53 protein-coding genes (1 of these 53 cut by a window edge) are annotated in these 57,208 nt (G+C 60.4%); 24 read left to right on the forward strand and 29 right to left on the reverse strand.

Annotation, left to right across the window (positions count from 1 at the left end; translation table 11 throughout):
* Positions 1-27 precede the first annotated feature (27 nt).
* Together HQN82_RS14980 and HQN82_RS14985 are read right to left on the reverse strand one after the other, a co-directional pair.
* A complete protein-coding gene (locus HQN82_RS14980) occupies positions 28-1,050 on the reverse strand; it encodes a LacI family DNA-binding transcriptional regulator (protein WP_003505469.1) in 1,023 nt (340 codons plus the stop codon).
* Between the two features lie 134 nt (positions 1,051-1,184).
* A complete protein-coding gene (locus HQN82_RS14985; RefSeq protein ID WP_173615134.1) occupies positions 1,185-1,694 on the reverse strand; it encodes a MarR family winged helix-turn-helix transcriptional regulator in 510 nt (169 codons plus the stop codon).
* A 79-nt stretch (positions 1,695-1,773) separates the two neighbouring features.
* Between HQN82_RS14985 and HQN82_RS14990 the strand changes: the two genes are divergently transcribed.
* The 3 genes from HQN82_RS14990 (at position 1,774) to HQN82_RS15000 (ending at position 5,272) form a co-directional block, all read left to right on the forward strand.
* Positions 1,774-2,574 (forward strand): creatininase family protein, encoded by an 801-nt coding sequence (locus tag HQN82_RS14990; RefSeq protein WP_173615135.1) that lies wholly within the window; start codon positions 1,774-1,776, stop codon positions 2,572-2,574.
* 113 nt (positions 2,575-2,687) lie between these two features.
* Positions 2,688-3,797: a CobW family GTP-binding protein gene (locus tag HQN82_RS14995; protein WP_034496758.1), complete on the forward strand. Its 1,110-nt coding sequence runs from the start codon at positions 2,688-2,690 to the stop codon at positions 3,795-3,797.
* A gap of 482 nt (positions 3,798-4,279) precedes the next feature.
* Positions 4,280-5,272: a WD40 repeat domain-containing protein gene (locus tag HQN82_RS15000; protein WP_034496759.1), complete on the forward strand. Its 993-nt coding sequence runs from the start codon at positions 4,280-4,282 to the stop codon at positions 5,270-5,272.
* A gap of 221 nt (positions 5,273-5,493) precedes the next feature.
* On the opposite strand, the gene HQN82_RS15005 is transcribed toward HQN82_RS15000, so the two are convergent.
* The 3 genes from HQN82_RS15005 to HQN82_RS15015 form a co-directional block, all read right to left on the reverse strand.
* Complete coding sequence (locus HQN82_RS15005; RefSeq protein WP_173615136.1) at positions 5,494-6,675, reverse strand: MFS transporter; 1,182 nt, start codon at positions 6,673-6,675, stop codon at positions 5,494-5,496.
* 290 nt (positions 6,676-6,965) lie between these two features.
* Entirely contained in the window at positions 6,966-7,613 is a 648-nt protein-coding gene (locus HQN82_RS15010) for an outer membrane protein (protein WP_037092288.1), read from the reverse strand.
* Positions 7,614-8,131: 518 nt separating this feature from the next.
* Positions 8,132-8,419: a hypothetical protein gene (locus tag HQN82_RS15015; RefSeq protein ID WP_004433441.1), complete on the reverse strand. Its 288-nt coding sequence runs from the start codon at positions 8,417-8,419 to the stop codon at positions 8,132-8,134.
* A gap of 270 nt (positions 8,420-8,689) precedes the next feature.
* Here HQN82_RS15015 and HQN82_RS15020 point away from each other — a divergent pair, with 270 nt between their 5' ends.
* The 3 genes from HQN82_RS15020 (at position 8,690) to HQN82_RS15030 (ending at position 11,659) form a co-directional block, all read left to right on the forward strand.
* On the forward strand, positions 8,690-9,868 hold the full coding sequence (locus HQN82_RS15020) for a hypothetical protein (RefSeq protein ID WP_173615137.1): 1,179 nt from the start codon (positions 8,690-8,692) through the stop codon (positions 9,866-9,868).
* Between the two features lie 106 nt (positions 9,869-9,974).
* Positions 9,975-10,616, forward strand: coding sequence for a DUF1007 family protein (locus tag HQN82_RS15025; RefSeq protein WP_004445173.1), 642 nt, complete (start codon positions 9,975-9,977; stop codon positions 10,614-10,616).
* Entirely contained in the window at positions 10,610-11,659 is a 1,050-nt protein-coding gene (locus tag HQN82_RS15030) for a nickel/cobalt transporter (protein WP_173615138.1), read from the forward strand. Before HQN82_RS15025 ends, HQN82_RS15030 begins: the two co-directional genes overlap by 7 nt.
* Here HQN82_RS15030 and HQN82_RS15035 read toward each other — a convergent pair.
* The 4 genes from HQN82_RS15035 to HQN82_RS15050 all read right to left on the reverse strand — a co-directional run bounded on the left by HQN82_RS15035 (position 11,650) and on the right by HQN82_RS15050 (position 14,337).
* A complete protein-coding gene (locus tag HQN82_RS15035; protein ID WP_004445178.1) occupies positions 11,650-11,898 on the reverse strand; it encodes a hypothetical protein in 249 nt (82 codons plus the stop codon). The two genes, HQN82_RS15030 and HQN82_RS15035, sit on opposite strands and share 10 nt — an antisense overlap.
* Entirely contained in the window at positions 11,885-12,577 is a 693-nt protein-coding gene (locus HQN82_RS15040; RefSeq protein WP_173615139.1) for a GNAT family N-acetyltransferase, read from the reverse strand. Before HQN82_RS15040 ends, HQN82_RS15035 begins: the two co-directional genes overlap by 14 nt.
* A 316-nt stretch (positions 12,578-12,893) precedes the next feature.
* Complete coding sequence (locus HQN82_RS15045; protein WP_004445183.1) at positions 12,894-13,589, reverse strand: tellurite resistance TerB family protein; 696 nt, start codon at positions 13,587-13,589, stop codon at positions 12,894-12,896.
* A gap of 109 nt (positions 13,590-13,698) precedes the next feature.
* On the reverse strand, positions 13,699-14,337 hold the full coding sequence (locus HQN82_RS15050) for a 2-dehydro-3-deoxy-phosphogluconate aldolase (protein ID WP_006700245.1): 639 nt from the start codon (positions 14,335-14,337) through the stop codon (positions 13,699-13,701).
* A gap of 171 nt (positions 14,338-14,508) precedes the next feature.
* Between HQN82_RS15050 and HQN82_RS15055 the strand changes: the two genes are divergently transcribed.
* The 3 genes from HQN82_RS15055 (at position 14,509) to trhO (ending at position 17,125) form a co-directional block, all read left to right on the forward strand.
* Positions 14,509-14,997 (forward strand): CYTH domain-containing protein, encoded by a 489-nt coding sequence (locus HQN82_RS15055; RefSeq protein WP_173615140.1) that lies wholly within the window; start codon positions 14,509-14,511, stop codon positions 14,995-14,997.
* The gene (locus HQN82_RS15060) at positions 14,981-15,889 is read left to right on the forward strand and encodes a CHAD domain-containing protein (RefSeq protein WP_173615141.1); all 909 of its coding nucleotides are present in this window, start codon (positions 14,981-14,983) and stop codon (positions 15,887-15,889) included. The genes HQN82_RS15055 and HQN82_RS15060 overlap by 17 nt, the downstream gene beginning before the upstream one ends.
* A gap of 291 nt (positions 15,890-16,180) precedes the next feature.
* The gene (gene trhO / locus HQN82_RS15065) at positions 16,181-17,125 is read left to right on the forward strand and encodes an oxygen-dependent tRNA uridine(34) hydroxylase TrhO (RefSeq protein WP_004445192.1); all 945 of its coding nucleotides are present in this window, start codon (positions 16,181-16,183) and stop codon (positions 17,123-17,125) included.
* Positions 17,126-17,227: 102 nt separating this feature from the next.
* Here the strand turns inward: trhO and HQN82_RS15070 are convergent, their stop codons facing one another.
* The 12 genes from HQN82_RS15070 to HQN82_RS15125 all read right to left on the reverse strand — a co-directional run bounded on the left by HQN82_RS15070 (position 17,228) and on the right by HQN82_RS15125 (position 33,597).
* Positions 17,228-19,471 (reverse strand): bifunctional diguanylate cyclase/phosphodiesterase, encoded by a 2,244-nt coding sequence (locus tag HQN82_RS15070; RefSeq protein ID WP_034496788.1) that lies wholly within the window; start codon positions 19,469-19,471, stop codon positions 17,228-17,230.
* Between the two features lie 195 nt (positions 19,472-19,666).
* Positions 19,667-20,446, reverse strand: coding sequence for a MetQ/NlpA family ABC transporter substrate-binding protein (locus HQN82_RS15075; RefSeq protein WP_006699526.1), 780 nt, complete (start codon positions 20,444-20,446; stop codon positions 19,667-19,669).
* A 33-nt stretch (positions 20,447-20,479) separates the two neighbouring features.
* Entirely contained in the window at positions 20,480-21,148 is a 669-nt protein-coding gene (locus HQN82_RS15080) for a methionine ABC transporter permease (protein ID WP_006699527.1), read from the reverse strand.
* Positions 21,138-22,178 (reverse strand): methionine ABC transporter ATP-binding protein, encoded by a 1,041-nt coding sequence (locus HQN82_RS15085; RefSeq protein ID WP_060942288.1) that lies wholly within the window; start codon positions 22,176-22,178, stop codon positions 21,138-21,140. The genes HQN82_RS15080 and HQN82_RS15085 overlap by 11 nt, the downstream gene beginning before the upstream one ends.
* A 367-nt stretch (positions 22,179-22,545) precedes the next feature.
* Positions 22,546-23,175 carry an NAD(P)H-dependent oxidoreductase gene (locus HQN82_RS15090; RefSeq protein ID WP_004445205.1) on the reverse strand — a complete coding sequence of 210 codons (630 nt, stop codon included), beginning with the start codon at positions 23,173-23,175 and terminating at the stop codon, positions 22,546-22,548.
* Positions 23,176-23,540: 365 nt separating this feature from the next.
* Positions 23,541-24,920 carry a GH1 family beta-glucosidase gene (locus HQN82_RS15095; protein WP_173615142.1) on the reverse strand — a complete coding sequence of 460 codons (1,380 nt, stop codon included), beginning with the start codon at positions 24,918-24,920 and terminating at the stop codon, positions 23,541-23,543.
* Between the two features lie 701 nt (positions 24,921-25,621).
* Positions 25,622-26,932, reverse strand: a complete 1,311-nt coding sequence (gene xylA / locus HQN82_RS15100; protein ID WP_004445208.1) for a xylose isomerase — start codon at positions 26,930-26,932, stop codon at positions 25,622-25,624.
* A 241-nt stretch (positions 26,933-27,173) separates the two neighbouring features.
* Entirely contained in the window at positions 27,174-28,628 is a 1,455-nt protein-coding gene (gene xylB / locus HQN82_RS15105; RefSeq protein ID WP_173615990.1) for a xylulokinase, read from the reverse strand.
* A gap of 103 nt (positions 28,629-28,731) precedes the next feature.
* A complete protein-coding gene (locus HQN82_RS15110; RefSeq protein WP_035207134.1) occupies positions 28,732-29,754 on the reverse strand; it encodes a LacI family DNA-binding transcriptional regulator in 1,023 nt (340 codons plus the stop codon).
* Between the two features lie 116 nt (positions 29,755-29,870).
* Entirely contained in the window at positions 29,871-30,521 is a 651-nt protein-coding gene (locus tag HQN82_RS15115; RefSeq protein WP_173615143.1) for a pyridoxamine 5'-phosphate oxidase family protein, read from the reverse strand.
* A gap of 246 nt (positions 30,522-30,767) precedes the next feature.
* Positions 30,768-32,351, reverse strand: a complete 1,584-nt coding sequence (locus HQN82_RS15120; protein ID WP_077986917.1) for a DHA2 family efflux MFS transporter permease subunit — start codon at positions 32,349-32,351, stop codon at positions 30,768-30,770.
* A gap of 34 nt (positions 32,352-32,385) precedes the next feature.
* Entirely contained in the window at positions 32,386-33,597 is a 1,212-nt protein-coding gene (locus HQN82_RS15125; RefSeq protein ID WP_004445212.1) for an HlyD family secretion protein, read from the reverse strand.
* A 163-nt stretch (positions 33,598-33,760) separates the two neighbouring features.
* Here HQN82_RS15125 and HQN82_RS15130 point away from each other — a divergent pair, with 163 nt between their 5' ends.
* The 6 genes from HQN82_RS15130 (at position 33,761) to lysS (ending at position 41,227) form a co-directional block, all read left to right on the forward strand.
* On the forward strand, positions 33,761-34,465 hold the full coding sequence (locus HQN82_RS15130) for a TetR/AcrR family transcriptional regulator (RefSeq protein ID WP_173615144.1): 705 nt from the start codon (positions 33,761-33,763) through the stop codon (positions 34,463-34,465).
* 193 nt (positions 34,466-34,658) lie between these two features.
* Positions 34,659-35,405, forward strand: a complete 747-nt coding sequence (locus HQN82_RS15135) for a TerC family protein (protein ID WP_004445214.1) — start codon at positions 34,659-34,661, stop codon at positions 35,403-35,405.
* Between the two features lie 97 nt (positions 35,406-35,502).
* Complete coding sequence (locus HQN82_RS15140) at positions 35,503-35,919, forward strand: hypothetical protein (RefSeq protein ID WP_022562749.1); 417 nt, start codon at positions 35,503-35,505, stop codon at positions 35,917-35,919.
* A gap of 114 nt (positions 35,920-36,033) precedes the next feature.
* A complete protein-coding gene (locus HQN82_RS15145) occupies positions 36,034-37,806 on the forward strand; it encodes an SLC13 family permease (RefSeq protein WP_173615145.1) in 1,773 nt (590 codons plus the stop codon).
* 213 nt (positions 37,807-38,019) lie between these two features.
* Entirely contained in the window at positions 38,020-39,477 is a 1,458-nt protein-coding gene (gltX, locus tag HQN82_RS15150; RefSeq protein ID WP_022562751.1) for a glutamate--tRNA ligase, read from the forward strand.
* A 250-nt stretch (positions 39,478-39,727) separates the two neighbouring features.
* Positions 39,728-41,227 carry a lysine--tRNA ligase gene (gene lysS, locus HQN82_RS15155; RefSeq protein ID WP_022562752.1) on the forward strand — a complete coding sequence of 500 codons (1,500 nt, stop codon included), beginning with the start codon at positions 39,728-39,730 and terminating at the stop codon, positions 41,225-41,227.
* A gap of 254 nt (positions 41,228-41,481) precedes the next feature.
* Here the strand turns inward: lysS and HQN82_RS15160 are convergent, their stop codons facing one another.
* A complete protein-coding gene (locus HQN82_RS15160; protein ID WP_234904905.1) occupies positions 41,482-42,417 on the reverse strand; it encodes a hypothetical protein in 936 nt (311 codons plus the stop codon).
* A gap of 284 nt (positions 42,418-42,701) precedes the next feature.
* Between HQN82_RS15160 and HQN82_RS15165 the strand changes: the two genes are divergently transcribed.
* From HQN82_RS15165 to HQN82_RS15185, 5 genes are all read left to right on the forward strand, one after another.
* The gene (locus HQN82_RS15165) at positions 42,702-43,592 is read left to right on the forward strand and encodes a metal ABC transporter substrate-binding protein (RefSeq protein ID WP_022562754.1); all 891 of its coding nucleotides are present in this window, start codon (positions 42,702-42,704) and stop codon (positions 43,590-43,592) included.
* A complete protein-coding gene (locus tag HQN82_RS15170) occupies positions 43,589-44,485 on the forward strand; it encodes a manganese/iron ABC transporter ATP-binding protein (RefSeq protein ID WP_022562755.1) in 897 nt (298 codons plus the stop codon). Before HQN82_RS15165 ends, HQN82_RS15170 begins: the two co-directional genes overlap by 4 nt.
* A complete protein-coding gene (locus HQN82_RS15175) occupies positions 44,478-45,338 on the forward strand; it encodes a metal ABC transporter permease (RefSeq protein ID WP_022562756.1) in 861 nt (286 codons plus the stop codon). Before HQN82_RS15170 ends, HQN82_RS15175 begins: the two co-directional genes overlap by 8 nt.
* On the forward strand, positions 45,335-46,189 hold the full coding sequence (locus HQN82_RS15180) for a metal ABC transporter permease (protein ID WP_022562757.1): 855 nt from the start codon (positions 45,335-45,337) through the stop codon (positions 46,187-46,189). Before HQN82_RS15175 ends, HQN82_RS15180 begins: the two co-directional genes overlap by 4 nt.
* A 108-nt stretch (positions 46,190-46,297) precedes the next feature.
* Positions 46,298-46,471, forward strand: coding sequence for a DUF1328 domain-containing protein (locus HQN82_RS15185; protein WP_003499086.1), 174 nt, complete (start codon positions 46,298-46,300; stop codon positions 46,469-46,471).
* Positions 46,472-46,527: 56 nt separating this feature from the next.
* Here HQN82_RS15185 and HQN82_RS15190 read toward each other — a convergent pair whose 3' ends face one another.
* Positions 46,528-47,259, reverse strand: a complete 732-nt coding sequence (locus tag HQN82_RS15190; RefSeq protein ID WP_022562758.1) for an SDR family oxidoreductase — start codon at positions 47,257-47,259, stop codon at positions 46,528-46,530.
* 205 nt (positions 47,260-47,464) lie between these two features.
* Here HQN82_RS15190 and HQN82_RS15195 point away from each other — a divergent pair, with 205 nt between their 5' ends.
* Positions 47,465-48,232: an IclR family transcriptional regulator gene (locus HQN82_RS15195; protein ID WP_034496812.1), complete on the forward strand. Its 768-nt coding sequence runs from the start codon at positions 47,465-47,467 to the stop codon at positions 48,230-48,232.
* 103 nt (positions 48,233-48,335) lie between these two features.
* Here the strand turns inward: HQN82_RS15195 and tal are convergent, their stop codons facing one another.
* The gene (gene tal / locus HQN82_RS15200; protein ID WP_004445235.1) at positions 48,336-49,301 is read right to left on the reverse strand and encodes a transaldolase; all 966 of its coding nucleotides are present in this window, start codon (positions 49,299-49,301) and stop codon (positions 48,336-48,338) included.
* 205 nt (positions 49,302-49,506) lie between these two features.
* Between tal and HQN82_RS15205 the strand changes: the two genes are divergently transcribed.
* Positions 49,507-50,481 carry a sugar-binding transcriptional regulator gene (locus HQN82_RS15205; protein WP_034497564.1) on the forward strand — a complete coding sequence of 325 codons (975 nt, stop codon included), beginning with the start codon at positions 49,507-49,509 and terminating at the stop codon, positions 50,479-50,481.
* A gap of 69 nt (positions 50,482-50,550) precedes the next feature.
* Here the strand turns inward: HQN82_RS15205 and HQN82_RS15210 are convergent, their stop codons facing one another.
* Both HQN82_RS15210 and HQN82_RS15215 read right to left on the reverse strand, forming a co-directional pair.
* Complete coding sequence (locus HQN82_RS15210) at positions 50,551-51,423, reverse strand: methylated-DNA--[protein]-cysteine S-methyltransferase (protein ID WP_173615146.1); 873 nt, start codon at positions 51,421-51,423, stop codon at positions 50,551-50,553.
* 217 nt (positions 51,424-51,640) lie between these two features.
* Positions 51,641-52,123: a DUF2244 domain-containing protein gene (locus HQN82_RS15215; RefSeq protein ID WP_022562762.1), complete on the reverse strand. Its 483-nt coding sequence runs from the start codon at positions 52,121-52,123 to the stop codon at positions 51,641-51,643.
* 37 nt (positions 52,124-52,160) lie between these two features.
* Between HQN82_RS15215 and nth the strand changes: the two genes are divergently transcribed.
* Positions 52,161-52,943 (forward strand): endonuclease III, encoded by a 783-nt coding sequence (gene nth / locus HQN82_RS15220; RefSeq protein ID WP_173615147.1) that lies wholly within the window; start codon positions 52,161-52,163, stop codon positions 52,941-52,943.
* Here nth and HQN82_RS15225 read toward each other — a convergent pair.
* Positions 52,905-53,642 carry a sulfate transporter family protein gene (locus tag HQN82_RS15225; protein WP_004445244.1) on the reverse strand — a complete coding sequence of 246 codons (738 nt, stop codon included), beginning with the start codon at positions 53,640-53,642 and terminating at the stop codon, positions 52,905-52,907. The genes nth and HQN82_RS15225 overlap by 39 nt on opposite strands.
* 296 nt (positions 53,643-53,938) lie before the next feature.
* Between HQN82_RS15225 and HQN82_RS15230 the strand changes: the two genes are divergently transcribed.
* Positions 53,939-54,772, forward strand: coding sequence for a MurR/RpiR family transcriptional regulator (locus tag HQN82_RS15230; RefSeq protein WP_173615148.1), 834 nt, complete (start codon positions 53,939-53,941; stop codon positions 54,770-54,772).
* Between the two features lie 116 nt (positions 54,773-54,888).
* Here the strand turns inward: HQN82_RS15230 and HQN82_RS15235 are convergent, their stop codons facing one another.
* Positions 54,889-56,466: an FGGY-family carbohydrate kinase gene (locus tag HQN82_RS15235; RefSeq protein WP_173615149.1), complete on the reverse strand. Its 1,578-nt coding sequence runs from the start codon at positions 56,464-56,466 to the stop codon at positions 54,889-54,891.
* A 60-nt stretch (positions 56,467-56,526) separates the two neighbouring features.
* Positions 56,527-57,208 carry the 3' portion of an HAD family hydrolase gene (locus HQN82_RS15240; RefSeq protein ID WP_037092314.1) on the reverse strand. Its footprint extends 38 nt past the window's final position, so the window shows 682 of its 720 coding nt (coding positions 39-720); its start codon lies off the right edge, out of view; its stop codon occupies positions 56,527-56,529.

Here is a 57,208-nt window from a genome sequence, read left to right on the forward strand (position 1 = left end):
GTATCCAGGCCTGCGAGGGCGATACGCTCACACCCGCGGCCGCACCGGCCCGGTCGATTGCCGGATACGCATTTCCGGCTTGATGAGGTGAATGCCGTCAGGTTCATGGCTTCCCGCCAGCCTGTCCAGCAGTGCGCGGGCCGCCAGGCGCCCGACCTCGGCCTGGCCGTTGGAAACCGTGGTCAGCGCCGGGGTGGCGATGGCAGCTTCCTCCAGGTCGTCGTAGCCGGTCACGGAGATATCGACACCCGGCACCAGACCGGCGCGGGAAATACCGTTCATGAGACCGATGGCGACGAGATCGTTCCAGCACACGGCGGCGGTCGGCTTCTGCGGCAGCGACAGGAAATGCACCGCCGCCTCGAAACCGCCCTGCTTGGAGCGCGGGCCGGGAATGCGCAGGTTCGGGTCGACCTCGATGCCGGCCTTGCGCAGCGCATTGACGTAACCCTGGTAACGGTCACGGCCCGTGGAAGTCTGGTCAGTGCCGCCGACCATGGCGATGGTGCGGTGGCCGAGGCTGATCAGATGGTTGGTGGCGAGCGAAATGCCGTAGCTGTCGTCGCCGCGATAGGTCGGCATATCAACGCCATCCATGGAACGGGCCACCAGAATGGCAGGCATGCCGTTTTCTTCGGCGAGCGTCATGTCCTCGATCGGCGTGCCGATGGCCGGCGACATGATGATGCCGTCGGAGCCGAGCTGCAGCAGCGTCTCGATGAAGGTGCGCTGCTTTTCAACCGAATCATAATGGTTGGACAGGATGAAGGTCTGGCGGCTGCGGTCCAACTCGCTTTCAATGGCTTTCAGGATTTCGCCGTAGAAGGGGTTCATCACGTCATGGAACACGACACCAACAATGCCGGAGCGCGAGGTGCGCAGGCTGGCGGCGCGGCGGTTGTAAATGTAGCCCAGCGCCCGCGCCTGTTCCTTGATCTTGTCCCGCGTATCTGCGGCGACCAGCGGACTGTCGCGCAATGCAAGGGAAATGGTGGCGGTTGAAAGGCCGAGACTTTCGGCGATGGTAGACAGTTTGACCTTTTGGGCCACGGCATTCCTCCCCAAACGCGTGTCAGTGACGGATGGCTCCGTTTAAATCGCAATTAAACAATTTAAACAAAATCCGCAACCCGTTTAAGGAATAACCGCAAAACAGATGGTTCTTTTAAAAATTTCAGCAAAAATTATTGAAGATTGGCGTCTATTGCTTTCAAGAGTTTAACAATGTTGCGAACATCCTTGGCCGAAAGGCCTTCGACAGCTCTCGCGCCACAATTGGCGATGGAAACGTTGATGTGCTCGACGCTTTTCAGGCCCGCTTCGGTCAGCTTCACCAGCGTCACACGACCGTCCCCGTCGTCACCGCTGCGTTCCACGAAACCCTGGGCTTCCATGCGGCCAATGGTGCGCGTCATGGTCGGCGCCTTGACACCCAGCTTCTGCGCGATTTGCCCCGGCGTCAGGCTGCCTTCCTGCGCCAGCGCCAGGATGACGCCGTCCTGTCCGGCATAAAGCCCGCTTTCGGCGAGGCTGTGGCTGAGCGCGGTACGCATGGAGCGGGCGGCCTGGGTTATCGATTGCGCCAACTCCTCCGGGTTGAAGTTTTCATCCCTCTTTTTGGCGTCCTTGACCTTCTTGCCGCCCTTATCCTTCTTGGCGCTTTTGTCCTTGTTCCCGGATTTGTCCTTGCTCATACGCGAGTGCCTTTTACCCTGTGGCGGAACCGATATATGTTGCTGGAAATCCTTACCGAATGCTCGCGCGGACTGCCAGATGCCAAACTCATACACGCATTATCACGACGAAAACGTAACAGACCCTCATCTTCACGCAACAGGCGCGATTTCCGTGCTGCCGCTCGGCGCGCATGAACAGCATGGCCCCCACCTGCCCTTCGAGACCGATACGCTGATTGCCAAAGGCATCGTCGCCCGCCTTGCCGCCGCCTTGCCCGGTCATCTGCCCGTCTTCTTCCTGCCAGCGGAGCCGGTCGGATATTCCATCGAACACATGAATGTGCCGGGCACGAAGACGCTGCGATACGATGAGGCCATCGAGCGCTGGCTCGGCATCGCCGAGTTGGAACATAAAAGAGGTGTGCGCAAATTCGTGATGCTGAACGCCCATGGCGGCAATTCACCGCTGATGACCATCGTCGCCACCGAGGCCCGCGCCCGTTTCGGCATGCTGGCGGTCGCCACGAGCTGGACCCGTTTCGGCGTGCCGGAAGACATCGTGAAGCCGGAGGACAAGGCGGTTGATATTCACGGCGGCGACATCGAGACATCGGTCATGCTGGCACTTCACCCCGAATGCGTGGCAATGGAAAAGGTCGCGAATTTCCCCTCCCGCCAGAGCGATTTCGCCAGCCGCTTCAAACACCTGCGCGCCTATGGCCCGCACGCATTCGGCTGGCTGATGAGCGACCTCAACCCCGATGGCGTTGCCGGAAACGCCGCCGCCGCGACAGCGGAAAAGGGCGAAAGGCTGATTTCCCACGCCGTCAACGGCCTTGTCGAACTGCTTGAAGATATCCACGCTTTTGACATAACGTTATTTCATAACAAAATTTGAGTGAGATGGCCGGATTCGGCCAAAATCTCTTTGAACTGCCCGAGCGTCGCGCCTATATGGACAACGACACATCTTCCTGAGGCCATCGGGCCTCTCTCCACGCGGGGTTTTCCATGACCGAAACAGCAACAGCCAAGCCCATTCCAGTCACCGTCCTGACGGGTTATCTCGGCGCCGGCAAGACGACGCTTCTCAACCGCATTCTCTCCGAGAACCACGGCAAGAAATACGCTGTCATCGTCAATGAATTCGGCGAGATTGGCATCGACAACGATCTGATCGTCGAATCCGACGAGGAAATCTACGAAATGAACAATGGCTGCGTGTGCTGCACGGTGCGTGGCGACCTCATCCGCGTCGTGGAAGGCCTGATGCGCCGCCCCGGCCGCTTCGACGGTATCATCGTTGAGACGACGGGCCTTGCCGATCCGGTGCCCGTCGCCCAGACTTTCTTCATGGATGACGACGTGCGCGCCAAGACCGAGCTCGATGCTGTCGTTGCCCTGGTTGACGCCAAGCATCTGCCGCTGCGCCTGAAGGACAGCCGCGAGGCCGAAGACCAGATCGCCTTTGCCGATGTCGTTGTCGTCAACAAGACCGATCTCGTTTCGCCGGAGGAAGTTGCCCGCATCGAGGATATCGTGCGCGCCATCAATCCTTCCGCCCGCATCTACAAGACCACCCGTTCCGGCGTCGATCTCGCCCGGGTTCTCGATCAGGGCGCCTTCAACCTGGAACGCGCGCTGGAAAACGACCCGCATTTCCTCGAGCACGGCCATGACGACCACGTCTGCGGCCCTGATTGCGATCATCATCACGATCACGACCATCATCATCATGACCATGACCACGGGCATCATCACCACGATCATGACCATGGCCACGATCATCACCACCATGGCGCGGTATCCCCAATCCATGACGTGACGGTCCAGTCAGTCTCGCTGCGCGGCGGCGAGATGAACCCCGAGCGGTTCTTCCCGTGGATCCAGAAGGTCACCCAGACCGACGGCCCGAACATTCTGCGCCTCAAGGGCATCATCGCCTTCAAGGGCGATGCCGAGCGTTACGTGGTGCAGGGCGTGCACATGATCATCGAGGGCGATCACCAGCGTCCGTGGAAGGAAGATGAAAAGCGCGAAAGCCGCCTCGTCTTCATCGGCCGTGAGCTGGACCGCGAGAAGCTGGAAAAGAGTTTTAACGCCTGCCTCGCCACGGCTTGATCTTATCCTTCCGTTACCCCGGTCCTGAGCCGGGGTACGGCTGCGTTCGTCATCCGCCGACGCGCGTTCTTCGACACCGTACACGGCAGTTAAAATCATTGACGCTCCGGTGCTCTCGGCTCACCCCCCTCTGTCCTGCCGGACATCTCCGCCTCAAGGGGGGAGATCGTTCCGTGGCGAGGTTTCGCACCTCTCGACGGTCGAGAATGAAGTGAGAAAAGTGCGTCTTGCCGATCTCCCCCCTTGAGGGGGAGATGTCCGGCAGGACGGAGGGGGGGGAGCCCGGAGCACCGGAGTCTCAATAATTTTCAACCGCTGTGCAGGGATGATTCCCCTACCGCAAAGAATTCTATCTCCTTGATTTCGCGAATCGTCCGAACGTAAAAGCGGTTCCGCTTTTGCCGGAAATGCTCTAGAACCATGCCAGCCGGCGGGAATGACGCTCCCGCCAATGAGACACAGATACGAAAGACCGATGCCCCATGCCGACTGTTGCCCCGCTCGATATCGAAGGCCACGTGGTCTCGACCCATTTTCTCGGCGACATTCCCCTGTTTGCCACCGCCGCCGGCACCATTCACCGGCTCGATGGCGGCGAGAAGGTGACTGAGGCGCATGACGGGCTTTTGACCTGCATTCGTGACCCCTACAGCGCCACGCTGCTTTCCGGCGGCGAAGACGGGCGTGTGCTGCGCATCGGCCATGATGGCAGCCTCAGCGAAATTGCCAACGTGCCGCGCAAATGGGTGGGCGTCGTTGCCGGCGGGCCACAGAAGGCGGTTGCTTATGGTGTCGGCAAATCCAGCTTCGTGCGGCTGCCGGACGGTACGGTCAAGGAATTCAAGGAAGAGCGCACGGTGGAGGCGATCGCGTTTGCGCCCAAGGGCCTGCGCATTGCCGTTGCCCGGTATAACGGCGTGACATTGCATTGGGTCGCCACAGCAGGCGACCCGGTCGATCTCGAATGGAAGGGCGCGCATACCGGCGTCACCTTCTCGCCCGACGGCAAGTTCCTTGTCACCACCATGCAGGAAAATGCCCTGCACGGCTGGAAGATGGAAGCCACCAAGGGCGGCATGGAGGCCCGCCATATGCGCATGACGGGTTATCCCGCCAAGGTCAAATCCGTTTCCTGGTCGGCAAAGGGCAAATGGCTCGCCTCATCGGGCGCACCGGCCGCCATCGTCTGGCCCTTCTCCGGCAAGGATGGTCCAATGGGCAAGGCCCCGGAGGAACTCGGCACCCGCGCCAACATCATGGTCACCAATGTCGCCTTCCACCCCGTGGAAGATGTGCTCGCCATCGGGTTCATCGACGGCATGATCCTCGGCGTGCGCCTCGCAGATGGCAAGGAAGCCCTGCTGCGTCGTCCCGGCAAGGGTGCGATCACATCCATGGACTGGAGCGCCACCGGCAAGCTGCTCGCCTTCGCTTCAGAAGCGGGTGATTGCGGGATTATAGACATTTCGGCTTGAGGGCTGGCCGCCCGCGAGACGGCCGCTTATTCCACGGCCAATCTCGCTGCCTCATTCCTGTGCTTGTCACAGGAATGAGGCAGCCCAAGTCCCTGGGCTGAAAGTAGCCTCCCGTCGCGCAGACGCACGTCGACCGGAATCCTGTGACAGGCACAGGAACGAGGGTCGTCCGCAATGTCGCCGCCAAGCCTTTGTGCAGGATTGCTGCCCCCTGCAATACGCTACTCTCCCACCTGCCGCCGCGTGAGGAACAAGAGCAGCAAAGCCGCGCCCGCACCGACGGAGGCGAGCCGGATCGAGGCCCCGAAGCTGGCATATTGCGATACGAACCCCATTAGCGGCACCGCAAACAGCGCAGCGAGAAAAATCGAATTCATATAGAGCGCCGTCGCCCGCGCCGTGCGTCCACGGGCAAAGCCCTGCACGAAGGTCAGACAGGTGCCGGCGAAAAGGCCGTAATAGGCACCCTCCATCGCAGCCCCCACCAGCATTGCGGGCAGGGTCGTGACCGAAGCGATGATGTTGAAGGCGATTATCGCCGTTATCGCCGCGCCGCTCAGCAGCAGCCGTGCGCTGATCCGGCGCATGATGCGCGGCGCAAGAAGAATAAGCAGAACTTCCATGGCGCATTTGACGCTGAGCGACAGGCCCGGCGCATAGTCCGGCAACCCCACTTCACGCACCAGAAACACCGGCAATGCCGAAGCGCAGAGCGCATGGGCGAAAGACATGCAGAAACTGGCCGCGGCGGCGAGAAGCAGCGGCATATTGCGCCGTGTGTCGCCCTCGCCCTGCGGCCGCCGTTCCATGGGGCTTGTCTGGTTCAACGGCACGACGACGAGCGCAAGACCGCCCCAGATGACGGCCATCAGCATGGCATTCACGAATACCGCCTTCGCACCCGCAAGGTCGAAGATCAGATAGGCGGCGGCGGGGACCAGCATCCATGCCAGCGACACCATCGTCCGCAGGAAGGCATTGTAGGCGGCCGTGTCCAGCCCCTTCATCCGGCCATGATACCGGCCGTAACTGAAAATGAGCGTGCTTGCGGCGTTGGAAAGCCCCATGCCGGTCGCCGTTACGGCCACCAGCAGCGCCATATGCCCAAAGCTTGCCGCCGCGGCCGCGACAAGAGCGCCGCACACCGAAAGCAACAAAAGCGGCCTCACCCGCATCCCGGCATCAACGCGCTCACCATAAACGCGGCTTGCGACAATCGAAGCCAGCGCCGCCGTCACACTGTAAAATCCGACGGTGGCCGGCGGATGACCAAGCACCTGAATGATGTAGAAGCCGATAAATGGCACAACGGCGGCATTGGTGCTGCCGGCAATGAAGACCAGCAACGCGATCATATAGGCCTGGCGATCAAAAGCGCCCGGCAAAGTGCTTTTTTGTTGCATGGGAATCGTCTGAAGGCTGGCAAGCGGGGGTGGCACCCACCATCACATCAAAACGCTCCGCTGTTCAAGCCTGAGCTCAACACTGCATGCCGTTTCGTCGCTGGAAGAAGACGAAACCTCTTCTCGCCACTCAGGATGTCTATCGCCCACGGCTGGACCTGCTTCAGCGGAAAGCAAGCGTCGTTCGATTAAGGGCACCTGCCCGGAGATGTTCTCGCCACCGGGCAGGTTATGGATTGATACTGCTTGACTGTCGCCCGATGCGTTCCGCCGGTACGAATAACCGCCAATCAGAACTTCACGCCGAGACCGACGTTAACGACGTGGTCGCTGAGCTTTCCATCGGCAGAGAGGTTCTGGACAGTGTAGGTCTTCTTGCCGAAATCGTTGTAGCGATATTCGAGACGGCCGAATATGTTGTCGGTGAAGGCGTAATCGATACCCGCACCAATCGTCCAGCCATTCAGCGTCTCGCTCGTGTTGCCGAAAGGCGTCTTGATCTTGCTGTTTGTGGCGGTGTAACCGCCGGCGGTGTAGATCAGGGCGCGGTCGATGGCATAGCCGGCGCGCAGACGTGCCGAACCGTTCAAGCCCGAGGAAACCTTGCTGAGCTCGATCGTCTTTTTGCCCCAGGCGTAACCGAGGTCGCCCTCGACACCGAGAACGACTGACGGCGCCACTTCCGCATTATAACCGGCAAAGCCCGCGAAGCGACCGCCATCAAAACTATGCTTTTCGGTGTCACCGTCTTCCGTGGCTTTCAAACGGTTCCAGCCATAGCCACCGGAAACACCGGCGTAAAAACCATCCCAGGAAAAGGCAGGCGCAACGTCGCTGACAGCAGGCGCCGCCGGAATGTCGCTAACGGCATCAGCAGCAATGGCTGCGCCGGAAAGAACGCCAAGTGCGGCGAAGACGAGAAATGATTGTTTCAACATAAATTGCTCCTTCAAAACTGCCCTACCCGCCACGAAGCGGGCCTCGAATATACCCGCCGCCGAAATCACGGTCACAAACGACGAGTCGGGGACACGTTCTAATTGAAGCATCCAAACGTTAAAAACAAGTAACAATGACGCCAAAGCCAGAGAATAGCAAATTATATTGTATATTTCTACATTATAACTTCTTATTTCATTTGAAGTAAAATTAGAATATATAAACATAAACACACCGGATGCACGCATCTTTCTAAGGCACTTCAAGGATCGGCGAGCGCGACGACGCAGCTGGATCATCCTCCAAAAAAAGGGAGCCCGAGGGCCCCCTTCAGTCATGCGATGCGCCGTTTGTTCTTGCCGGAAATACCATGCGTCACACACACGCAACTCTGGGCTCGTTACCGGCTTATGCGCTTAGCGCATCGTCTGCGTCGAAAATCCCTGATGATCTTCGAGCTGTCCCGTCAGAGCGGGATGGCGAAAGACAATGGTTTCGCCATCCCTTTCTTCATTACTTAGTGCCGGCGCTTCTTGCCGCCGTCATTCTTGTTGTCGATGACATCGACGGACGTCTTGTTGCCATTCAGCACGCCGTTCAGGATGCCGGTCTTGTTGCCATTCAAAATCCCGTTATTGGACAGGATGCCACTGACACCGAGATCGATGCTCGGCGAAACCACGACAAGGGCGCCGCCCTTGTTGCTGTTGCCGGACAGGATGCCACCCAGAAGACCGCCCGCATTGGCCTGACCAACGGAAGCGACAGTAAGAATAGCGGCTACACAAGCGAACTTTGCAATCATTTCTCTCTCCTCTTTTGTTTGATCACGCCATCTGGCGTAACTGAACTGTATATTTAGAGGATTCTAATTCAAGCAAAGGCTAATATTACAATAAACGATTAACACTAATACTGGCGATTTTAATCAAATACTACATATCTCGCCTCCGCCCTTTCGCTCCTTTTCCAACAGTATCGGCAGGCACCTTTGGCGGAGACAGTAAAACCGGGCAGGAAACTTTATTAACCATCCAAATATAAGATATTGCTTAATTAGCGACCGGAGATGCAAATGCGGCTGGGGGGATATATCGCGCTTGTTCTCGGGCTTGCCTGCGCCTGCCGCGGGTGGGCGGGAGAAAAGGCCGATGAGCACACCATCACCTACAAATCCGGCATCTCCTATGACAGCAATTATTTCGCCGACACCAATCGCTTGAGCGCCATTTCGCTGCGCGCCGGCTTCGGGCTCACGGGCAAGATCGCGCTTGAAGGGGCGGAACTGCGTTACTCGCTTGAGCAGGAAGAGGTTCGCCTTCCCCGCTACCGTTTTGCCAATGAGCATAACACCATCGCGTCGCTGGAATTGACCAGACGCTTTTCCGAGAAGCTGGAATGGGCTCTTGAGTTGCGCGGCACCCGCAGCGATGCCGGCGATATTTTCCTGCACCTGCCGGAAGAAAATATCGGATACAGGCAACTGGATCACAAGCTTGAAGCCTCCTCCCAGCTTGGCATCCTCGCCCTTGCTGGCAAGAACAAGCTGACGGCCAGCCTTGCCAGCCTGATGAAAGGCGAGGCGCGATTCCGCCCGGCCTATTTCATCCCCACGCGTCTGGAGGCCAATGAGGCGCTCCTGTCGCTGAAGGCAGAGCATGAACGGCCACTCGCAGGCGGTGAGGCTGGCATCACGATCGCCTATGACCGCGTTCTCGTGCCGGAAGGGCAGCAGGAAAAATATAAGCGGTTTCCGGCCCAAACGCTGCGCGGCTCGCTTGCTTACGGCTACAGGTTCTCGAACCGTCTCGCGGTGCTTGCCGAAGCTGGGCTGACCTCCATTTCCGGAGACGAGATCAGCGACAAGGTGAAGCGCACCCGGCCTTATCTCCGGGCGGAAGCCGAGCTGAAGGCCACGGACCGCATCGCCTTCGGCGTGGGCTTCTCGCAGGATTACGCCCTGTTCGACCCCGACGACCCGATCGCCGAATTTCACCGTCGCTGGCAGTTCGTCGTGAAAAGCAGGCTGGCCGAGAAGGTCGGCCTGGACCTCGCGCTGCAGCAGGTCCACAAGGACTGGATCTATTACAATTACGATACCAGCGAGCGCCGGCTGGTCGCCACCCTCTCTTTCGATACCGGCAAGAACAGCAAGCTGGAGGTGGAGTTCAACCGCCTGCTGCATGACGAGCGCGATACCGACCTTGCCTATGATGGCTCGAGCGTCACCTCGCGTTTCAGCGGCACCTTCTGAACTCCGTCTCAACCTGCGCGAAGGTTCGGACGCATCGGGTCGAAATTCGGTCCCAATTTCTGCTAGAGTCACACCTTCCAGATTCGACGGCAGGACAGACCGGATAATGTACAGACGATTTTTGCTTCTCGCGGCCGGCCTCGCCTGCATCCCCGTCGCCGCCTCCGCCCATCCGCATATCTTTGCCGAAGCCCGGATGGAAATCGTCGAGGGACCGAACCGGACCATCCAGGAAGTGCGCAACATCTGGCGTTTCGACGAGATGTTCTCAGCAAGCGTTGTGATGGATTACGACAAGAACAGCGATCTGAAACTCGACAAGGACGAGCTGGCCGAAATCGGCAATACCGTGCTGGAATCGCTGGCCGAATATTCCTACTACACCTTCATCACCGCTGACGGGAAACCGGTGGAGTTCGGTAAACCCGACGCCATTCATGTGGATTACAAGGACCAGCAGATTCTGATGTTCTTTTCCGTGAAACCGCTCAAACCTCTGGCGGTGAAGGGCAGGCTCAGCTTTGGCGCGTGGGATCCGACGATGTACACGGCGATCGATTTCGCCAAGGACGGCGATATCGCCACCGAGGGCAAGGATTTGAAGGCCTGCAAGCAGCATGTGGTGCGCCCTGATCCGGACGAGGTGATCTCCCAGAACCAGAATACGCTCACCGATGCCTTTTTCAACGATCCCACCGGTACAGACATGACCAAGCTCTTTGCCACGCGGCTGGAGGTCACATGCTGAGCCGCCGGGTCGGCCTGCTTGCCATCGTCATCGGCTTCATTGCCGTGGCCGGCGTGGCCCATGCGCAATCGCCGCTCGGCATAGGCTCGGCCGAACCGTCCTTTTCCGTCGGCGGGCCTTTTGCCCCGTTGATGCAGTGGATCAACGTGCACCAGCAGATGTTCTACCGGGCGCTGACCGGCGCGCTGAAGGCGATGCGCGAGGACAGCTGGGCGCTCGGTTCGCTGATCGGCCTCTCCTTTACTTATGGCGTGTTCCATGCGGCCGGTCCCGGCCACGGCAAGGCGGTCATCTCCTCCTACATGATCGCCAATGAAACGCAGCTGAGACGTGGCATCGTCATCTCCTTCGTCTCGGCGCTCATTCAGGGCGCTGTCGCGATCGGCCTTGTCGGCGCGGCCTGGCTGGTGCTGCGCGGCACCTCAATTACCATGACGAAAGCGACACAGGCGATGGAAATCGCCAGTTTCGCCATGGTTGCCCTGTTCGGCGCATGGCTCCTGGTGCGAAAACTCTGGTCGCTGCGAATCCGGCGCGAGCCGGCCACCGTTTTCGCTGTGGCGGGTGAGGCACCGGCAGCAAGAACCACCGGCATGGGCACGGGGCTGCGGTTTCAGGGCAAACCGGTTTTTGCCGATCACGCCCATGACGGCTCGGGCGACCTCTGCACCACCTGCGGCAAATCCCATGCGCCCGATCCGATGCTGCTGAGGGCAAAGAACTTCAGTCTTCACGAGGCATGGTCAGCCATCATCGCTGTAGGGCTCAGGCCTTGCTCGGGGGCTATCATCGTCATGAGCTTCGCGCTTTTGAACGGGCTTTATCTTGGCGGTGTGCTCTCCGTCCTTGCCATGTCGCTCGGCACCGCCATCACGGTCTCGGTCCTCGCCATCATGGCCGTCTCCGCCAAGGGTCTGGCCGTGCGTTTCGCCGGCCCCGGCAGCCGCAGGGCGGCCGGCATCAGCCACGCGATCGAAATCGCCGGTGCGCTCTTCGTCTTGCTGATGGGCCTGATGCTGCTCGGCGCGTCGCTTCAGTTCTGATCGTTATGGCGGCGCTGGTAACGCGCCCGCAGCCAGAACAGCAGGAAAAAACAGAGCACCGCCACCGTGCCGAAGGCGGCCGCCAGCCAGGGCGAATAATCGCCAAGCCACAACATGATTTTAGGCATGATGAAGAATATCAGCCCGAAGCCGAGGATGATGAGCACCGCGGCAATGGCAGGCGACCAATCCTTTCTGGCAGTTGGCGTCTCGGGCTTTGGCTTTTCAGGCGTTGGCATGGGCAAGCTCCGCGCGAATATCCTCAAGCTTGCGCTTCTGCGTGCCGTCAGCTGTAAAATTGTCCGGTGAAAGCCAGGCCTCGAAGGCCCTGCCGATCAGTGGCCATTCGCCGTCGATCATGGAAAACCACGCCGTATCGCGATTTTGCCCCTTCGAGATCATATGCTGGCGGAAGACGCCTTCGAAGGTGAAGCCATAACGCTTCGCCGTCGTCTTGGAGGGCTCGTTTTCGTTGTGGCATTTCCACTCGTAACGGCGATACCCCAGATCCTCGAACACATGCTTCGCCATAAGGTAATGCGCCTCGGTGGCAAGCGGGGAACGTTTCATCTTCGCCCCATGGGCGACGGAGCCGACTTCTACCACGCCATTGGCGGGATCGGGCCGCATGTAACTCGCCATGCCGACGATTTCGCCCGTTGTGTTTTCGACGAAGACCAGCGTCACCCAGTTAAGCTTTTCGCCAGCGCCAACAAGCCAGTCGCCAAAGGCATCCGCATCGGGAAAGGCGCTTTGCGGGAAATATATGAGCAGCGCATTGGTGCCTTCGCCGCCAAGCGCAGCCCAGAGTTTCTCCAGATGTTTGTCGCGATCGAACGGTTCCGCCGTTACATAACGGCCCTTCAGCACCACCGGCTGCGGCGCCGGACATCCCTTGAATTCACTCAGATCGCGCATTCTCTTCCCCATTTGCTGGGAGAAGGATTAGGGCAAGCCGGGCGGGATGACAACAGTGGATGTGGGGGTGGGATGCGGTGATCTCAGCGGGGCGCTTATCATCCTCGGTGGGCGTGGCTCATCCCCCTCTGCCCTGCCTGGCATCTCCCCCTCAGGGGGGAGATCAGCGGGAGGCCCTACCGCCGCTTCAATCGCAAACGTCGAAAGAGGCGAGATGTAGCCGCTTGTCGATCTCCCCCCTTGAGGGGGAGATGCCAGGCAGGGCAGAGGGGGTGAGCCACACGCTCAAACCTCATGCCCAAGCCCAAACGCCAACCTACACCTTCGCCGCCACCACCGTCGCCTCGATGTGATCCACCAGCGCATCCGGCAACCCAAGGCGCCCGGCAAGAAGATCGAGATACCCCCGCTCCGCCCGCGTATCGGCCTCGATGGCAAGCCGCGAGGCGGTATAAAGCTCCACCTTCTGCTCTTCCGTGCGGGCAGCGGCCACCAGCGCGTCGATGTCGAGCGGATCGGCCAGTTCCTTTTCGAGGAAACGCTCGGCTTCGCTATCGAGGCCGGAAACCTGCACCTTGTCCATGATATTGGCGCGCTCTTTCTCATCGATATGCCCGTCGGCCTTGGCCGCCGCAATCATGGCCTGGATGAGCTTCAGCGCGAAATCATTGGAAAGCGCCGGCGACTGCGGATGGAAAGCGGAATCGGCGGGCGGAGCGAGAAGTTCCGGCTCGGGTTTCGGCGCGGCTTCCGGCGCCTGTCCTGACTTGTAATTCTTGTAGGCGAGGTAACCGAGGCCAGCGATGGCGGCGACACCGCCGATGGTGGCGACGTTGCCGGCGAGCTTGCGGCCGGTTTTGGTGCCCAGGATTGCGGCGGCGAGAGCACCGGCCTTGAGGGGATTGTTCTTGGCGATATCGGCGGCCTGCCCGGCTCTGTCACGGACGCTTCCCGAAAGGCCCGGCACCTGCGAGCCGAGGAATTGTTCAAGAAGCTTCTTGGCGTCGAACATCAAAATCTCCTGTAGAGGTCAAATCTACAGGGGGAGATAGGAAGCCGTGGGCCGAATATAAATGTCAAACCCGCTCACGCCTTCGTGAACGGGTTTGACAGGAGACAAATCAGCCGCGCAGCGCAGCAGCTTCGGCGGCAAGCTTGGTGATGCCCGCCCAGTCACCCGTCGCCACCAGTTCGCGTGGGGCAACCCAGGAGCCGCCGACGCAGACGACGTTCGGCAGGGAGAGATAGTCGTTGGCGTTCTTGAGCGATACGCTGCCGGTCGGGCAGAAGACGGTGCCGGCGAGCGGCGAAGACAGCGCCTTGAGATAAGGTGCGCCGCCAGCCTGTTCGGCCGGGAAGAACTTCAGCACCTTGTAACCCTCGTCGCGCAGCGCCATGACTTCGCTGGCAGTGGCGGCGCCCGGAAGCAGCGGCACCCTGGAGCTGCGCGCGGCTTCCAGCACGCTCTTGTTGATGCCTGGGCTGACGATGAAGGTGGAACCGGCTTCGGCAGCCGCCTCGAAATCCTTCGCATTGAGAATGGTGCCGGCGCCGACATTGGCGCCTTCCACTTCCGCCGCAACAGCACGGATGGCGTCCAGCGCGGCCGGCGTGCGCATGGTGATCTCGATTGCCTTCAGACCGCCCGCGACCAAAGCACGCGCAAGCGGCACGGCGGAGGCGGCGTCATCCACGATCAGCACCGGCACGACCGGCTGAAGTTTCAGGATGGAGAGAAGTTTTTCGGAGTCCTGGGCCAAGATGAGCCTCCTTGCGCGATTGAAACGATTGAAATCCCGTTTACCGATTAGCCTGCCCCGGCTTTGATGTCGAGGCATGGCAAGGCCATTTTTTGCCCTGATACTTCAATCAATTCGCTTCTTCATCACGCTGTCTTGCGATAGTCTGGCGCACCAGTTTGCGGAGACAGCATGGCCAAGGAAATCGAACGGAAGTTTCTTGTTGCAGGCGGTGAATGGCGCGATGAGGTAACGCATAGCATGGCTTTCCGGCAGGCCTATGTCGCCTCCATGGAAAATCGTTCGGTGAGGGTGAGGATCGTCGACCGGCGTGACGCGACACTCACCATCAAGATCGGCGCAAGCGCCCTCGTCCGCGACGAATATGAATATCCCATCCCGCTGGAAGATGCCGAGGAACTGATGGCCAGCGCGCCCGGCGTGGTGATCGAGAAGACGCGGCACACGGTTGATCACGGCGGCTTCACCTGGGAGATCGATGTTTTCGAAGGCCGATATAAGGGGCTTATCGTGGCGGAAGTGGAGATGGATGACGAAAATGCCGATCCGGATCTTCCTCCCTGGCTCGGCAGGGAGGTAACGGGCGACAGGCGCTTTTCCAACCAGTCCCTCGCCACGGACGACCAGAGCGGAGACCTGGCGGATGCCTTTCAGAATTGATCCGAAAAAGCCCTTTGACGATGAAATCCGCCGCGCCGGCCTGGAATTGATCGAAGACACGGTCACCATCCTGCGTGACCGTCCGTCCGGCCCGCACGAGGCCGTGCACGATGCGCGCAAGCGCTTCAAGCGGCTGCGGGCCCTCTACCGCCTCATCCGAAAGGCGGCGCCGGATTTCAGCCGAGAGGAAAATGCACGCTTCCGGGATATTGCCCGTTCGCTCGCCTTCGCCCGTGATGCGACGGCATTGGTGGAAACGGCGGAATATCTGGAGGCTTTCGCGCTCTCCGATACACAGGGTGAGGCGCTGCGGTCCATCACGGCGATGCTGCGCGCGCGTCGGGATCATGCGGTGAAATACGAGGCCGCTCTCGACGAGGCGATTTCTGCGGCCATCACCGGCTGCGAGGCGGGACGTGAACGGCTGAAGACGCCATCGCTGCCGGATGAGCTCAAGGACAGCGCCCGGCTACTGAGGGCAAGCTGGGCGCGGCAGAGGAAACGGGCGCGACGGGCGCTGGCCGATTGCCACGAGCAGGCCGATGTCGAGCATTTCCATGAGTTGCGCAAGGCCGGCCAGACCTACTGGATGCATCTTGGTCTGATGAGGCGTATCTGGCCATCCGCCATGCGCGCCAAGCGCGCCGATACCAAGCGACTGGTCGACATTCTCGGCCACGAACACGATCTCTCGGTTCTCGCCGCCGTGGCCGACCGCGAGCCCGACCGCTTTGGCAACGGCGAACGGCTGGCGCTGCTGCTCGACGCCATCATCGAAAGGCAGCAGGCGCTGCGTGCCGAAGGCCTTGAACTGGCAGATGAGGTCTTTTCCGAATCTGCCCGCACGGAAAGCCGCATCGTCGGCCTGCTGTGGCGGCAGGCGGCGAAGTAGGCCAAACGCCACTTTCGGCGCTCGCTCACCTCCGTCATTCCGGCCTTGAGCCGGAATCCAGCCAGCCCAAGTCCTTGGGCTGAAAAGACTTGTCCCGCCGCGCAGACGCGCGTCGGCTGGATTCCGGCTCAAGGCCGGAATGACGGAGGCGGCATTGCGACATCCCGTTGCCTGCACACGGCAGCAGGAATGACAGGAAGCCCACAAATCCTCCCGATTGACGATTTTCAAAATACCCGAACCCACCGATAAATATTGCTTTGCGGCCGCCGTCGCTGTATCTCACCGGCCATGACCGACACGACCATTCTCCCCCGCCCGGAAGTCTCTGGCGATTTCCTTGTGGCCGCGCTTTATCATTTCGCCCGCCTGCCGCGGTTCGAGAGCCTGCGTGAGCCATTGTTCGAGCTCTGCCAGAAGAACGGCGTGAAGGGCACGTTGCTGCTGGCCGCCGAGGGCATCAACGGCACGATCGCCGGCCCGGATGCAGGCGTTCACGCCGTGCTTTCCTTCCTGCGCGCCCAGCCGGAATTTTCGGCATTGGAGCACAAGGAAAGCCGCGCCTCGCACATGCCTTTCGTGCGGCTGAAGGTGAAGCTCAAGAAAGAGATCGTCACGATGGGCGTGCCTGATATCGATCCGAACCGGATCGTCGGCACCTATGTCGACCCGCGCGATTGGAACGAATTGATCTCCGACCCGGACACGATCGTCATCGATACCCGCAACGATTACGAAACCGCCATCGGCGTCTTCAAGGGTGCAGTCGATCCGAAGACGAAAACCTTCCGCGAGTTTCCGGACTGGGTGAAGAACAACCCCGGCCTGCACAACAAGCCGAAGATCGCCATGTATTGCACCGGCGGCATCCGCTGCGAAAAGGCCACTGCCTTCATGAAGGAGCAGGGCTTCGACGAGGTCTATCACCTCAAGGGCGGCATCCTGAAATATCTGGAAGAAGTGCCGGAAGAAGAAAGCCTGTGGGAGGGCGCCTGCTTCGTTTTCGACGAGCGTGTGTCGGTGGTGCATGGCCTGGCCGAAGGAGACCACCAGCTGTGCCACGCCTGCCGCAACCCGATCACCCCGGAAGTGCGCCTGTCACCCAAGTTCGAGGAAGGCGTCTCCTGCCCGAGCTGCTACGATGAGCGCAGCGAAGAAGACCGCCAGCGCTTCCGCGACCGGCAACAGCAGATCGACCTGGCAAAGAAGCGCGGCGAGCGGCATCTTGGGCGGTAAGCCCAGGTAGCTATAGGACTGTATCTAAATTTGGATAGAGCGGCGCCGCGTGTTTCTTCTCCCCGCCGGGGAGAAGAAACGAGAAGCGACACGTCGAGAACCTCACGCCCCCGCCCGCAGCGCAAAGAGCGGCGCATCCTGTCCGTCCAGCATGGCGGTGATCTCTTCCGCCGCGACCGGTTTTGAGAACAGGTAACCCTGCAATTCGTCGCAGCCGCACAGATGCAGTATGGCCGCCTGCTCTTCCGTTTCCACGCCTTCGGCCGTGACCGGAATGTCGAGTGATTTCGCCAGCGCCACGGTCGCCTGCAGCATTTCCAGCGAGCGGCCTCCCTTGTCGAGCGCCATGATGAGCGAACGGTCGATCTTCATCCTGTCGAAGCCGAAGCGACGCAGATAGCCGACGCTGGCAAAGCCGGCGCCGAAATCGTCGAGCGCAATATGCAGGCCGAGCTGTTTCAGCTTGTCTATCGCCGCACTTGCCCGCTCCGGGTGCTGGATGAAATAACCTTCCGTCATTTCCAGCCGCAGCCTTTCCGGCGGCGTCTTCGTCGCATCCAGAATATCCGCGACATGGCCGGAAAAGGCCGGATTGCGGAACTGCACGGGTGAAATATTGACCGACAGTTTGATGGACGGCCATTGCTGTGCTGTCTCGCAGGCCTTGCGCAGCACCAGCAGGCCGAGCCGGTCGATGAGACCGCTCGTCTCGGCAGCGGCGATGAATATGTCGGGCGGGACGAAGCCATATCCCGGCCTCTGCCAGCGGGCCAGCGCCTCCACCCCGGTAATGCAGCGCGTGGCGGCGCTGACGACCGGCTGATAAACCACCTGTATCTCGTCGTTCAAAATGGCGGAGCGAAGATCGGCCTCGAGCTGCAGTTTTTCCTCGCGCAGCGCATCCATTTTCAATTCGTAGGACACGTAACGACCGCGGCCGTTTTCCTTGGCCTGATACATGGCCATATCCGCGCGGCGCAGCAATTCCTCACCATTGATGTCCCCCGCCCGCGAAATCGACGTGCCGATGCTGCAGCCTATACTTGCCACACGCTCGCCTATGCTGAAGGGTTCGGTGAAGAGTTCCAGCAGTGACATGCAGAGCTTGCGGCCTTCCACCCACACGTCGTCGCCCTGAATGGCGATGGCGAATTCGTCGCCGCCGAGCCGCGCCAGAACCGCGCCTTCCGGCACCAGCACCCTGAGCGCCGCCGCCACGCCCTTGATGAGCCGGTCACCCGCCGCGTGGCCGTAGGAATCGTTGATTTCCTTGAAGCCGTCGAGATCGAGATAAAGCAGCTTGATATCCGTCTTGTCGTGGCTTGCCCTGGCGACCATGCGGTCCAGCCTCGCGAAGAGACCGGCGCGATTATTGAGGCCGCTCAGCCGGTCGCGCAGAGCCTCTTCCCGCGCCGCCGCCTCATCCGCCTTCAGACGATCGAGCGTGGCCGAACCGATGATGAGCAGCACCAGAAAGAACGTGCCGGCGATACCGAGCGCGGTAAAGACGACCGGCCGCGCCTCATGAAAACTGACATCTCCGGGCAGGTGCGACCGCCAGACGAGCCGTGCCAGCACCTGCCCCAGCGGATTGACGATATCCACATGGTTGGCGGCCGTTCCCTCGCCATATTGCAGCTCCAGGCCCTCGATCACGTAGTTGCGGGCGAGTTTGTGCACCGTCGCCTGGGTGAGATGACGGGCAAAAACCAGATAGCGCCGCTCCGCACCGACCGGCGGCAGCGCTCCCGATTTCAGCCGCACCAGCGCAACACCGGCAGCGGCGATACCATCCCCGGTTTTGACGAAACCCGTGACCTGCGAGGTGACGCCGGGACGCATGGACCGCACCCGTTCGATCATTTCCGGAAGGCCGGCGGCGAAATAGGTGCCGGGCACCCATTTCGCCGGCTTGCCATTCTGATAAGCCATACGGACCTTGTCATCCTCGTCGATGATAACGGCAGTATCGAAAAGATCGTTATTGGCCGTCATGTCGCCGTAATTGCTGGCCACCCAGTCGAAGCGATCAGGAGCATAGACATATTCGGCGGCATCGTCCCAGGCGGCGTAATCGTTGAGCGTCGCACCAAGCTGTTCGCGAAAAGTGACGAGAGCTCCCGCCGTCGTCTCGCGTGAACGGGCACTGTCGAGCAGATTGGCCTTTTCCCGGACCTGACTGAGAGCGGAGAGGACGAGCGCCGTAACGATGAGAAGCACCAGCGCGAAGGTGGACAGCACAACGCCGACGGCGGTTCTGCGCCCGACCGGCAAATAGTCCCCAATGTTGCGCGGCGCAATCCGCATAAAATCCCCTTCGAAAGCATCATCTTGCGAAGGAAACATTCAAAAGCCGTTAAGCCGCGCCGTAACACTGACCCAAAAAACAACGGGTACAAAACGACAGTCCGACCGAAAATCTGAAAAATCCTTTCTGAAAGAACGGAGGTTTTTCAGGAAAAGTGGATTTGCGCCCGTCCGTAAAACAAAAAACCTCCCCCGCGCGCGGGAGAGGTCATCATTTTCATCGTGATGGAGCGATTACCAGGACGGGATAACCGTGCCGTTATACTTCTCCAGAATGAAGGCCTTCACTTCCGGGCTGTGGTAGGATTCCACCAGCGTCTTCACCCAGGGCTTGTCCTTGTCCTGCGTGCGAACGGCGATGACGTTCGCGTAAGGGGACTTTTCGCTTTCGATGGCGATGGAGTCCTTCTTCGGGTTCAGGCCAGCCGCCGTGGCATAGTTGGTGTTGATGACCGAAGCGTCGGTATCGTCAAGCGAGCGCGGCAGCTGGGCGGCGTCGAGTTCGACGATCTGGATGTTCTTCGGGTTTTCGGTGATGTCGGCAGGCGTTACCTTGAGGCCAGCTTCTTCCTTGACCTTGATCAGGCCCTTGGAGGCAAGAACCAGAAGGGCGCGGCCGCCATTGGTGGGATCGTTCGGAATACCGACCGTCGCGCCATCCTTCAGCTCATCAAGGCTCTTCACCTTCTTCGAATAAACGCCCATCGGGGTGGTGATGGTGGTGCCGACGCTGACGAGATCGAACTTGCGGTCAGCGATCTGGTTGTCGAGGTAAGGCTGGTGCTGGAAGGAGTTGGCCTGCAGCTCGCCGTCGTTCAGCGCCTGGTTCGGCACGACATAATCGGAGAACTCGACGATATCGATATCGAGGCCCTTGGCGGCCGCGATCTTCTTCACCTGTTCCATGATCTGCGCGTGTTCGGCGGGGGTGACGCCGATCTTGATCGTCTCGGCCAGCGCCTGACCGGCGGTGAAGAGAGCGGCGAGCGATGCCGCGAGGATGAGTTTCTTCATGGGTGTCTCCTTGGGTTGTTATTATGAACGCAGTTAATTCTTCCGTGTACGCTTGTCGAAGCTGCGCGCCAGCCGGTCGCCGGCGCTCTGCACCAGCTGCACCAGCACGATCAGCACCAGAACCACGGCCAGCATCACGTCTGGCATGAAGCGCTGGTAACCGTAGCGGATGCCGAGATCGCCCAGCCCGCCGCCGCCAACCGCGCCCACCATGGCCGAATAACCGATGAGGCTGACCAGCGTCAGCGTGAGCGCCAGCGTGATGCCGGGCTTGGCCTCAGCCAGCAGAACCTTGGTGACGATCTGCAGCGGGGTCGCGCCCATGGCGCGGGCAGCCTCGATCAGACCCTTGTCCACCTCGCGGATCGCCGCCTCCACCAGCCTGGCGATGAAGGGCACGGTCGCAACCGTCAGCGGCACGATGGCGGCGCTGGTGCCGATCGACGTGCCGGCCACGAGACGGGTGAAGGGAATGATCGCCACGACAAGAATGATGAAGGGCGTGGAGCGCGCCGCATTCACGATGAGGCCGAGGATGCGGTTGGTCATGGGCGCGGGAAACAGTTCGCCCTTGCCGCTGGTGGCGAGGAAAACGCCCATCGGCACGCCGATGATGGACCCAACGATTCCGGAAACGGCAACCATGTGAAGGGTTTGCAACAGCCCTTTCAGCAGAAGGTTGAAGATCATATCAGGCGACATAACCGAGCACCTCCGTGTGAAGACCGGTTTCAGCATAAAAGCGATCGGCGCGCGCCGTAACCTCAGCCGAGGCCGGATAGGAGACGACAAGCGAACCGAAGGGCTCGCCGGAAATTTCCTCGATGGTGCCGGCGAGGATGTTCACATCGGGGCCGATTTCGGCGACGAGACGGGCCGTCAGCGGCTGGAAGGCCGTTTCGCCGAAGAACACCAGACGCACCAGAACACGATCGCCTTCCGCTGCCTGCGGCTTGAGACCAGAGGTAACCCAGTGCGGCAGCTTCACGCCGACAGAGGACGACAGCAGGCTGCGGGTGGTCTCGTGTTTCGGCGCCGTGAAGATATCGAAGGTGGTGCCTTGCTCAACGATCAGTCCCCTGTCGATGACGGCCACCTGCGACGCGATGGTCTTTACCACTTCCATCTCATGGGTGATGAGCAGCACGGTCAGACCGAGCTCGGCATTGATGCGCTTCAGCAGTTCGAGAATGGATTGTGTCGTTTCCGGATCGAGCGCAGACGTTGCTTCGTCGGAAAGCAGCAGCTTCGGCTGGGTGGCGAGCGCACGGGCAATGCCGACACGCTGCTTCTGGCCGCCGGAAAGTTCCGCCGGATAACGCTTTGCCTTATCGGACAGGCCAACAAGATCGAGCAGCGGCGCAACCCGGGTCTCGATATCCTTCTTGCCCATGCCTGATATTTCGAGCGGCAGCGCGACATTGTCGAACGCTGTGCGCGAGGACAGGAGATTGAAGTGCTGGAAGATCATGCCGACGGAACGACGCAGCGTGCGCAGGCTCTTTTCATCGAGCGCCGCAACATCGACGCCATCAACGATCACTCGACCGGTCGAAGGCTTTTCAAGGCCGTTGGCGAGGCGGATGAGCGTGGACTTGCCGGCACCGGAACGACCGATGATGCCGGTGATGGAGCCTTTCGGCACGGCGTAATCGATACCGGCTAGGGCTGCGAAGCCGGGCTTGCCGCCCGTGCCGCCAAAGGTCTTGGTCACGCCTTCGAACGTGACCATCGGCTCCTTTGCCGCCCCTTCAGGGACCGCCTGTTCTTGGCGCGCGGGCGAGGCCGCACTGGATGGAAAACTCATTGTGAACTCTGGGAATGCGTGACGGATCGGGTCTCAAAAAATCCTGTTGCGGTGCTGAACCGCTCTCTTCATGCAGCCTTCGGGCACATTCGATGACAGCTGATTTTCCGGGTCATTTCGTCAGGCTTTCACTCAGAAATGCCGGGGATCGGCAATTCGATGGCGCATACTTGCCCGCACACGCCACCTTTTAACAGGGATGTTTTTTCAATTATCTGAAAAGAGAGGAAAAATCTACCGCAAAGCCGCGTGTGCAGCCCTGCGGCAGTCAAGATTTTGCGAGTACCTTGAATCAGACGCGGCTGACGAATTCTTCGGCGGGACGGCGCACCTTCTTCAGGTTCACCAGCCAGTCGCCTTCCGGCTGGCGATAACCGAGCGGCAGGATGGTGACGGAGCGCAGGCCCTTCTCACGCAGGCCAAGGATTTCATCGAGCTTGGCAGGATCGAAACCTTCCATCGGAGTGGAATCCACACCCTCAAAGGCGGCCTGCGCCACAGCCATGCCGAACCCGATATAGGCCTGACGGGCGGCGTGCTCGAAATTCACCTGCTGATCGCGCTGCGGATAGGTGTTAAGCAGCATCTGGCGATAGGCTTCCCAGCCTTCATTCTTGATGCCGCGCTCTTCATTGACCAGATCGAACATATGGTTGATCCGCTCTTCGGTGTAATTATCCCACGCCGCAAAGACCAGCAGATGCGAGCCTTCGGTCACCTGCGCCTGGTTCCAGGCAATCTCGCGGATCTTGGCGCGCACTTCCGGATCGGTGACGACGATGACTTCAAAGGGCTGAAGACCGCTGGAGGTGGGCGCCAGCCGCGCTGCCTCGACAATGCGCTCAACCTTGTCTTCGGACACCGTCTTGGAAGGGTCCATTTTCTTGGTGGCATAACGCCAGTTAAGTTTTTCGATAAGCATGTTCGTTTTCCCTGGGAGGACCAGCCCGCCCTGCCCCTTGACGGCAGGATGGGCGCTACGCTTCGTAGCCCGTCTCACATAGGAGCCGGGACGGCAGGCGCAAGCAGGCACCGTGGGGTAACCGATAAAAAAGTTTGGAAAACTGATAATAAGGAGAGAGAACTTTATTGCGGACAGGCTTCGTGCCCTCGCCCGTCAGGAGTCGACGGTGAATTTCACGCATCAGCCGGCCTCCCACCCTCATTCCTGTGCTTGTCACAGGAATTTAGCCCACACGCGTCCGCGTGGCGCAAAGACTCCCCTCAGCCCAAGGACTTGGGTTGGCTAGATCCCTGTGACGAGCAGAGGGATGAGGAGAGAAAACCTCACCCCTTGGCAACCCCATGGTTCCCCTTCGGAAAACCCGAAGCCAGCGCGCTGTACCACTTGCCGCTATTCTTTACCGTCCGCACCTGGGTCTCATAATCCACATGTACGAGCCCGAAACGCATGCGGTAACCCTCGGCCCATTCGAAATTATCCATCAGGCTCCAGGCGAAATAACCGCGCATCGGGTGACCGTCACGGATGAGATCGGCGACGATGCCGAGGTGTTCGGCGTAATAATCGAGACGCGGCTGGTCATTCACCTCGCCGTTTTCGACGCCCATATTATAGCAGGCGCCGTTTTCGGTGATGTAGCACTCCGGCAGATCGTAACGCCTGTAGAGCGTCTCAACCAACGACTTCAGCGCCGGAGCGTAAACCTCCCAGCCGATATCGGTCTTCACATCGCTGACCGCCGGTGCGGGCATAGTCGCGGGGAATTCCGCGCCCGGTGTCGCGTCGTCGGCAACGCGCATCGGCGTGTAATAATTCAGGCCCCACCAGTCGAGCTTCTGGCTGATGATGCCGAGGTCTTCCGCCTCCACGACGGGCATACGATCACCCAGCGCTTCCATCATCTCGGCGGGATATTCGCCCTTGAAGACCGGGTCAAAGAACGCGCCATTGTGGAACTGGAAGGCCCGCTCGGCCGCCTTCAGATCAGCCTCGCCATCGGAAGCGGCAATAACGGAATGGGCGTTCAATACCAGCCCCACCGGCACTTTCGGCGCGACATGGCGGGAAGCTTCCACGCCGAAACCATGGGCGAGGTTGATATGGTGCATGGCGGCAAGCGCGGCCTCCATGTTGCGCTCGCCCGGCGCGTGGATGCCATAGAGATGGCTGAGCCACACCGCGCACCATGGTTCGTTGAAGGTCGCAACCGCATCCAGCCGGTCGCCGAGGCGGGCCATGACGGTCTTGGCGTAACGCTGGAAGGCATGTGCCGTGGAGCGGGAAGCCCAGCCGCCATCCCCCATCAGGGTCAGCGGCAGATCCCAATGGTACAGCGTCGCAAAGGTCTTGATGCCGCGCGCCTTGCAGCCATCAACGAGGCGGTCGTAAAAATCCAGACCCTTCTCGTTGATCGGCCCGAAACCATCGGGAATGATGCGCGGCCAGGCGATCGAGAAACGATAGGCCTCCACCCCCATCTCCTTGATGAGATCGAGGTCTTCCTCCCAGCGATTGTAATGATCGCAGGCGATATCGCCATTGTGACGCCCGAAGACATGGCCCGGCATATTGCAGAAGGCATCCCAGATGGAGGGCTTGCGGCCATCCGCCTTGGTGGAACCTTCGATCTGGAACGAGGCAGTTGCGACGCCAAACAGGAAATCGCCGGGGAAACGGGCTGCAAGCGTTTTGGGATCGGTCATCGGAGAGTCCATCGGATGTGAAAAGATCAGCAGCGGTTTAGACCATGTCGCCTGCGAGGTACAGTCGGGCTCGGTGGAATCTACAACGTTTCAGGATGCGCGGTGAACAGGCCCAAAGCGCTTTGCATGCGCAAACGTCACCGCAGCGCGTAGCGGCGGCATAGGAGGCAGGCCCGGTGAATGCGTGTGAAATGGGTAGTGGTGGAAGTATCTGCATGCACCGGGCCGCATTATGGAGACCATAATCACGGCCTCTCGCTTACAGCCTTTTCACGACATCTATCCGATCAGCCCTTCCCGCCTCTGGCCGTGCGGGACGCCTCTCCGAAACACGGTCTACCAGAACCATGCTTGTCGATGCCGGCAACCGGTTCGCAAAAGGCGCCGCGCGTATCGCCCTTCCGTTCCGGTTGCGGGAGGAATGATGCAGCCAACGGAGGCAATGGGGACGGGAAAGAAAGAATTTTTTCGGAAGTGACTGAAAAGGATGGAGGGGTGGCGCAGAGTTGTCAGCTTCTTCTGGAGCTGAACTGAGAGCGCCCCCCCCGGCCCTTTGGGCTCCCCCGGCGAAGAGAAGAAATGTGCCGAGCCCGCCGCGTTTGGCAAGGAGCGTGAAGCTTGTTCTTCTCCCCGCCGGGGAGAAGTGCCGGAGCGCAGCGAGGCGATGAGGGGGCAACGTTGCCGTCACCCCCTCCAGCACGTCAAACGTAACGATTGACCACGTTTTCGAGATATTCCTGACGACCCGATTTCGGCTCGGGGTTGATATCCTCGCGCTCGACCAATGCCGCGATCTCGTCGAGCTTCAGCTCGCCGCGCAGCATCTTCTGGGCTTCCGGCGAATCCCACTTGGCGTAGCGCTCCTTGAGCGGCTTCGAAAGCGCACCGTCCTCGATCATCTTCGCCGCCGCCTTGAGGCCACGGGCGCAGCAATCCATGCCACCGATATGGCCGATCAGCAGGTCCTGCGGATCGAGCGACTGGCGACGCAGCTTGGAATCGAAGTTGGTACCGCCATTCTTGAAGCCGCCGCCGGCGAGAACATGGTAATAGGCGAGCGCCATTTCCGGCACGTTGTTGGGGAACTGGTCCGTATCCCAGCCGGACTGGTAATCGTTGCGGTTCATGTCGATGGAGCCGAAAATGCCGAAGGCGTTGGCCATGGCAAGCTCGTGCTCGAAAGAGTGGCCGGCGAGAATGGCGTGGCCCTGCTCGATATTGACCTTCACTTCCTTGTCGAGACCGTTCTTCTGCAGGAAGGCATAAACGGTGGCGACGTCATAGTCGTACTGGTGCTTGGTCGGCTCCTGCGGCTTCGGCTCGATAAGGATCGTGCCTTCAAAACCGATCTTGTATTTGTATTCCACCACCAGATTGAGGAAGCGGCCAAGCTGGTCGAGCTCGCGCGACAGATCGGTGTTGAGCAGGGTTTCGTAGCCTTCGCGGCCGCCCCACAGAACGTAGTTCGCGCCGCCGAGCTTCTTGGTGGCGTCCATGCAGGTCTTAACCGTTGCGGCGGAGAAAGCGAAGACGTCAGGATCGGGATTGGTCGCGGCACCGGACATGAAGCGGCGGTTGGAGAAGAGGTTGGCCGTGCCCCACAGCAGCTTCACGCCGGTATCGGCCTGCTTCTGCGCGAAATAATCAACGATCTCGTTGAGGTTCTTGGTGTTTTCAGCGAAGTTCTTGCCTTCCGGCCGTACGTCGGCATCGTGGAAGCAGTAGAACGGCGAACCCAGCAGCGAAAAGAATTCGAACGCCACGTCGGCCTTCAGTTTCGCGGCCTGCATGCTGTCTTCAAACCATGGACGCTCGAACGTCTGGCCGCCAAAGGGGTCACCGCCCGGCCAGGTAAAGGTGTGCCAGTAGGCCACCGCAAAACGCAGATGATCTTCCATGCGCTTGCCGGCGACGATTTCGTCGGGGTTGTAATGGCGGAAGGCCAGCGGATTGGTGCTGTCGGGGCCTTCATATTTGATCTTGGCGATATCGCCGAAGAAGCCTGTGCTCATTGGGTGGTTCCTCCTTGGTGGGTCTAGATGTTGTTCGAAAATTTCAGCGGCGGCGTTTGCCGCTCACCCCCCTCTGTCCTGCCGGACATCTCCCCCTCAAGGGGGGAGATCGACTCGTGGTTAGGTGTCCACCTCTTGCGAGGCTGAAGATGAAGCGAAGTGTCCGCCGCCTGCCGATCTCCCCCCTTGAGGGGGAGATGCCCGGCAGGGCAGAGGGGGGTGAAGCCGCACCCTCAACACCTCAATGCGATAGCGCCCGAATGGCGGGATAAACCGCGTGATACCGCCGGTAAGCCTCCTCATAGGCATCGGCCAGATCAGCCACCGGCTCAATCGTCCGCGCCGTCTCCGGCTGCGAGCACACCGCCACCGGATCAGCTCCGGTCGCGGCAATCAGGCCGAGACGCGCGGCACCGAAGGCCGCACCGAAATCGCCCTCGGCGGGAATATCCACTGGCACACCAAGCGACGTAGCAATCGACGCCAGCCAATAGGCCGAACGCGAGCCGCCGCCGATGGCGGTGACACGAGAGACCGAGGTGCCGGCGGATTTCAGGGCTTCGAGATTGTCCCTGATCGCGAAGGTCACGCCCTCAAGCACGGCCTGCGTCAGCGCCTTGCGGTCGCTCTCATGCGAAAGGCCGATGAAGGAGCCGCGGATGGCAGCATCATTGTGCGGTGTACGCTCGCCGGAAAGATAGGGCGCGAAAGTGACGCCGGTCGGTGCAAGCAGCGTGTCGCCGAGTTCGCCGGTCAGATCGGCGGCGGATTGGCCTGTCAGCCGCGAATACCAGTTCAGCGCATCCGTGGCGGAGAGAATGACGCCCATCTGGTGCCAGGTATTGGGCAACGCGTGGCAGAAAGCATGAACTGCGCTTTCCGGCTTCGGCAGATAAGAGGCATTGGCGGCGAAGAGCACGCCAGAGGTTCCGAGCGACACGAAGGCATGACCTTCCTTCACCGTGCCCATGCCACAGGCCGAGGCGGCATTGTCGCCCGCTCCGCCGGCAACCACGGCCCGGCCGGAAATGCCCCATTCGGAGGCAAGCTCGGCGCGCAGAACGCCCGCCTCATCCGTGCCTTCCACCAGAGACGGCATGTGTTTTTCATCGAGCCCCGTCGCGGCAAGCAGGTCGGAAGACCATTTGCGAGCGCCGGTATCGAGCCAGGAGGTGCCGGCGGAGTCGGACATTTCCGAGATATATTCACCGGTCAGCCACAGCCGCAGATAATCCTTCGGCAGCAATACCTTGGCGACTTTTGCGAAGACTTCAGGTTCGTTCTTTGCCACCCAGGCGAGCTTCGGCGCGGTGAAGCCGGGGAAGACGATATTGCCGGTTATCTTGCGGAAGCGCGGATCAGCGTCGAGTGCGGCTGCTTCGGCATGGGAGCGGGTGTCATTCCAGAGAATACAGGGGCGCAGCACCTTGCCATCGGCGTCGACAAGTGTGGCGCCGTGCATCTGGCCGGAAAGGCCGATGCCCTTCACCGCGGCAAGCTCTTTCGGAAATTTCTGCTTCAGGCCGGCAACTGCGGTTTTCGTCGCGGCGATCCAGTCCGCCGGGTCCTGTTCCGACCAGCCATGATGCGGGCGCGAGACATCCAGCGAGCCGTTGGCCGAGCCGATGATTTTCTGATCGCCGTCCATCAGCAGGGCTTTGACGCCTGAAGTGCCAAGATCGAGACCGAGATACATGTATTTCTCCATTCCGGCGCGCCATGCGCCAAAGTTCATGCGGTTTTTTAAAGCCGCCGCCAGAGGGGAAACCGGCGGCCACTTTTCCTTCGGAAGAGTTTCTTCAGGGAAGATTGTCCCTGAGGAAGATATCGATACGAATACGTTCCTGCGCGGCGATGACGGGCAGGCCATCGGCGCGCGCCTTCAGGACGCGGATGGCGCTGCGCACCTCGTGACCCGCGTCCTGGTTGAGCACGGCATCCAGCAGCCCTTGCCGCAGCGCATTGGCGGTGGTTTCGGTGAGCTCATGGGCGATGACCGAAAGCGGTCTTTCGTCATCTACCGCTCCAAGCGCGCGGATGAGACCTCGATTACCGGCACCGAGACTGTAAATGCCGGCGAGGGTTGCATTGCCGAGCGCCTCGCGCACCAGCGCCTCGACGGTCAGCGGATCGTCCCTGCCCTCCAGCACCGGCAGCAGCCGCGCCTGGGGAAACTCTGCCTCGATGACGGCGCGAAACCCTTCAAGACGCTCGCGATGGTCGCGCACCAGCATGGAGCCCGCGACAACGGCGACATCTCCGCCGCGCCCGGAAAGAAAACGTCCCATCAGGCTCGCCGCCGTGCGGCCGGCGGCGACGTTGTCCACGCCGGCATAATGGTCGCGCCTCGAACCCGAGAGGTCCGACACCAGCGTCACCGTGGCGATGCCGTCTTCCGCCAGCCGGTCGGCGGCCTCCGCCACATCTTCGGAATCGGTGGCGACGAAGGCCACCCCGGATGGCTTTTCCCGGCGCGCAACTTCCAGAGCCTCGGTCAGAGCCGCAGCATTAAACGGCGGCACCTCAATGACGCGGATCGCCGTCCGCTCCAGATGCGAGCGGCTGGCCGCAGCCCGCACCTCGGCGCGCAGCGTCGCCATGAAGGAATTGTCGTTGCCGGGCAGGATGAAGATCATCGAGTAATTGCGCCCCTTGGCCAGATTGGCGGCGGCGATGTCGCGCACGTAACCCAGCTCGGCAATGGCGGCTTCCACCCGCGCCCGCGTCGCCGCATGCACGCCGGGACGCATGTTCAGCACCCGGTCTATGGTGGCGAGGCTGACGCCCGCCCGCTCGGCGATATCGTGAACTGTCGGCTTCATGGCTCCTCCCGCCTCCTGCATATCCAGCTTTGCCGCCGCCGTAAATCGAAAAATGATGTACGTACCTCATAATTCATCAAATGGCTGCGGAATATCAATCCCGGCATTGGCTGAGGCTAATAGAGGGTCCGGCGGTAGTCCTGCTCCAGCTGCTCATCCATCTTCCGCAGGTCATCCCCATTTGTCGGAGTGCGCGACGTTTCATCCAAGATGATCTTGATAAGCGAGGGCATTTCCGACCGGGACTGGTGATGCGCGGGATCCCACAGGTGGGAGCGCCGGAACGCCTTGGCGCAATGCATGAAGACCTCATCCACCTTCAAGACGATGGCAAGTTTGGGGATACGATCCGCAACGCCCATCAGCTTCAGTAGTTCTGGATCGGTGCTCAGTGTCGCTCGCCCGTTCACCCGCAGGGTGTCGTCGAAACCGGGCACGATAAACAAGAGACCGACAATGGGGTTGGCGATGATATTGCTGAGCGTATCAAGGCGATTGTTGCCCGGCCGGTCCGGGATCGCCAGCGTGCGCGCGTCGAGAACCTTTACAAAGCCCGGCGGATCGCCGCGAGGGCTGACATCGGCCTTTCCCTCAAGGTTTTGGGTGCCGATGCAGAGAAAGGGCGAACGCCTAATGAATTCCTGCGCATGTTCGCCGAGCCTGTCCTGACACTTCTGTAGCGCGAGGGCATGTGTCGGCTCGAACAGGCCGCGAAGCGACTGCTCATCCGTGATTGCGAAGTCTGGATTGAGTTCCAAGGCCGCCATGATCTCCCCCTCTGAACCGCCCTGCCCAAGGGGCCAAAATCCCGGTCAGCCGTCCTCCCGGCCCCGTTTTCGCTCCACTTGCGCCTTTCTGAGGTACGTACCTCATAAATTGATATACATGGCTTGCCCGCTGCGATCAACAGTCGAAATCTGGCAACAGGCGAAATGGGGATTTTGGCCGGATATAAAAAAGGGGCCGTCATTTCCGACGGCCCCAGCTCTGCGGTGGATGGGAGGGGATTGTTATCAGTGCGCCGCGTCTGGTGGCGGCGCTGCCTTGGGTTTCTGGATCAGGATCGTCATGAAGATCAGGCTGGAAAACAGCAGCGTCAGCGCGAAGAACACATCGGCGAAGGCTAGAATCCATGCCTGCTGCGAGACCATGCCGACCATTTTCTTGACCGCGACGGATGCGCCATCGAGCCCGTAGGAATCATAGTTGGCGCCGACACTGTTCAGCCATTCCAGCGCCTTGGGGTTGGAATAGCTGATATGTTCGGCCAGACGCACATAATGGTCGTCCGTGCGCTGCGACAGCATTGTGTTGATGACGGCAAGACCAACGGCGCCGCCGAGGTTACGCGTGAGGTTGAACAGGCCGGAGGCGTTGCGGATACGGGCGGGCGGCAGGGTGCCGAGCGCGATGTTGTTGATCGGCACCATGCACATCATCAGGCCGAAACCGCGCAGGATCTGCGGGATCAGCAGCTCGTAGAAATCCCAGTCGGTCGTCACATGCGTCATGATCCAGGTGCCGCAGCCGAAGCTGATGAAGCCGATGGCCATCATCGCCCGCGGATCGAGCTTGGTGGAGACCTTGCCGGCAATCGGCGCGGTGAAGAACATCGCAAGGCCGGACACGAACATGGTTTCGCCGATCATCAGCGCGTCATATCCCCTCACCCGGCCGAGATAGAGCGGGTAGAGATAGGTCAACCCGTAAAGCCCGATGCCCATGACGAAGGAGAACAGCGAGCCGATGGAGAAGTTGCGGTCCGCAAAGGCGCGGATATCAACCACGGGGAACTCTACCTTGAAGGCGCGCCAGAAAAAGACGACCGCGCCGATAACCATGGCGACCGTTCCCATGACGATGTGCTCATCGTTGAACCAGTCCTTGTTGTTGCCCTCTTCCAGCACATATTCCAGCGAGCCGAGGAAGACGGCCATGGAGATCAGCCCCCACCAGTCGAACTTCTTCCAGAGCGACCGCTCCGGCTTGTCGAAATCGATCAGGCTCCAGGTCAGGATGGTGACGATGATGCCGGGGATGATGTTGACGAGGAACAGCCAGTGCCAGGAAAAGGCGTTGGAAAGATAACCGCCGACCGTCGGGCCGATGGTGGGCGCAAGCGTGGCGACGAGACCGATGATCGGCGACACGACAGAACGCTTCGACGGCGGGAAGATGGTAAAGGCGGCCGCAAAGACCGACGGGATCATGCCGCCGCCGATAAAGCCCTGGATCGCGCGGTAAACGATCATCTGGTCGATATTGGTGGCAGTGGCGCAAAGCGCGCTCGAGATGGTGAAGCCCGCAGCACAGGTGGCGAAGAGCACGCGCGTGGAGAGAATGCGCGCCAGCGTGCCCGACAGCGGGATCATAATGACTTCCGCGATCAGATAGGACGTCTGCACCCAGGCGATCTCATCCGAGCCGGCGCCGAGGCCGGCCTGGATTTCCGCAAGCGAGGCGGAAACGATCTGAATGTCGAGAATGGACATGAACATGCCGAAGACCATCGCGAAAAATGCGATGAGCCTGCGTCTGTCCATCGGAGGATCGGCGGGGATGGACGCCCCGCCCGTGCCGACAACCGTAGCCGCCATGATCTTGCCCTCAACGGTGCGTCAAAGACGCGCCTTACTTGGCCTGCGGATTAGCTTGCGCCGTTCTGGTGGTTTCCGGCGCCGTGCGGGTATCGACATCGACAACAACGCTGAGGCCCGCGCGCAGATTATGCTTTTCGAGGTCTTCCTTGGAGAAGACGATCCGAACCGGCACGCGCTGGATGACCTTGGTGAAATTGCCCGTTGCATTTTCCGGCGGCAGCATCGAGAAGACCGAGCCGGAACCCGGCGAGATCGACTGGACCGTGCCTTCGATCGTCGCGTCGTCAAAGGCGTCGACATGCACGCGCACCTTCGAACCGGGTACGACGCGGGCGAGCTGCGTTTCCTTGAAATTGGCGTCGATATAAAGCTCGTTCATCGGCACCAGCGAAGCCAGACGCTTGCCGACAGACACCAGATCGCCATTCTGTACCGCGAGATTGCCGATAACGCCGTCATAAGGCGCCTTCAGAACCGTGAAGGACAGATCGCGGGCCGCCTTGTCGCGGGACAGCTGCAGCGAACGGATGGTGCTTTCCGCCTCCTGACGCTGGGCGCGCAGGAGCTCCACATTGGCCTTGGCCGAGGCGATGGCGGCATCGCCGGCCACGACATTCGCCTTGGCCTGGTCAAGCGCGACCTGCGCATTATCGGACGCGGCAACCGTGCCGACATCCTTTGCCTGCAGCTGGCTTGCGCGCTTCTGGGTGATTTCCGCACCACGAAGGGCTGCATCCAGCGCGCCCTTCTGGGCAACGGCCTGCTCGAGCGCCGCTTCGCCACCGATGATCTGCGCATCGATACGCTTCAGAGACAGTTCCTCGGTGCGGATCTGCGCTTCGGCCTGGTCAAGCGCGATACGATAATCGCCGTCGTCAAGCGTCACCAGCGGGTCGCCCGCCTTGACTTCCTGGTTCTCGACCACGTTCACCCTGGCGACGTAGCCGGAAACCTTCGGCGCGATGACCGCGATGTCACCTTCGATATAGGCGTCGTCCGTCGACACCAGGAAGCGACCATCGATCCACCAGTTGTAACCGTACCAGCCAGCACCGGCCAGAAGTGCAATGGCAATGACAGGCAGAAGCTTCGAGCGCTTCTTCTGCTTTGGTGCCGGCGCTGCCTGCGGCTGCTGGGAAGGCGCCTCCGCCGGCTTTGCGGGAGAGGTCTCGGCCTTGGCGGAGATATCCGCCTCTTCCGCATCGTTGACGGCGCGAACCGCATTATTCTTCTGGGCCGACATGAGAGAGCTTACCGTGATAGATTGAAGAAAGTTTTTCGAACTGAACCGTTCGGTTCGATTGACATAATCTCTTTCCTGACACATATCAAGTGTTATCGAACCGATTGGTTCGACGTTCGGTTAATTTTTTTTACGCCGTTGTGATGCTATGAGGGCGGTAGCGATGGCAGGTGAAGACAGGGATATGGAGACGGAGACGGAGACGGAGACGGAAACGGAAACGGGCTGTCCGGGCAATGCCGCCGGGCGTTTTGCGGCGGGCGAAGACCCGGCCAAACGCGAGCAGATTCTGGCAGGTGCCTGGCGTGTGTTCAAGCGCAAGGGCTTCGATGCGGCCAGCATGAACGACATCACGCGTGAAGCGGGCGTTTCCAAGGGCACGATCTACGTCTATTTCTCCAACAAGGAGGATCTGTTCGTTGCGCTCGTCGATCACCATCGCAACGAATTCGCCACCTCCATGCGCCATATCCTTGAGGGCACCGAGGAGGTGCGCGAGGGGCTGGAGCAGTTCGGCAAGGCCTTTGCCAACAAGATGATCTGTTCGGACATGATCCCCGCCATGCGTTCGGTGCTCGGCGTCATCGATCGCATGCCAAAACTGGCGCAGCGCTTTTTCCTGTCGGCTCCGAACAACGTACGCACCGTGCTCCTGGATTTCATCCAACATCAGGTCGAGATCGGCCATCTGAAAGTGGACGATCCTGAACTGGCCGCCCGGCAATATATCGAGCTTTCCACCGGCACCTTCTTCAAGCTGCGGCTGTTCGGCGAACTGGAAGGCCCGGTTCCCGACGAGGAACTGGACCGGGTTATCAGCAGCGCCATCAACGTATTCATGGCGGCTTACGGAACAGACAAGGCCTGAGACCATTCAGCAAGGGACGGCCTGACCGGCATCGGGCCGGCAAGGCAATGGCGTCCGATACGCGGTTTGCGCGAAATTTCGATGAAATCTTGCCAAACACAGGAGCTATCTCCTTGTTTCTCGCGTATTGCGCTATAAATTCCACCCACCGAATATATCGGCTGGCCTTGTTGCTGAAAGGAAAACATACCTGATGGAGTCCATTCTCCCTCTTCTGTCGGACCCCGCCGCCTGGGTGGCGCTCGTCACACTGATCGTCATGGAGGTCGTTCTTGGCATCGACAACCTGATCTTCATCTCCATTCTCACCAACAAGCTGCCGCCTGAACAGCGCGAAAAAGCCCGCAAGATCGGTATAGGCCTCGCGCTCGTCATGCGCCTTGGCCTGCTTGGTACCGTCGCCTGGATCGTGCAGCTCACCACACCGGTCTTCGAAGCCTTCGGCCACCCATTCTCGTGGAAGGACATGATCCTCATCGCCGGCGGTCTCTTCCTCGTCTGGAAGGCGACCAAGGAAATTCACCACAATGTCGACCCGGAAGACCACAAGGAAGACCTGGTGGGCGGCCCTGTGGGCATGAATTTCGGCGCCGCCATCGGCCAGATCCTGCTGCTCGACCTCGTCTTCTCGGTGGACAGCATCATCACCGCCGTCGGCATGACCCCTCACCTGCCGATCATGATCGTCGCCGTCATCGTGGCCGTGACAGTCATGCTGCTGGCCGCAACGCCGCTCGCCAATTTCATCGAGCGTAACCCCACCATCGTCATGCTGGCGCTCGCCTTCCTGATGATGATCGGCACGACACTGATCGCCGAAGGCATGGGCTTCCATGTTCCCAAGGGCTACGTCTATGCCGCCATGGCGTTCTCGGCACTGGTGGAACTGCTCAACATGCTGGCGCGCAATGCAAGGCGAAAGAACAAACAGCTGCATTGAGTGATAGCTGCAACGACTGGTAGGGCCCGCAGCATGCGGGCCTTACATAACCGGACCAAGGGGGCCGACACATGGCATCGCCCGAAGGGACGAGAACATGGCTTTCGTCATTAAAGCGGAAATCTCAGACCCCGACGCGGAAACTTTCGCATTCACCGCGCAGAAAACCATGTATGGCGGCAAGACCATCATGGCGGGCGATACTGTTTTCCTGTTTGCCAGCGAAAATGAGGGCGGGCACGGCCTCATTGCGAGCGGCGTCGTGACAGCCACCCGGGCAATTGCCCGCAGACCGGGCATCGCGCGCCAAACGCCCCGGGTCGATCTCACCATAAAGAGAACGGCAACGGCCTGGCGTCCTCTCGGCCGGGCACAGTTGCGGGATTTCCGGGACTGGGAGGACGGGCAGCCTGAGACCGAACTCAATTTCAAACTTTACCGCCAGGCGACAGACAAGATCGTCGGCATATCTGACGAGGCAACACGTTTTATCGAGGCATTTTTCAAGCAATGAAATGATGTGCGCAGGCACGAGGAACTCCCGCCCCGCACTTGCGTTGATGAGCAGGTCCCTGACAAAAAAAGCAAATACGATTCCATCCCCCGCATGCGAAAGTAACCCGCACAAATGACGACAGACCAGATTCTCGCCTTCGTCGTCATCGCCGGCATGATGGTGGCCTTCATCTGGGACAGGTTTCGTTATGACGTCGTCGCCTGCAGCGCGCTGCTGGTGGCTGTAGCACTCGGCGTCGTGCCTTTCGACAAGGCATTTTCCGGCTTTTCGGATGATATCGTCATCATCGTCGGCAGCGCGCTGGTTGTCAGTTCGGCGGTGGCGCGTTCAGGCATCGTCGACATGACGATCAAGAAGTATTTCCCCGAGATGCATTCCAAAGGCCTGCAGCTCGCCTTCCTGATGATCGTCGTCGCCGTCATGTCGGCCTTCATCAAGAACATCGGCGCACTCGCCATCATGATGCCTGTCGCGTTCCAGTTCGCCCGCAAATCCGGAAGCCCGGTTTCCTATTACCTGATGCCCATGGCGTTTGCCGCCTTGCTGGGCGGGCTGATGACGCAGATTGGCACGTCGCCGAACATCGTCGTCTCGCGCCTGCGTGAGGAGATGACCGGTGAGAGCTTCTCGATGTTCGATTTCACGCCCGTTGGGGCTGGCCTCACCTTCATCGGCATCATCTTCCTGACCTTCGGTTATCGGTTGCTGCCGGTGCGCAACCGGGAAAAGGCCTCTGTCGAAGATATTCTCGACCAGTCCGCCTATACCGCCGAAGCGACGCTGCCTGCAGACAATAGCTTTGCGGACAAGCCGCTGCGCGAACTTCTCAAGCAGGCCGATGGCGATGTCATCGCCACCACCATCCTGCGCGGACCGCGGCGCATTTCCCCCTTTCCCGACGTGACGCTGAAGGCCGGAGACACGGTTCTGCTCGAAGGCAGCCCGGAAGAGCTCGACCGCATCGTCTCCCAGGCAAAGTTGCTGCTTTCCGGCAAGCCCCTGATGGAGAACGGCCAGAAAACCGCCGATCTCATTTCCATGGAGGCCGTCATCAGCAACGAATCCGTTCTGAACGGCATTTCGGCGCGGGAACTCGCGCTCTCCTATACGCGTGGCGTCAACCTGATCGCGGTGAGCCGGCGCGGCCAGCGTGTCAGCCAGCGGCTCTCGGAACTGACATTGCAGGCGGGTGACGTCATCCTTTTACAGGGCAGCCGCAAGAATCTGCCGCAGGTGCTGCAGGAATTTTCGCTGCTGCCTCTGGCGCAGCGGGAGATTCTGCTCGGCGTACAGCGCCGCGCGCTTTTGCCGGTCATCGTACTCGCCGCCGCCATGATCGCGGCCGGCAGCGGTCTGGTCCCGGTCTCGGTCGCCTTTTTCGCAGCCGCCTTCATGATGATCGTCGTCGGCGCCATTCCGCTGACCGAAGTCTACAAATCCGTCGATGGCCCGATCCTCGTCATGCTCGCCGCCCTCATTCCCGTCAGCGACTCGCTGCGCACCAGCGGCGCCAGCGAGTTGATCGCCGCCTGGCTCGGCAGCGCGGCTCAGGGCCTGCCGCCCTTTGCCGCGCTCGGCATGATCCTGCTCACCGCCATGGCGGTTACGCCCTTTCTCAACAATGCCGCAACGGTGCTGGTCATGGCGCCGATTGCCGCGGGTTTTGCCACCACGCTCGGTTTCCGGCCGGAGGCCTTCCTGATGGCGGTGGCGATCGGCGCGGGCTGCGATTTCCTCACCCCCATCGGGCACCAGTGCAATACGCTGGTCATGGGTCCTGGCGGTTATCGTTTCAGCGACTATCCGCGGCTTGGCCTGCCGCTGTCGATCATGATCGTCGTCGCCAGCATTCCCATGCTGCTTTACGTCTGGCCGGTCAACTGAAGCCAGCCGGCAGGACCGGCCGACCTCTGGAGACTCCATATTTCCTTGACGCCTGCGGCAGAATATGGCCTAAGCCCAAGCCGAACGGGAATATGAAAAAGGCACTTTCTTTTCGCCTTTCGACATGATGTCCTGCCGCATCCAAACGAAAACTCCGTGGTATCAGGGTGGAACCGCCCCGATGTCACCGCCACGTCACGACGAGTGAAATTCATGACCACTTCCGGCGTTCGCGTCCGCATCGCACCTTCCCCCACCGGCGAGCCGCATGTCGGCACCGCTTATATCGCGCTGTTCAACTATCTCTTCGCCAAGAAACACGGCGGCGAGTTCATCCTGCGCATCGAGGATACCGACGCCACCCGCTCGACCCTCGAATATGAGCAGAAGGTGCTGGAAGCCCTGCGCTGGACCGGCCTTACCTGGTCGGAAGGCCCCGATGTCGGCGGCCCTTACGGTCCGTATCGCCAGTCAGAGCGCAAGGCCATGTACTGGCCCTATGCCGAAGAACTTCTGGAAAAGGGCCATGCCTTCCGCTGTTTCTGCACGCCCGAGCGGCTGGAGCAGATGCGCGAGGCCCAGCGCGCCGCCGGCAAGCCGCCGAAATATGACGGACACTGCCTCAACCTGAAGGCCGAGGAAGTGACCGCGCGCGTTGCCGCCGGTGAAGCGAACGTCGTGCGCATGAAAATCCCGACCGAAGGCTCGTGCGATTTCCATGACGGCGTTTATGGCGATGTCTCGATCCCGTGGGATTCCGTCGACATGCAGGTGCTGATCAAGGCCGACGGCATGCCGACCTATCACATGGCCAACGTCATCGACGACCATCTGATGAAGATCAGCCATGTGGCGCGCGGTGAAGAATGGCTGGCTTCGGTGCCCAAGCACATCCTGCTGTACCGTTATTTCGGCTGGCAGGAGCCGGTGTTCATGCATCTTTCTTTGATGCGCAATGCCGACAAGTCGAAGCTTTCCAAGCGCAAGAACCCGACCTCGATCTCCTATTATTCCGCGCTCGGCTACCTGCCGGAAGCGTTGATGAACTTCCTCGGCCTGTTCTTCATCCAGATCGCAGAGGGCGAAGAGCTTCTGACCATGGACGAGCTCGCCGCGAAGTTCGACCCGGAAGCGCTTTCCAAGGCCGGCGCCATTTTCGACATTCAGAAGCTGGATTGGCTGAACGGCCGCTGGCTGCGCGAAAAGCTTTCGCCGGAAGAGTTCATTGCCCGCACACTGGAATGGGCGATGGAGAATTCCCGCCTGACCGAGGGCCTGAAGCTTGCGCAGAGCCGCGTTTCCAAACTCGGCGAGCTGCCTAACCTTGCCGGCTTCCTGCTCGCAAGCGATGCCGGCCTGACGCCCGCCTCCTTTGCCGGGCTGAAGAGCAAGCCGGAAGAAATCCACGAAATCCTCACCACGGTTGCGGCAGACCTCGAAAAGATGCCCGACTGGAACGTGGAAGCCATCGAGGCGGAGTTGCGCGATGTGGCCGAACGCACTGGCAAGAAGCTGCGTGTCGTCACGCCGCCGCTTTTCGTCGCCATGTCCGGATCGTCGCGCTCGCTGCCGCTGTTTGACTCGATGGCGCTGCTTGGCCGCTCCGTCGTGCGCCAGCGCCTGAAGGCTGCGATCGCCGTTGTGGCCACGATGGTTGGCAGCGGAAGCTGATGATGACGTGCTGGCGGTGACGGCAGCATTTTAGAATACGCCCTTTGCCTGGGGCTCACCCCCCTCTGCCCTGCCGGGCATCTCCCCCTCAAGGGGGGAGATCGACAAGCGGCTGACACCTTGCCCATGGAACGGGCGGGCGCGGCATCTGATCTCCCCCCTTGAGGGGGAGATGTCCGGCAGGACAGAGGGGGGTAACCCAGAGCGCCAAGGGTAACCGCAACGAACAAGCCCGCTAAAGGCGAACACGATGACCGACACCAAGACCGAAACCACCGCCCTCTCCTCCGACGCGACAGAAGTGCGCCGCCAGAAACTTGCGCTGCTGCGCGAGCAGATCGGCGACGTTTATCCGGCGCATTTCCACCGCACGATGAGCAATGCCGAGCTGGCGGAGAAATATGCCGATATCGAAGCCGACGTCGAGACCGGTGATACGGTGACGGTGGCGGGGCGCGTTTATTCCTCGCGCAATTCCGGCATGTTCATGGATATTCATGACGCCTCGGGCAAGGTGCAGGTCTTCTCGCACAAGGATACGACGCCGGAAGCGGCGCGCAACCTGCTGCCGATGATCGATATCGGCGACATCATCGGCGTGACCGGCAAGGTGCGCCGCACCAAGCGCGGTGAGCTGACGATCAACGCCGAAGAAATCACCATGCTGACGAAGTCGCTGCTGCCAATGCCCGAGAAGTGGCACGGCGTCTCTGACATCGAGCTGCGTTACCGCAAGCGCCACCTCGACATTCTCTCCAACGAGGAATCCAAGCTGCGATTCCTGCAGCGCTCGAAGATTCTCTCCGGCATCCGCCGCTTCATGGAGGCCGAAGGCTTCCTCGAAGTGGAAACGCCGATGCTGCAGACCGTCTATGGCGGCGCGACCGCCGATCCGTTCAAGACCTTCCACAACACGCTGAAGATGGACATGTATCTGCGCATCGCGCCGGAACTGTTCCTGAAGCGCACGCTGGTTTCGGGCCTGTCCGACAAGGTTTTTGAAATCAACCGCAACTTCCGCAACGAAGGCGTCTCCACACGGCACAATCCTGAATTCACCATGATGGAGTGCTACTGGGCCTATGCCGATTACGAGGACATCATGGGTCTCGTTGAGCGGCTGTTCGAGACGCTGGCGATCTCGCTCCACGGCACCACAGAGGTGGAATTCCAGGGCCAGACGATCTCGTTCAAGGGTCCGTTCAAGCGCGTGCCGATGCCTGATGCGGTGAAGGAAGCAACCGGTATCGACTTCCTCGCCATCAAGACCGACGAAGAAGCCCGAGCTGCCGCCAAGGCCGCCGGTTTTGCTGTCGAGAAGGACTGGACCTGGGGCGAATGCCTTGCCTTCATCTTCGAAGAGAAGGTGGAAGGCACGCTGATCCAGCCGAGCCACGTCACGCATTTTCCGAAGGACATCTCGCCCTTCGCCAAGGAAGTGCCGGGTGAACCGCGCCTCGTCGAGCGTTTCGAGAGCTATTGCAACGCCTGGGAAGTGGGCAACGCCTTCTCGGAACTCAACGATCCCGAAGAACAGCGCCGCCGCATGGTGGAGCAGCTGGAACAGGCGCATGCGCGTGGCGAAAAGGACAAGCAGCTGGACGACGAGTTCCTCGACGCCATCGACCAGGGCATGCCACCCGCCGGCGGCCTCGGCATCGGCGTCGACCGCTTGATCATGCTTTTGACCAACGCCCCGTCGATCCGCGACGTCATTCTCTTCCCGGCCCGCCGCAACAAGGCGGATTGAGGCACCAAGAGCGCTGCCCGGTTCGAATTTCCGGGCAAGCTGCAGTCCCCTTGAAGTTGGCGCTGAAGGGTGAATATTCACTCAACCTCATCCTCGGGCTTGTCCCGAGGATTTGCTAACGTAGCGATTTTGTTGACGTGCTTAGAGGCGTGGGACAAGCCCAAGGATGACGTTGCGCAAGCATGACAAGGCAGCGTCGGCGGAACCTGCCGCCGGCATAAAACAGGAACGCATCGGCAACAGCCGAATCCCTCTCAATGCCCCGCCTTGGCCTTTTCGCCAGCAGCTTCCTCTGCCACCGCCGCCTCTCCGTCCATCGGTTTTTCCTCCGCCGCCTGCGCGGTGGTCGAACCTTTTCCGAAGATCAGTGACTTCAGATAGGACAGGCTGAAGATGCTGCTGCCCTCGGCTTCCGGTGTCGAGGTCAGAAGCTCGTCGGTGACGGTCTCACCATGCGCTTCGGGAGACGGAGTTTCATCATGTGCTTCCGGAGCAGTTTCGCCATGGCCGGGCTCCGTTGGCGCAGCGTCATGTTCGCCGCTGGCCCCGCCCTTGCTTTCGCCGTGACCTTTGACGGACTTGCCCTCGTGGCCGCCCGCTTCCGGCTCCGCAACCGGCGTCGCACAATCGGCGAAGTCGCTGAGGCTGGCAGCCATGGCTTCGGTATCTTCAAGCGGCAGATCGATGCGCAGACCGTAAAACTGGCCGCTGCCATTTGCTGCGCCGTCATAATAGAAGGCTGAATAACGGCGGGCCTCGGCGCCCTCGGGAATTTTCGCCGGATCCGGAATGAAGACCACCTGTGCGGCAATGGCCCGGCCACGCATTTCCGAGCGCAGCTGCGGGCCGTTCCTGTCAAGCACGGAGACCTGAACCAGATCGGGCTTCTGTTTGTCGTAAAGCGCTTTGGCGACGCGCAGGGCGGTTTTCAACCGCTCCGTGCCGTCTCCGCCTTCGGTGCGAATGAACTTGCGTACCCATAGCGAGCCGTTCTTGCGGATATTCACTGTCTGGACTGCGTCGCAGGAAAGCCCATTGGTGGAGGCATAGGATGGGCCAAGCAGCCGCTCGCTGCCGATGAACACGGCAGCGGAACCGGTCGCGCCTGCCAAAAGCAGGATCCCGCCTCCAATCATAACGAGCTTGCGCGAAAACCGCATTCGTCCGAATACAGCTTTCACCCGCAACATCCTGACATCAAGTACCCCGCCTCTCGCCCTCACCCCGGAAACGTGGCTCGAAGGATGAGGAACACACGCGGGATAAGCTTCGGACCACGCTGTCCGAGCCTTCCGATAGTGCCGCTTTCTCATTGAAAAAAGTTTAATCCCGCAGGCAAGATACCCGCAAAAGCGCATCATCTTCGGACATTTCAGAAATCTCAAGATTTGCGAATGATTTGCAATAGCGTTGACAAAGGTGATTTTATAACAGATGGTATTGCGAATTAGTCGCAACAAAATCTGGTGAGCACGTGAACGTCCAAAAATTCCGCCACGCCATTTTCGCTTTCTCGCTTTTTCTTCCGGGCGTCGCCCTTGCCCAGGAAAAACCTGTTGTCGTGACCACCTTCACCATCATCGCCGATATGGCGCGCAACGTAGCGGGTGACGCGGCCGAGGTGGAAAGCATCACCAAGCCCGGCGCGGAAATCCACAATTACCAGCCGACGCCCCGCGACATTCTGAAGGCCCGCAAGGCCGATCTGGTGCTGCGCAACGGACTCAATCTGGAATTGTGGTTCGAGAAATTCCTGACTAACCTCTCCGGCGTGCCTGATGTGACGGTGAGCGATGGTGTGAAGCCGATGGCGATCAGCGGCGGCGCCTATCAGGGCAAGCCCAATCCGCACGCCTGGATGTCTCCCGATAACGCCTTGATCTACGTCGAAAATATTCGCAAGGGCCTGAGCGAGATCGACCCCGCCCACGCCGATGTCTACGCCGCCAATGCCAAGGCCTATTCGGACAGGATCAGGGCCACGGTGCAGCCGATCCGCAATGAACTTTCAGCCCTTCCGGAAAACAAGCGCTGGTTGGTGACGAGTGAAGGCGCCTTTTCTTATCTCGCCCGCGATTTCGGCCTGAAGGAATTGTTCCTCTGGCCGGTCAACGCCGATAGTCAGGGCACGCCGCAGCAGGTTCGGGGTGTGATCGACGCCATGCGCGAGCATAATATCCACGTCATCTTCAGCGAAAGCACCGTTTCCGCCGATCCCGCCCAGCAGGTGGCCAAGGAAACCGGTGCGGCCTATGGCGGCATTCTCTATGTGGATTCGCTGAGCGAGGCTGATGGTCCCGTCCCGACTTACCTGGACCTGCTGCGTGTGACGAGCGAAACAATCGCCAAGGGACTGTCTTCATGAGAATGGGGAGTAAAAAATCAGGCGGCGGCCTGACGGTTCAAAATGCGACAGTGACCTATCGCAACGGCCACACCGCATTAAGAGATGCCAGCTTCTCCATTCCCCGCGGAACGATCACGGCACTTGTCGGCGTCAACGGCGCCGGCAAGTCCACGATTTTCAAGGCGATCATGGGTTTCGTTCCTTTGGCCGCCGGTTCCGTCTCGATCTTCGACCTGCCGGTAAAGGAGGCGCTGAAGAAAAACCTCGTCGCTTACGTGCCGCAGGCGGAAGAGGTGGACTGGAGCTTTCCGGTGCTGGTGGAGGACGTGGTGATGATGGGCCGTTATGGCCACATGAACTTCCTGCGCATCCCCTCAAAGCGCGATAACCAGATGGTGGAAGAGGCGCTGAAACGCGTCAACATGCTCGATTATCGCAAGCGCCAGATCGGCGAACTCTCCGGCGGGCAGAAGAAGCGTGTGTTTCTGGCCCGCGCGCTGGCGCAGGAAGGGCAGGTGATCCTGCTGGACGAACCTTTCACCGGTGTCGACGTGACGACGGAGGAGCAGATCGTCGCGCTTTTGAAGGCACTGCGCGACGAGGGCCGCGTCATGCTGGTCTCCACCCACAATCTTGGCAGCGTTCCGGAATTCTGCGACCGCGCCGTCTTCGTCAAGGGTACGGTTCTGGCGTCGGGCAAAACAAGCGACACCTTTACAGAGGAAAACCTGCAAAGGGCTTTCGGCGGAAGCCTGCGCCACTTCGTTCTCGGCGGGGCAGAGTTGCATAGCGACGCCGATCCGCGCCGCCTGAAGGTCATAACCGATGACGAGCGGCCCTTCGTGATCTACGGCAAAAATGGCCAGGACAGGCGCGATTCTGAGGCTCCGAAAGAGAAAGCCGATGATTGACACCCTTCTTGAGCCTTTCACCTATGGTTACATGTTGAACGCCATCTGGGTCAGCGCACTGGTGGGCGGTGTCTGCGGCTTTCTCTCGGCCTATCTGATGCTGAAGGGCTGGTCATTGATCGGCGATGCGCTTTCCCATGCCATCGTTCCCGGGGTTGCCGGAGCCTATATGCTTGGCCTGCCCTTTTCGCTCGGCGCGTTTCTCTCCGGCGGGTTGGCGGCCGGGTCCATGCTGTTTCTGAACCAGAAGACACGGCTTAAGGAAGATGCGATCATCGGCCTGATCTTCACCTCGTTTTTCGGGCTTGGCCTGTTCATGGTATCGCTCTCGCCGACCTCGGTGAATATCCAGACCATCGTGCTCGGCAATATCCTCGCCATCACCGCCGAAGACACCATCCAGCTGGCTTTGATCGGCGGTATCAGCCTCCTTGTGCTTTCGCTGAAATGGCGCGACTTCATGGTGGTGTTCTTCGATGAGAACCACGCCCGCACCGTGGGGCTGAAACCGGAAGTGCTGAAGGTGATCTTCTTCACCCTGCTGGCCGCCTCCACGGTTGCCGCCCTACAGACTGTCGGCGCTTTCCTCGTCGTCGCCATGGTGGTGACGCCGGGCGCTACTGCCTATCTCCTGACCGACCGTTTCGAGCGGCTGATCCTGATGAGCCTCATCATCGGCGCGGCCACCAGCTTCATCGGCGCCTATCTCAGCTATTTTCTCGATGGCGCGACCGGCGGCGTCATCGTGGTGCTACAGACGGCGATCTTCCTTGCCGCCTTCGTCTTTGCACCCAAACACGGCCTGCTCGCCTCTCGCGCCAAGGCGCGCAGCGCGCTGGAGGAAACGCCATGAGTGAATATCTCGAACTAGCCATACTGCCGTTTCAGCTGCCTTTCATGCAATATGCCTTCCTGATCACGCTGATGATCGCGGTACCCATGGCAATGCTCTCCTGTTTTCTGGTGCTGAAGGGCTGGTCGCTGATGGGGGACGCCGTTTCCCATGCCGTGCTGCCCGGCGTGGTGGTGGCCTATATCGTTGGCATCCCGCTTTCCATCGGGGCCTTCATCGCGGGCATGATATGTGCCCTCGGCACCGGTTTCATCAAGGAAAACAGCCGCGTCAAGGAGGATACGGTGCTCGGCATCGTCTTTTCCGGCATGTTCGGGCTGGGACTGGTGCTTTACGTGAAGGTGCAGAGCGACGTACATCTCGACCATATCCTCTTCGGCGACATGCTCGGCATCGCGCCCTTGGACATGCTGGAGACGGGCGTGATCGCGCTTTTCGCCACCCTGTTTCTCGGCATCCTGCGAAAGGACCTGCTGGTCAACGCCTTCGATGCGCAACATGCAAGAGCCATCGGCCTGCCGGTGCGTGTGCTGCATTATGGCCTGCTGATGGTGCTGTCGCTCACCGTAGTCGGCGCGCTGAAGGCGGTTGGCATCATTCTCTCCGTCGCCATGCTCGTCGCACCGGGCGCAATCGCCTTTCTGCTGACCCGGCGTTTTTCCGTCATGCTGCTGGTGGCCATTGCGGTGGCGGTCGCCTCGTCGCTTGCGGGCATATGGCTGAGTTTCCTGATCGACAGCGCTCCCGCCCCCACGATCGTGCTCTTCATGAGCGTCACCTTCGTCGCGACATTCGTCCGCACCATCTGGAAAACCCGCCGTACCGACACGGCCCGTGAGACGGCAATATAAAAGAACGATTTTTACGGGCGCGTGGAACATTTTCTCCTTTTGCGCGTCATTTTATCGAGCCTGTCGCGGGGCGGCGGCTCGGGAAAATTTCGCAAAAGGGGAAGCGCCATGCTTAAATGGGCTCTTATTTTCTTTGTCATTTCTTTGATCGCGGGCGTGTTCGGCTTTACCGGCATTTCGGCAGCCGCAGCCGGCGTGGCCCGCATTCTGTTCTTCATCGCCGTGGTGATCTTCCTGGTCTTCCTCGTGCTTGCGCTGATGGCCGGAAGCGCCGTCGTCTGAATGAAAAAGGCGACCGGTTGTCACGCCGGTCGCCCTCCCCTCTCCCTTGAAATCCGTCAGCCCGTCCAGCCGCCATCAATGACATGGATCTGGCCGGTGGTGAAACCTGCTTCGTCTGACGCGAGGTAGGTGACGAGCGCTGCGATCTCTTCCGGCGTGGCGATGCGGCCCATAGGCTGGCGCGCGATGAAATCTGCAAGAGCCTGTTCGTAATTGCCGGTGGCGCGCAGACGATCGTGCAGCGAAGGGCTATCCACCGTTCCGGGGCAGATGGCGTTGCAACGAATGCCCTTTGTCACGAAGTCCGCCGCGATCGCCTTGGTCAGGCCCACAACGGCGGCCTTGGAAGCGGTGTAGGCAAACCGGTTTGGCACGCCCTTTACGCTGGAAGCAACCGAGGACATGTTGACGATTGCGCCCTTGCCCTTCTCCAGCATGCTGGGCAGGAAAGCGCGGCAGGTACGGTACATGGCCTTTGCGTTGAGGTCGAAGGAGAAATCCCAGTCCTTCTCCTCACACTCGAGGATGGTGCCGGAATGAACAAAACCGGCGCAGTTGAACAGCACATCCGCATGGCCGATATCGGCGGCAAAATCTTTTACGCCATCGCCGTCGAGCACGTTCAGGACCCGCGTCTCTGCCCCCTTGAGCGTAGAAAGCGCCTGCTCATTGATATCGGTGGCGATGACGCGCGCCCCGAGCGACACGAACCGCTCTGCCGCCGCCCGCCCGATACCCTGACCGGCCGCGGTGATCACCACTGTCCGGCCGTTAAAATCCTGCACCATGAATAGCCTCCCGCTAAGGCACGCCCGCCTGCCGGGGCCGAGCCGTTGAATTTCAGTGATCTCAAATATGGATCGACAATTCATATGTAAACGCGGTATTCATATGGCGTCAAGCAAACTTGCGTGGACGGCCGGTATAGGGCAAGCCTATTTTCAGGCCCAGCCCGGCGCCGGCGACCATACACACCATCATCATCGAGGCCAGATGACCGACGACGACAGCGAAAGATATCGCGCTCCCGCCCTCGACAAGGGCCTGGACATTCTCGAACTTCTGGCCCGCACCGATGGCGGGCTGACACAGATCGAGATCGCCAAGTCCATCGGAAAGAGCCCCAACGAGCTTTACCGCATGCTGGACCGGCTGGTACGCCGGGGTTATGTGCAGCGGCTTGACGGCGATCGATTCTCTTTGACGCTGAAGATGTTCGGGCTGGCGCATTTCCATGCGCCGATCCGCCGGCTGGTTTCCTTCGCGGCCCCTGTCATGCGCGATTTTTCGGCGAGTGCGGAGCAGGCCTGCCATCTGGCGGTCCATGATCGCGGCAGCGTTGTGGTCATTGCCCAACAGGAATCATCCACCTACTGGGCCATGTCCATGCGTGTCGGCGCGCAGATGAGCCTGTTCCACACCGGCTCGGGCCACGTGCTTCTGGCCTTCCAGACAGAAGCGCAGCGCCAGATCATGATAACCGAACAGGTGCGCGGCAGCGGCGAGACCATACCGCAGGGTCTTGCCGATCGGCTGGCAGAGGTGCGCAAGAACGGCTTCGAATCGATGGACAGCCTCCAGACCGCCGGGGTCCGCAATATTTCCGCTCCGGTGCTGACGCTCGATGGCACCGCGCTGGCCGTGATCACCTGCCCCTATATTACCCCTCTTGGCGGCAAGGCGCCCACACGCGAGGCCTGCGAGGTGTTGATCCGCGAGGCGGCAAAACGTATCTCCGAGATCGTGACGGGCACTATCTGAGCACAAAAAAACGCGACCGGCAGGGACCCGATCGCGTTTCAGTTGACTGGAGATTTATGTCTCGTAAACGTCGGGGGAACGTGGATGGTTCCCCCTTTTTTCGTCAGGCGGCGGCGGCCGTCAGTTCCTTGCGCACCATTTCGCGCAGCGTCACCAGATCCTTGGCGAAGAGGCGGATACCTTCCGAGAGCTTCTCGGTGGCCATTGCGTCTTCGTTCAGCGCCCAGCGGAATGCCTTCTCGTCCAGCGACTGCAGCGGCTCAGCCTTGACGTTGTCTGCCGAAAGCTTGCGCTCCAGCTTGCCGGTATCCTTGTCTAGCTCTTCCAGCAGCGCCGGGCTGATCGTCAGGCGGTCGCAACCGGCAAGCGCTTCGATTTCGCCGACGTTGCGGAAGGACGCGCCCATGACGACGGTGCTGATGCCATTGGCCTTGTAGTAGTTGTAGATGCTGCGCACGGAAACGACGCCCGGATCGGTCTCGGCGGTGTAGTTTTCGCCGGTCGACTTCTTGTACCAGTCAAGGATACGGCCGACGAAGGGCGAAATGAGGAAGACCTTGGCTTCGGCGCAGGCAATCGCCTGAGCCTGCGAGAAAAGGAGCGTCAGGTTGCAGTCGATGCCTTCGGACTGCAGCACTTCGGCAGCCTTGATGCCTTCCCAGGTGGAAGCAAGCTTGATGAGGATGCGTTCACGCTCGATGCCGCGCTCCTTGTAGGCGGCAATGATGTGGCGGGCCTTCGTGATGGAGGCTTCGGTATCGAATGAAAGGTCGGCATCGACTTCGGTCGATACGCGGCCCGGCACGAGGCCGGCAAGCGCTGCCCCCACGGAGATGGCCAGTCGATCGGCAACGGCGGCAACAACGGCGTCGGACTGACCGCCCTGCTTCTTGCCCCAGGCGACGGCTTCCTTGACCGCATCGGCAAATGCCGGCGTGCCAAGCGCCTTCAGAACGATTGTCGGGTTGGTGGTGCAATCCACCGGCTTCAGGCGGGCAACCGCCTCGATATCGCCGGTGTCGGCAACGACCGTGGTGATGGCGCGAAGTTGTTCGAGTTTGGATGTCATATCGAATGATCCTTCATGATCTCTTGAAAACTTGCTCAGCCGTCATTTCGTTGCCGCACCATGGGTGCGCCCAAGGCCGAAATCGCGGTTTCGTCGGCTTCGACTATCGCAAGCGGCACGGTCGAAAGTCAAGACATTTGCGCATCGCAATTGACATAAGTTTCATGCCTGCGATACTCGGCGAACACAATGAATGGCGGAAACCGTGGCGAAACTGAGAAGAGAAACCCATACAGCCTATTCGGAAGCGGCTTCGCTGCGGCTGCGGGCGGCATGGCTCTATTATAACCAGGGCATGACGCAGAAAGATGTCGCCGAAAAACTGGGTATCAGCCGCTCCACCGTCATCCGCCTGCTGGACGAAGCGATGAAGCGCTCCGAAGTGCAGATATGGATCAATGAGGGCATCGAAGATTTCGTCTCGCTGGCCGGCCAGCTTGAGGCGGCTTACGGGCTGGACGAGGCCGTGATCATCCCCTCTCCCGACAAAGCCAGTGCGGAAGGCACCGCCAAGGCCGTCGGGCTGGCGCTGGGGCAATTCCTCTCCGAAGCGGTGCCGAATGGCGCCACCATCGGCGTCGGCTGGGGTCGCACCATGACCGCCTCGCTTTCCAGCTTCCGCCCGCCGCGCCGGGAGAACTGCAAGGTCGTTTCGCTGCTCGGCGGTATCGTCGCCGTGCACCAGACCAACCCGCTCGATTACACCTGGCGGCTGGCGAGCGCGCTCGGCGCGGAATGTTACATGTTCCTCGCGCCGCTGCTGGTGGATTCGGTCGAGACCAAACGGGCGCTGATCGAAAAATGCGGGCTTGCAACGCTGTACGATCTCGCCGAAACGCTCGATCTTGCCATCGTCTCCTGCGGCGATATCGGCCCGCACTCCACATCTTTGTCGGAAGGTTTCATCTCCAGGGAGACGCTGCGGGAACTCATCGACGCCGGCTGCGTCTGCGACACCATGTTCAACTTCATCGATGCCGAGGGCCGCTCGGTCGATCATCCCATCAACCAGCGCGCCATGGCGATCGATCTCGATACGCTGCGCAAGGCCAAACACATCGTGCTTGCCTCCGGCGGCGCCCACCGCGCCATCGCCATCCGCGCCACGATCAAGCGGATCGGCTGCAATACGCTGATAACGGACGAGGCGGCGGCGCGGGCTTTGATGGAGCTGGTTTAGGCGTTGTCAGGCAGCCTACTCAGACACCCCTCTTTCCTGTGACAAGCACAGGGATGAGGGAGACTAGCCTCACAGCTTCCCCGTTTCCCAACCCAGCATCGCCCGCTTGCGAGTGAGGCCCCAATGATAACCGGTCAGCGCCCCGCTTTTGCCGACAGCGCGATGACAGGGAACGACGAAGGATACCGGGTTTGCCCCCACTGCGGCACCCACGGCGCGGGAGGCGGTGGGCTGGCCGATATCGCAGGCGATGTGCGAATAGGTGACCGCGCGGCCCATTGGGATTTTGAGGAGGCTTTCCCATACCCGCACCTGAAAATCCGTACCGAGCAGCACAACACGCAGCGGCCTGTCCGCCGACCACATGGACGTATCGAAGATGCGGGCGGCATAAGGCGCGGTCGCTTCGCGATCCTCGACATAGTCAGCGTTCGGCCAGCGGCCGGCCATGTCCTCAAAACAGGCCTTCTCCTCACCCGGATCGGCAAAAGCGCAGCCGGCAAGGCCACGATCGGTCACCATGACCAGCGCAAGACCGAAGGGCGAGGTGTGGAACCCGTAGCGGATCGTCAGCCCGCCGCCCTTCGCCTTCCATTCGCCGGGCGACATGGCTTCATGCGTGACGAAGAGGTCGTGCAGGCGTCCAGGCCCCGACATGCCGACCTCGATCGACGTTTCGAGCAGCGGCAGATCCTCCTCGCGCAAAAGCCGCTTGGCATGATCGAGCGTTACAGCCTGAAGAAATGCCTTGGGCGAAAGGCCGGCCCAGCGGGTGAAAGTCTTCTGCAATTGCGTCGGTGACTGGCCGAGCCTTGCGGCAATGGCTTCGAGGGAGGGCTGCTCGCGATAATCCAGCGTCAAAAGCTCGATGACCCCGCGCACCGTGTCGTAATCGGATCCGATGGGGGTGATGTCTTCGTTCAGCGTAATATTGGCGTTCATCGCAAATCTCCTAACGCACGAGAGAAAACCATTAAAGTGTGGTGGTCTCCACCCGTTTCTTGCGCCCTGCTTCATTTCTACCGTCATACCGGCCTCGAGCCGGTATCCAGCCAGCCCAAGTCCTTGGGCTGAAAGGAGTCTTTTCCGCCGCGCCGACGCGCGTCGGCTGGATTCCGGCCCAGGGCCGGAATGACGGAGGGAGAGCTGGATTATCCTCTTACATCCGCCGCCGCACCGTCGCCAGCGCACCGCCAAACGCCTTGGCAAAGCTTTCCCGATCATCCGGATTGAGGAACGAGCCGATGTCGGTCGCCCGGCCCTCGCCCGTCACATGCATCGAGACGATGCCGATCTCGTCATGCCGCCTCACCCTGAAACGCGCCCAGAACGGATTGAAGCGATGCTCCACCATTCGTCCGGCAGGGGAGAATTTTCGGATCGACAGGCTGGTGCGCGAGACGCTGACCTCTTCCCGCGCCTTGGCCGCCCGGTAATTGGCGCGGAAAGCGATATAAAGCAGCAGAAAATCCAGTCCGAAAAACAGGCCGATCGGCCACGCTCCGGTGGCGAAGAAAAAGCCGCCATAGATCAGGCAGGCAAATCCCGACAGGATGAGAAGCAGCCGGAAACCGCGGCGGCCAAGCGAACGGTGCGGAACGAGTTCCGCCGCGAAAATCGGCTGGTCGTTGAGCGTATCCACGTTGCTTTCCTTTGGGCGGGCTGGCTATAGATAATCCATGACAATCGCCAAGAAACGATCCAGCACCCAAACCTTGAAAAAGTCAAATCCGGCAGCCGCACGCAGGCCGGCGCGGGTGAAGACGGCCTATTCCAGGGAGGAGCTCAGCGAAATCTTCCGCCGCTTTTCCATCCAGCGGCCGGAACCGAAAGGCGAGCTGGAACATACCAATCCCTTCACCCTGCTGGTGGCTGTGGCGCTATCCGCACAGGCGACGGATGTGGGCGTGAACCGGGCCACCCGCGCGCTGTTCAAGGTGGCCGATACGCCGGAAAAGATGCTGGCGCTCGGCGAGGAACAGCTGATCGGTTATATCAAGACCATCGGGCTTTACCGTAACAAGGCGAAAAACGTCATTGCCCTGTCGCAGATGCTGATCGACAATTTCGGCGGCGAGGTGCCGAAGACCCGCGAGGAACTGGTGACGCTTCCCGGTGTGGGCCGCAAGACGGCCAATGTGGTGATGTCGATGGCCTTCGGCGTGCCCACACTTGCGGTGGACACACATGTGTTCCGCATCGCCAACCGGCTCTGTCTTGCGCCGGGCAAGACCCCTGACGAGGTTGAAGACCGGCTGATCCGCATCATTCCCGAAGAATATCTGTTCCATGCCCATCACTGGCTGATCCTGCACGGGCGTTACTGCTGCAAGGCACGCAAGCCGGAATGCGAGCGCTGCGTGATTGCCGATATCTGCAAATCGCCGGAAAAGACCTTCGATATTCCGGCACCGCTGGTGGAATTACCCGCGCAGCTGTTCGGTTCGGCTGGCGGCGAATGAAGGGTCGCGGCGGCTGACAGCCTTGTGCAGATGCACCATCATGGAGGCCGCAAAAAGCGGCGTCAGCAGGTTGAGGAATGGAACCGCCAGAAAGGCCGCAATGACCAGCCCGGCCATGAAGACGGTGGTGCGGTGTTTTACCCGGAACAGCCGGGCGTCAGCGGGCGAGCGGAAACGCATCGCCGCGAATTCGAAGAATTCCCGGCCGAGCAGGTAACCGTTCACCAGAAAAAACGCGATGAGGTTGATACCGGGAACAAGCAGCAGAAAAAGCGCAATGAGGTTGCCGGCAATGACAACGCCGAAAAACTTGATGGAGGAGAGCACGGCCTCGCCCATCGGCATCGCCTTGCCGGGCGGATCGTCCGGATAGCTCTTCTTTTCAACCACTTCGGCGACATCGTCGAGAAACAGGCCGGCGATGACGGCAGTGACCGGCGAGATGAGCAGCGCCAGTGCCAGAGCCAGCCCTATTCCGGCGAAAATGGCGAAAACGAAGCTCAGCCAGCCCGCCCAGTCCGGCACGCCCGGAATCAGCGCGTCTATCCATGGCAGGGCGAAATAGATGAAGATCGAGCGGATGGCGAACCACAGGGCCGCGAGCACGAGAAGGGTGAGCCCCAGTACCTTCCAGAATACCGACCGGGTTTCGGCGGCAAAGAGATTTTGGAAGGCGAGCCGCGCCGCATCAAAAATCATTCGGAACTCCTTGAAGCTTCTCGGGTTGGGGCACTCTCTCAGGAGGAGATAGGCGATGACCCCATCCTGCGCAAGACGGGGTCCCCAAAGGTAGATTAGCGCGATCTAAACCGGAGATGGAATTTTCTCTTGAATAAAAGGTATCTCTAAAATATAATAATATACCTATCATAATTCGCATTCCGGTCCGGTGGAGGACAAGGCCGGAAAAGCTATCCCCCACCGTCAAATTGCGGTTCGCACGCTTGTCTGCGCGCGCGCATGCATCATCGTTCAATAAAGATAAGAATGAGGCGTTGGTGGAAAAGCTGCTGTTGAACCTTACGCGCGCCATGAAGGCAGGCACACCTTCCGAGCGCAAGATCGCCAAATATCTGATCGAACATCTCGACGAATTACCGTTCGAGACGGCGCAGACGCTGGCTGCGAAGCTCGGCCTCAGCCCGATGACGGTCGGACGTTTCCTGCGCTCGCTGGGATACCGGCAGTTCAGCGATATCCGTGCCGATCTGCGCCATGCCGAAGAAACCGCCGGCGCCGACCAGCCCGCAACGGCGGAAGGCGGCGAACGCCAGTCCAACCCGTTTTCACAGCTTCTTTCGCAGCAGATCCAGGCCGTCCAGACCGCCTTCGACATGACGTCCCAGTCAATCTGGCGGCTTGCCATGAACGAGATCACCACGGCGGGCGATGTCTTTCTGGCAACCTCGCCGGAGGGTCTCGATGCCGGGCGGCATTTCTACGCGCGTCTTCTCGAAAGCCGGGGGCACATCCATTATCTCGGCAGCGACAGCGCCGCCTATGTTGCCCTGTGGGATTTCGACGCCGCGAAGACCCTGCTTGTCATCATGGATTGCGGCGGCAGCCTGTCACCGCTGCAGCGGCTTGCTGCGATGGCGCGCAAGAGCGGCTTTCGCACATTGCTGATCACCACGCGCTTCTACGAATGGGGCCCGGAAAGTGCAGACCTCTGTCTCGCCATGCCGCAGGCGCAAAATGGCGGCCAAGGCTTGCTGCAACTGGTTTCCCTGCTGGAATTCACCCTCTGCGCGCTAAGCGCCGGGGCCGATGACAGCGGCAGAGCAAGGGCAAAGAACCTCACCGCCCTGAAACGCTCGCTGCGTGGCTGATTGCGTTTAGCGGCAGCGGCGGCATATGGATCGAGCGGTTGCCGCTTGTTTCTTCTCCCCGGCGGGGAGAAGAAACGCGCGGCACCTACTCGGCCTTGCTATTTGCCTTCAGAAAATCAAAGGCTCTCGAGTTCCTGACGATGCCGGTACATGGCGAGAAAACGGCGATAATCCCGCTCATAACGTGGTCCCCGCGCCGGATCGCCTGATATTTCCGCGTTGCCGGGATACATGGCGGCGCCAGCAGCCGCGAGGCTTGCATGCACCCCGCCGGCGGTTGCCGCTGTCATTGCGGTGCCCAGTAACACCGCATCGGCGGTGGCGGGAACCACGATGCGCTTGCCGGTCACATCGGCATAAAGCTCCATCAGCAGCGGGTTTTTCACATGTCCGCCAGTGACATGCAGGCTCTCCACGGCATAACCGAAACGCTCCATCGCATCGAGCACATGGCGCGCGCCGAGCGCAATCGCCACGGCGGTGCGCCAATAGAGACGGCAGAGGCTGTCGAAAGACGTATCCAATGTCAGCCCGCTGATGACGCCGACGGCGTGCGGATCGGCAAGCGGCGAGCGGTTGCCGTGAAAATCCGGCAGCACATGCAGCCGCTCGGCAAAGGCCTCGCCCTCAAGCGCCCGCAATTCCGTTACCCGCGCAACGATGCGGGCATGCAGCGCCGTATCCGGCTCCCCGCCCGCCGCATGCATGCGTACCATATGATCGAGCAGCGCGCCGGTGGCCGATTGCCCGCCCTCCACCAGCCAGTGCCCGGGCAGGATCGCCTGCCAATAGGGGCCCCAGAGGCTATGGCCGGGCATCTGCCGCTCCGACACCGCGACAAGGCAGCTCGAAGTCCCGGCGATCAGCGCAACATGGCGGCCAACATCGGCAGACAGGCATCCGCCCAGCGCCCCCAGCGCGCCGGCATAGGCGTCAATCATGCCCGCAGCGACCTGACAAGCGGTATCCAGACCAAGCTCGGCGGCAGCTTCGGGCGAAAGCGGGCCGATGCTTTCTCCCGGCATCACGGTGGTTTCGGGGAGCCCCGCCCGCTCTCTCAAGTCGGCAAGCCCCGCCAGTTCGAGATAATCCGCCTGCCAGCCGGGATTTTCCTGCGCAAGAAAATTCCACTTCGCCGTCTGCGTGCAATTTGAACGTTTTGCTGAACCAGTCGCTTTCCACGTCAGGAAATCCGCCAGATCGAAGGCGAAGGACATGCGCGACCAGCTCTCGGGCATATGCTGCTTCAGCCACATCAGCTTCGGCATCTGCATTTCCGGCGAGACGCTGTTGCCGGCGAAATCCAGCACCCGGTGTCCCGATGCCGTCAGCCGGTCGGCCTCCGATATCGCCCGGTGATCGAGCCAGACGATGGTGTCGAACCGGTCTTCCCCGGTCACGGATACCGAAACCGGCTCACCCCGCCCATCGCGGATGACGAGCGAGCAGGTGGCATCGAAACCGATTGCAGCAATGCTTTGCGGCGGAACACCCGCCTCGGCAAGCGCTGCCCTTACCACGATGCAGACTGCCTTCCATATGTCGGTGGAATCATGTTCGGCGTGGTTTTCCTGCGGCCTCTGCATCAGGATCGGATGGGTGGCGCGGGCAAGCAGCCGGCCGGCCGCATCGAAAATGCCGGCCCGGGCGCTGGCGGTGCCGACATCGACAGCGACGAGATTTTGACGCTTCAAGACTGCAATTCCATCCCTTGCGCAACGGCCCGGCGACAGCGGCGGCAGGCGAAATACGTTTTAGCCTGCATCACGTTCCGCTTGGCCGCCCAAACCGCCTTTCCCCACATAGCTGCCGACAAGTTGGACCAAATCCGGCATCGCGTCAAACACGGCATCCGCGCCAAGCCCGGCGATCTTTTCACGGAATGCGGGAAAACGGGCATGCGAACCACCGGTAAAAGCAAAAACGCCCATGCCGGCGGCCTTTGCCGCGGCAATACCGGCCGGGCTGTCCTCGATCACGATGCAGTGGCGCGGATCGACGCCCATCTGGCGCGCCGCGTGCAGGAAGAGATCAGGCGCCGGCTTGCCGTTCTTCACCATGGTGGCGCTGAAGACATGCGGTTCGAATTTGTCGATCAGGCCGGTCAGCCCCAGTGAATAACGGATACGTTCCGGCTGACTGGAGGAAGCAACACAGCGCCTGAATGGCACAAGCCTGTCGAGCGTTTGCGCAATGCCGTCGATCGGCTGCAACTCGCTTTTGAAGCGCTCGAATAGCGTCGCCCGCATATGATCGAGAAAATCGATATCCGTCTCGACACCGTAATCCTCGAACAACGTCCTTGTCATGCTGGCGACGCTTCGGCCGAGAAAGCGCTCATAGGCTTCCTCCTCCCCCATCGTCACACCCAGATGGGAGAGCATGTCGAGGAGGACGGAGATGGAAACCGGCTCGCTGTCGACAAGAACGCCGTCG

The organism is Agrobacterium pusense, from assembly GCF_013285525.1.
In the GTDB taxonomy this organism is placed as follows: Bacteria; Pseudomonadota; Alphaproteobacteria; order Rhizobiales; family Rhizobiaceae; genus Agrobacterium; species Agrobacterium pusense.

Bases quoted from the DNA above. Each gene is read 5' to 3' on its own strand.
- HQN82_RS14985 (WP_173615134.1), bottom strand. From the start codon at position 1,694: ATGAGCAAGGACAAATCCGGGAACAAGGACAAAAGCGCCAAGAAGGAT.
- HQN82_RS14990 (WP_173615135.1), top strand. From the start codon at position 1,774: ATGCCAAACTCATACACGCATTATCACGACGAAAACGTAACAGACCCT.
- HQN82_RS14995 (WP_034496758.1), top strand. From the start codon at position 2,688: ATGACCGAAACAGCAACAGCCAAGCCCATTCCAGTCACCGTCCTGACG.
- HQN82_RS15000 (WP_034496759.1), top strand. From the start codon at position 4,280: ATGCCGACTGTTGCCCCGCTCGATATCGAAGGCCACGTGGTCTCGACC.
- HQN82_RS15005 (WP_173615136.1), bottom strand. From the start codon at position 6,675: ATGCAACAAAAAAGCACTTTGCCGGGCGCTTTTGATCGCCAGGCCTAT.
- HQN82_RS15010 (WP_037092288.1), bottom strand. From the start codon at position 7,613: ATGTTGAAACAATCATTTCTCGTCTTCGCCGCACTTGGCGTTCTTTCC.
- HQN82_RS15015 (WP_004433441.1), bottom strand. From the start codon at position 8,419: ATGATTGCAAAGTTCGCTTGTGTAGCCGCTATTCTTACTGTCGCTTCC.
- HQN82_RS15020 (WP_173615137.1), top strand. From the start codon at position 8,690: ATGCGGCTGGGGGGATATATCGCGCTTGTTCTCGGGCTTGCCTGCGCC.
- HQN82_RS15025 (WP_004445173.1), top strand. From the start codon at position 9,975: ATGTACAGACGATTTTTGCTTCTCGCGGCCGGCCTCGCCTGCATCCCC.
- HQN82_RS15030 (WP_173615138.1), top strand. From the start codon at position 10,610: ATGCTGAGCCGCCGGGTCGGCCTGCTTGCCATCGTCATCGGCTTCATT.
- HQN82_RS15035 (WP_004445178.1), bottom strand. From the start codon at position 11,898: ATGCCAACGCCTGAAAAGCCAAAGCCCGAGACGCCAACTGCCAGAAAG.
- HQN82_RS15040 (WP_173615139.1), bottom strand. From the start codon at position 12,577: ATGCGCGATCTGAGTGAATTCAAGGGATGTCCGGCGCCGCAGCCGGTG.
- HQN82_RS15045 (WP_004445183.1), bottom strand. From the start codon at position 13,589: ATGTTCGACGCCAAGAAGCTTCTTGAACAATTCCTCGGCTCGCAGGTG.
- HQN82_RS15055 (WP_173615140.1), top strand. From the start codon at position 14,509: ATGGCCAAGGAAATCGAACGGAAGTTTCTTGTTGCAGGCGGTGAATGG.
- HQN82_RS15060 (WP_173615141.1), top strand. From the start codon at position 14,981: ATGCCTTTCAGAATTGATCCGAAAAAGCCCTTTGACGATGAAATCCGC.
- trhO (WP_004445192.1), top strand. From the start codon at position 16,181: ATGACCGACACGACCATTCTCCCCCGCCCGGAAGTCTCTGGCGATTTC.
- HQN82_RS15070 (WP_034496788.1), bottom strand. From the start codon at position 19,471: ATGTTTCCTTCGCAAGATGATGCTTTCGAAGGGGATTTTATGCGGATT.
- HQN82_RS15075 (WP_006699526.1), bottom strand. From the start codon at position 20,446: ATGAAGAAACTCATCCTCGCGGCATCGCTCGCCGCTCTCTTCACCGCC.
- HQN82_RS15080 (WP_006699527.1), bottom strand. From the start codon at position 21,148: ATGTCGCCTGATATGATCTTCAACCTTCTGCTGAAAGGGCTGTTGCAA.
- HQN82_RS15085 (WP_060942288.1), bottom strand. From the start codon at position 22,178: ATGGTCACGTTCGAAGGCGTGACCAAGACCTTTGGCGGCACGGGCGGC.
- HQN82_RS15090 (WP_004445205.1), bottom strand. From the start codon at position 23,175: ATGCTTATCGAAAAACTTAACTGGCGTTATGCCACCAAGAAAATGGAC.
- HQN82_RS15095 (WP_173615142.1), bottom strand. From the start codon at position 24,920: ATGACCGATCCCAAAACGCTTGCAGCCCGTTTCCCCGGCGATTTCCTG.
- xylA (WP_004445208.1), bottom strand. From the start codon at position 26,932: ATGAGCACAGGCTTCTTCGGCGATATCGCCAAGATCAAATATGAAGGC.
- xylB (WP_173615990.1), bottom strand. From the start codon at position 28,628: ATGTATCTCGGTCTCGATCTTGGCACTTCAGGCGTCAAAGCCCTGCTG.
- HQN82_RS15110 (WP_035207134.1), bottom strand. From the start codon at position 29,754: ATGAAGCCGACAGTTCACGATATCGCCGAGCGGGCGGGCGTCAGCCTC.
- HQN82_RS15115 (WP_173615143.1), bottom strand. From the start codon at position 30,521: ATGGCGGCCTTGGAACTCAATCCAGACTTCGCAATCACGGATGAGCAG.
- HQN82_RS15120 (WP_077986917.1), bottom strand. From the start codon at position 32,351: ATGGCGGCTACGGTTGTCGGCACGGGCGGGGCGTCCATCCCCGCCGAT.
- HQN82_RS15125 (WP_004445212.1), bottom strand. From the start codon at position 33,597: ATGTCGGCCCAGAAGAATAATGCGGTTCGCGCCGTCAACGATGCGGAA.
- HQN82_RS15130 (WP_173615144.1), top strand. From the start codon at position 33,761: ATGGCAGGTGAAGACAGGGATATGGAGACGGAGACGGAGACGGAGACG.
- HQN82_RS15135 (WP_004445214.1), top strand. From the start codon at position 34,659: ATGGAGTCCATTCTCCCTCTTCTGTCGGACCCCGCCGCCTGGGTGGCG.
- HQN82_RS15140 (WP_022562749.1), top strand. From the start codon at position 35,503: ATGGCTTTCGTCATTAAAGCGGAAATCTCAGACCCCGACGCGGAAACT.
- HQN82_RS15145 (WP_173615145.1), top strand. From the start codon at position 36,034: ATGACGACAGACCAGATTCTCGCCTTCGTCGTCATCGCCGGCATGATG.
- gltX (WP_022562751.1), top strand. From the start codon at position 38,020: ATGACCACTTCCGGCGTTCGCGTCCGCATCGCACCTTCCCCCACCGGC.
- lysS (WP_022562752.1), top strand. From the start codon at position 39,728: ATGACCGACACCAAGACCGAAACCACCGCCCTCTCCTCCGACGCGACA.
- HQN82_RS15160 (WP_234904905.1), bottom strand. From the start codon at position 42,417: ATGTTGCGGGTGAAAGCTGTATTCGGACGAATGCGGTTTTCGCGCAAG.
- HQN82_RS15170 (WP_022562755.1), top strand. From the start codon at position 43,589: ATGAGAATGGGGAGTAAAAAATCAGGCGGCGGCCTGACGGTTCAAAAT.
- HQN82_RS15175 (WP_022562756.1), top strand. From the start codon at position 44,478: ATGATTGACACCCTTCTTGAGCCTTTCACCTATGGTTACATGTTGAAC.
- HQN82_RS15180 (WP_022562757.1), top strand. From the start codon at position 45,335: ATGAGTGAATATCTCGAACTAGCCATACTGCCGTTTCAGCTGCCTTTC.
- HQN82_RS15185 (WP_003499086.1), top strand. From the start codon at position 46,298: ATGCTTAAATGGGCTCTTATTTTCTTTGTCATTTCTTTGATCGCGGGC.
- HQN82_RS15190 (WP_022562758.1), bottom strand. From the start codon at position 47,259: ATGGTGCAGGATTTTAACGGCCGGACAGTGGTGATCACCGCGGCCGGT.
- HQN82_RS15195 (WP_034496812.1), top strand. From the start codon at position 47,465: ATGACCGACGACGACAGCGAAAGATATCGCGCTCCCGCCCTCGACAAG.
- tal (WP_004445235.1), bottom strand. From the start codon at position 49,301: ATGACATCCAAACTCGAACAACTTCGCGCCATCACCACGGTCGTTGCC.
- HQN82_RS15210 (WP_173615146.1), bottom strand. From the start codon at position 51,423: ATGAACGCCAATATTACGCTGAACGAAGACATCACCCCCATCGGATCC.
- nth (WP_173615147.1), top strand. From the start codon at position 52,161: ATGACAATCGCCAAGAAACGATCCAGCACCCAAACCTTGAAAAAGTCA.
- HQN82_RS15225 (WP_004445244.1), bottom strand. From the start codon at position 53,642: ATGATTTTTGATGCGGCGCGGCTCGCCTTCCAAAATCTCTTTGCCGCC.